Consider the following 57671-nt stretch of genomic DNA (forward strand, 5'->3'; position numbering starts at 1 on the left):
CCAGCGCCGACTTGCCGATCCCGGGGGCGCCGAGCACGACCACCGCGCCACCCGCCCCGGAGGCGGCCTGCTCGACCAGGGCAGCCAGTGCGCGGCGCTCCGTCTCGCGCCCCAGTAGCGCCCGTCGTTGCATGCCGCGCTCTCTCTTCCGTGTGACTTCCCGCCGCCGGCAAGCGCCGCGAGTCCGCACGATGGCACGCGTGTCGCTCCGGGAAAAGCGAGGGCTCCGGTGCCTGCGGGAGTATTTGATCACCAGCTGGACCATTCCACGGCCTTGGTGCTCACGGAGGTGGTGCGCTTCACATCCGGTGACTCGCAGCCAGGGCCGGCGCGGCTGCTCCACCGAGAACGACTCGGGCAACGACTCGGCCGTGGCCGACCCCATCGAGAACGGAACGGCCAGTGCGGCGGCCAGGCCGGCGTTTCGCAGGAGACGGCGTCGCTCGACCGTGCCGGGATCACCCGGTGACCGGCGATCCCGGCAACCTGGCACCCTCCCGACCGCGGCTCTTGCAATCAAATAATTCGGGACAGAAAAGTCTTCGCAGGCGATTTCGAAATTCACACGACCAAGGCCACATGATCCAGGGCACGCTTCTTTTCCCGGCACCGATTGCCGGGTCGATGCCGCTCTCGGAAAATTTCGGCGCGAATGGCATCGCCAAAATATTTCGACGTGATCGCGCTCGGCCGACAGCCATCGTTACAAGACGAGCACCCCTTCACACGATCGTGTAATGCTCCACGGCGCACTCGACACACAGATGGGTGAACTCCGGTTAGTCTCACTCCCGTTCTCGTGCAGGACCCCACGGTCGTATCGACCGTTTCCCTTTCCCCATATCGCAGGCTGGCCGACCGTTCCCGTCGATTGAACAGAAAGTGACAGTAGTGGATTTCGATGCACTGATCGCCGAACTGCGGAACCTCCGGGAACTCGTCACTGGAATCACCGACACGGTGATCGCCGCGGTCGACGGGATCCCCATCGTCGCCGACGCGGCGGCGATCATCGACCCGGCCAAGATCTCCGCGCTGGCCGCCGCGGACCTGGGGATCGCCCGTCAGGCGGTCGAACTGACCGGCAAAGGCACGCTCGCCCAGACCGTGGTCTTCGGCAGCGAAGGCTACATGGCCGTCTACGCCATCGACCGCACGGCGCTCATGGTGGTTTTCGGGGACAAGGACCTCAACGTCGGACGACTGCTCTTCGAATGCCGCCCCGTCATCGAGCGGATCAGCTCGATCCTGGCCGCGTAGCCGGCGACCCGCCGGAGCGGCCCGGTCCACGATCGAACCGAAGAACTGGAGTGTTCACTCGAACGTCCTAGCGAGCACCATGCCCGCAGCCGGCGCGTTGGAGCTGGTGTGTGGCAGCCGGTGCCGCTCGGTCAGGTCTATCGCCGCTGAGGGCTCATTGCCGTGTGCGGATCGCCTGTGCGCGAGGTGGAGTCTCTGCTTCAGCGCTCGGTGAATGCGGGGCAGCGCTGAGCGCCGTGTGTCACGGTGGAAGTTCGAAGTGTCCCCGCGAAAGGAAATCCCGTGCGCAGACACAGGTCCATGGTTCTCACGCTCGGCGTGGCCGCCGCGGTCAGCACCCTGTTCGGCAGCGGGATCGCGGCCGCCGACGCTTCGCCCGAAGAGGGAAAGTACTGCGCCACCAGGCTGGCCAAGGGCAAGCCGGGCGAGGCTTCGCGCGTGGTCGCCCGCGAGTGCGCGGACACGAAGGAAGCGGCGAAACTCGACGTCGCGGCTGCCGAGAGCACCTGGCTCGGGGATGTCTACGAGCACGAGTGGGGCCAGGGCGACTACGAGATGTACTTCGGCGACAGTGGCCCGTGCGACAAGGAGGGGTACCGCGTCGACTGGATTCGGACCGGGATGCAGAACAAGACCTCCTCCTTCCTCGGCTGGAGCTGGTGCAACGACGTGACGCTGTTCAACAACTCCCACCTCAACGACAGCGCCGGGACCTTCCGGATGATCAACGCCGGTCAGCCGAGCGTGATGGTCGACTTCCTGCCCAGCTTCAACGACCTGGCCTCCTCCATCAAGTTCCAGCGCAACCCCAACGACTGACCCGGATCAGCGCTGGGGCCGGTGCCACGACGGGTGGCAACTGTGTGTTCCACCCTTTCCAGCAAAACCATCGCGGGCGATCTTCGGCAGCCGCACCTCGTTCCCGCGTCCGGTTGGGCTCGGCATCCGCGCGGGACTTCTACTCCGTAGACAACGACCGACCTCACCTGCGGCAACACCCACTCAGGACCGGGCAGTAGTCGCGGGATCATGACGTCGGCAACCTCCGGACGACCGAGCCACGGTTGCCACAGCTGACGCTGCCATAGGCTCGAATCATCCTTGTCACTCCGGCGACTTGGCGCGGCTGCGAATACCAGCGACCCATTCGCCGGCGACGCCGCCCACCTGCTGCCCTTCGATGACTTTCCCTCCGGCGGGGTGAAACCTCCGGGGCCGGCGCCTGCCACGGCGATCAGGGGCTGCTCAAAAAGCAGGTAATGGCGCCGCGGCCGGGACAGGACTAAGAAAAGTACGCCAAAGGCATGATTTCCAGCCTGGAACTCAGGCGGAAAACGCGCATTTGCCGATTACCGGCGCCCGGATAGGCGAAACGTTTGCGCCGATGGCCCGAAACGGCTAGTTCGGGTCGGCAGGCAGAAGCGTGAGAGTGCCGGCGAGCGTGTAACGAGGCGGCCCGGGGTGCCGACGTCTCCGTTACGTGACGCGAGCCAAGGAGCCTTTCGATGAACAGCTGCCGACCCTGCGGCTCGCCCCATCTCGCCAGTGTCGTCGACCTCGGCGCGACGCCGCCGTGCGAACGGTTCCTGACCGAGGCGCAACTCGCCGATCCGGAACCGGCCTATCCCCTGCCGAGGTGAGGGTGGCCATGGGTTTTCTCCTTCAGCGGGGGTTGTTCCGGGTGTCCAGCACGCTGCCGAGCCGGTCGAGTGCCTCGGCGTAGCCGTCGGTCATCCGCAGCTCGACGGCCCGTTGCAGCGCTGGGCGGTCGGGGAAGCTCGCCGCGACGTCGACGGTGCAGCCGGTGCCGACGGCGGTGAAGGTGACCGTGGTGGGGAAGGTGTCCGTGCCTTCGGGCTGCCATGCCTCGTCGGCGAACGTGTCGTCGTAGGCCAGTTCGGCACGCGGGACGACCACGCGGTAGGTGGCGACGCACCGCACCGCGGCTGCCGAGCCGTCCACCGGCGCGATCTGAAACCGCCAGCGACCGCCGGGTCGCACGTCCATCTCGTACACGGTGGCCACCCAGCCCTGCGGCCCCCACCAGCGGGTGATCGCCTCCGGGTCGGTCCACGCCCACCAGGCGCGGTCGACGCCGGCGGCGTAGGTGCAGCTGATGTGGACGGTGTTGTTGGTCCTGTCGATCACGATGCCGTCGGGCACGGTCGACCTCCTCACGGGTTCGGCTCGGGTGCACGGTCGTCGTCGAGGAGGGAGCCGAGGCGATCCATCCGTTCCGCCCACAGAGCCGCGAAGCCCTGCACCCAGTCGCTGATCACCTGCATCGCATCGGGGCGCAGCCGGTAGATCCGCTGCTGGGCCCGCTTGGTCACCTCGACCACGCCCACCTCCGCGAGCAGCCGCAGGTGCCGGGACACCTGCGGCTGGCCAAGGCCGAGCGCATCGACGATGCCGCCAACCGGCTGCGGCCCGTCCTTGAGCAACTCGACGATCCGGAACCGGTTCCGCTCCGAGATCGCCGCCAGTTGCTGCTGCACGGTGGCTGCCATGCCACGAACATATGCGACAATATATATGCATACAAGTAGATGTACATGAGAGCGTCGGGCGAAAACGCAGGCCGCCGCGATTTTCACGGTCTTGCATTGGGTAAAATCGCGCCGGCTCTCCGCTGACGGAACGGCGCGCGACGGCTCGCGTGTGCCCGGACCTGCGGTCGTGCGTCGTCTACGCCGAGCAGCCCATCCGTCGAATCCGGCAGCCCGACGACGAAGGCCTCCCACTGTGGATCACGCGTCCGGCGCCCTGGTGAGCGCGTTCACCTTCACTTGGCTCGGCATGGTGCTCGGTATCGAGCTGCTGAAAGTCGTCACGCTGGTGGCGCTGGGGATCGCGAACTTCTGATCGGGTGGGGGTTCGGCTCCCGCCGTCGCTGTGGGGTAGGAACGGGTCATGGTGACGCTGGACCGGCTGGTGAACGTCCTCGGGGGTTACGGGGTACGGCTGTGCTGCTGCCCGGTCTCGCGGGATGTCTCGTTGCGCGATGTGGTGGTGCACGACCCGGCTGAGTCCCGCGAGCTGCGTGGGGATGTGTTCCTCGCGGTCGGAGCGGACTCGGTCGGCGCGGCCGTGGGGCTGGCGGCCGACGCCCGGGCGTCGGTCGTGCTGGTGCGGGGAGCCGCGCCGCTGGAACCGGAGGCGATCGCGGCGGCGGAAGCCGGCGGTGTCGCGGTGCTCGCCGTCGAGCCGGAGGTGTCGTGGGGCGCGATCGCCGGTGTCGTCTACGGACTGGTCCTCGAAGGTCGCGAGACCGAGTCGGGACGGGGGCCGACCGATCTGTTCGCACTGGCCGACAGCCTGGCGGACGCGCTGGGCAGCACGGTGACCATCGAGGACCAGCTTTCCCGCGTCCTGGCCTACTCCAGCCTGCAGCACGGAGCCGACCAGGTCCGCCTGGAAACGATCCTGGGCCGGCGGGTGCCGGAGCGGGCTCGCGGGCTGTTCGACCGGCGGGGCGTGTTCGCCCACCTCGCCGAGTCCGATGAGCCGTTGTTCGTCGAGGCCGCGCCGGAGCACGGGCTGGGCGGCCGCATGGTGGTCGCGGTCCGCGCCGGCCGGGAGTCGCTGGGCTCGATCTGGGTCGAGTGCGAGCAGCCCCTGGACGATGCCCGGCGGGCCGTGTTGCGGGACAGTTCCCGCACGGTCGGGCTGCACCTGCTGCGCTCGCGAGCGAGCGCGGATCTCGAACGGCAGGTCGAATCCGATCTGGTGATCCGGCTGCTGGAGGGCACCCCGGACGCGGCTTCGGTGCTCAGCAGGCTGGGGTTGCCGCCCGGCCGGTTCCGGGTCATCGCCTTGCAGGCCCACATCGCCGAGGAGCGCCACGCGGCACTCCTGCTGGCGTTCGAGCGCGCCACCACGGGATTCGGCTGGTCACGCCCGGGTCGCAGCACGCTGTTCAGCAACACCGTCTACACCGTCCTGCCCGGCGAGGACGTCACCGCGGCCCGGAAATGGGTCGACGCCATTAGTGCCGCCCTGCCCGCTCAGGTGACGGTCGTCGCGGGGATCGGCGCCGCGGCGACCTTCGCCGAACTGCCGGCCGGGCGGCAGGAAGCCGACGAATGCGTCGCGCTCCACGACCTGCGGCCGGGCACCGACGCCGCGATCGCCTACGACGAGTCCTGGGACGACATCCTCGTACTGCGACTGCGGGCGGCCGCGGCGGCAGGCCGGGCTCCGGCCCGCGGGCCGATCTCCGACCTGGCCCGCCACGACGCGGCGCACGGCACCAGCTACCTCCCGACCCTGCGCGCGTGGCTGGAGACCCAGGGCGATCTCGCGCAGGCCGCCGAGCGGCTCGACGTGCACCCCAACACGATCCGCTACCGCCTGCGGAAGATGGCCGAGGTCACCACCCTGCAGCTCGACGTACCCGCGAAGCGGCTCGCGATGATCATCGAACTCGCCGTCTCCGACCCGCCCGATTGACCGGAACCGACAAGCGGGCCGCGCCCGGTTGTCGGTTCCGGACAAGCACCGCGTCCCCGGTCCGGGTCACCCTGGCAGCACCAGCACCACTCACGCCACGGAGGACGTCATGCCCGAACTCGACCGGATCGACGGCGGCCCGCGCTCGGCGATCGTGATCGGCGCCGGCGTGGTCGGCCTGTCGGCCGCGTGGTTCCTGCAGGAGCGCGGCGTGCCGGTGACCGTGGTCGATCGCACCGGCATCGCCGCGGGCGCGTCCTGGGGCAACGCCGGCTGGCTTTCCCCCGGGCTCGCCATCCCGCTCAACGAGCCGGGCGTGCTGCGCTACGGACTGCGGACGCTGCTCGACCGGCAGGCGCCGCTGCACGTCCCCGCGACGCCGGATCCCCGGCTGTGGGCCTTCCTGGCCCGGTTCGCCGCGCACTGCACCGGCAAGTCCTGGACCCGCGCGGCGCGGGCCAACCTGCCGCTGAACGACGAATGCCTCGAAGCGTTCGACGTGCTCACCGCGAACGGGGTCGACGCGCCGACGATCGACGCACCCATCACAGCGGTCTTCGAGAACACCCGGGCCGCGGCCCGGCTGCTCGCGGAACTGCGGCGCCTGGGTGAAGCCGGGCAGGAGATCTCCTGCACCGGGCTCACCGCGACCGACCTCGCGAAGCAGTTCCCGCAACTGACCGCGCGCAACGGCGCCGGCGTCCGGCTCGACGGCCAGCGGTACGTGGACCCGGGTCGCTTCGTCGAGTCGCTGGCGCGGTCGGTCGTCAGCCGCGGCGGGACCATCCGTCACCGCTTCGCGGTCGCCTCGGTGCGTCAGCACTCCGATGCGCTCACCGTGCGGTCGAGCACCGGGCAGACCCTGTCCGCCGACGCCGTCATCCTGGCTACCGGGGCTTGGCTGGGCGAACTCGGCAGGCGGTGGGGTGTCACCGTCCCGGTGCGGGCCGGGCGCGGCTACTCCTTCACCGTGCCCACCGACGACCCCGTGCCGGGCCCGATCTACCTGCCGGACATCCGCGTCGCCTGCACGCCCTACCGCGGCGGCCTCCGCGTGGCCGGGACCATGGAGTTCCGGGAACCGGACGCGCCACTCGACCAGGCCAGGGTCGAAGCGATCATCGCGTCGGCGCGCCCGTTGCTCACCGGAATCCGGTGGGATGAGCGCACCGACGTCTGGGTCGGCTCCCGTCCCGTCACCACCGACGGACGACCGGTGATCGGCGCGGCCGGCGCACCGGGCCTGTTCGTCGCGGGAGGGCACGGCATGTGGGGGCTCACCCACGGCCCGATCACCGGACGCCTGCTCGCCGAGTACATCACCACCGGCAAGCAGCCCGGCGCCCTGCGCCCGTTCGACCCGCTTCGCTGAAACACACCGACAGGACATGAACCCGGACACCGAAACCGCATCCGAAGCAGCGCCGACCCGTGGTGAACAGGCCGAACTGGCCCGACTCCGCGCCGAAAACGCCCTGCTGCGCACCGAGAAGGACATCCTGCTCAAGGCGGCCACCTGGTTCGCCATCGACGCGGGCGCCCTCCTTCCGCCGCGCACCGAGAACCACCATCCGGAAGGATCACCATGACCACCTCAGTTCGCCCGTGGTTGACACCCCACGCCCACCGGAGCCTGGTCCGAGAGCGCGCCGACCTGGTAGGTGAGGAGAACGCTTCCGGCGGTGACGATCCCGACAGCATCGTGCAGAAACGCCACCGCCAGGCACGGATTCGCCAGATCGACGAAATCCTGCGCGAAGCCGTCGTCGGCCAGGATCCCCCCGACGACGGGATCGCCGAGCCGGGCATGGTGCTCACCGTCCAGTACGACGACAGCAGCACCGCCGAAACCTTCCTGCTCGGCTCGCGCGACGAGACCGAACAGGACGATCTCGAGGTCTACTCCCCGGACTCGCCGCTCGGACGCGCCCTGGCCGGTGCCAAGCCAGGCGAGCAACGGACCTACCAGGTCCCCAACGGCGCCACCGTCCGCGTCACCCTGATCGACGCAGAGCCCTACGGACGCTTCCAGCGGCTCGCACTCCAGAGGCCGCGTCACGGCCTTTCGTGATCGGCACCGGCGAGACACCGCCACCGCGGGGTTCAACCTGGGTCCCTGTGCCTGGCACACCTGACCGTCTCGAAAACTGACGGGAGGTCTAACCGGCGTCGCGGACGAGTAGCGCGATTTGTACCCGGTTGGTCAGTCCGAGTTTGGTGAGTGAGCGGCTGACGTGGGCCTTGACGGTGGTCGCGGTCATGCCGAGTTCCCGGGCGATCTCGGCGTTGGCCAGGCCCTGGGCCACCGCGTGGGCGACCTCCCGTTCGCGCTCGGTGAGAGCGGCGAGGCGTTCCCGGGCAGCGCGGGCGTCCGGGGCGTGCTTGTCGGCGAAGGTGTCGACGACCCGCTTGGTGACGGTGGGCGAGAGCACCGCGCTTCCGTCCGCCGTCGTGCGGACAGCGGCGATCAGGTCGCGCGGGGCGGTGTCCTTCAACAGGAATCCCGCCGCTCTGGCGCGCAGGGCACCGTAGATGTGTTCGTCGCGATCGAAGGTGGTCAGCATGACGACCCGGGGTGGGTTCGCGGACCGATTGATTTCGGCTAGTGCGGTGACGCCGTCCATGCCGGGCATCTGCACGTCCATGAGCACGACGTCGGGCCGGTGACGGGCGACGGCGGTGACCGCCTCGGCCCCGGTTCCCGCCTCGGCGACCACCTCGATGTCGTCCGTGGCTTGGAGGATCATGCGCAGTCCGGTTCGCACCAGTGCCTCGTCGTCGGCGATGAGCACCCGGATCACGCCGGAAGCTCCGCTGAGACCAGGAAGCCGCCATCCGGTTCCGGACGAGCGGTGAAACGACCACCCTGTGTCTCGACGCGCTCCCTCAGGCCCTTCAGCCCGAGTCCGCTGCCCGGCATCGTCGGCGTGGCCCCGCGCGGCACGGTGTTCTCGATGGTGACCTGCAGCGTCGAGGGCAGATACCTCAGCACGACGCGGGTGGTGGCGGTGCGGGCGTGTTTGTGCACGTTGGTCAGTGCCTCCTGCACGATCTGGTAGGCGGTCTGGCCCACGGTGGCGGGCACCTCGCGCGGTGTGCCCTCGTCGCACCGTTGCACCGCGACACCGACCGATCGGGACTGCTCGATCAGCCAGTCGAGATCGACCAGCGCCAGACGTGGTGGCGAAGCGTGCCGCTCCCCCTGCTCGAGCACGCCGAGGACGGCCCTGAGCTGGGTGAGCGCTTCCTTGCCGGTGACGCGGATGAGCTCAGCCTCGGTCGCGGTCTTCTCGTCGCCCGCGTTGATCTCCAGCGCCCCCGCCCGCAGGACCATCAGCGAGACCCGGTGGGCCACCACATCGTGCATGTCCCGTGCGATACGGGCCCGCTCGTGCGCACGGGCCTGCTCGGTGCGCGCCGCCTGCTCCAGTGCCAGCCGTTCGGCGCGCTCGCGCAACCCGGCCACCGCCTGTGCCCGCGCGTCCAGCCACAACGCGATGATCAACGGGAACCACACGAACAGCGGTGCCCCGCCGAGCGAGGAGAAGATGTCCGCACCGGGCTGGGGCAGCACCGCCAGCAGGCTCGCGGCCACCGCGTACCCGGCCAGGTGCCGAGGGCGCCGGTACGTGGTCGCCGCGACGCAGGACGCCACCGCCAGCAGGAACCCGGGGCTCCGGAGCACCGCGTCGGCCGCCACGACCGCGAACAACGGCCAGTGCCGCCGCGGCACCATGCGCGCTGCCGCGGCGGCCACCAGCCCGGCCGCCACAGCCTCGACGTACACCGGCACCGCGGCGAACGTGAAGTGGGCAGGTGATCTCGTGGGCGGCAGGAAAGCCGCGCAGAACGCCGCGGCCGGAAGCCACCACGTCCTCAGCCGATCACGCAGCACCTGGATCCCCATCGCACCGAGCCTAAGGTTCCTCACCAGCTCAGGAAGCGCAGGGCGCGGAAGTCACCGCTGGGACGCGGCTCGGCGCGTAGTTCGACCACCCGGTCCCGGAGTACCCGGATGCCCAACGGCAGGAACACCAGGCACAGGGCACCGTATTCGAAGAGGTCGGCGAGGTGGACCGCCTTGAGCACGCCTCCCCACAGCGTTCCCGCCCACAGGAGCACCAGGCACCGCCCGAGGCCGAACGTCCCCGACCGGAACGCGCCGACCGCCAGCAGCAGCATTCCGAGGTACTTGCAGGCGGACGCCGTGACACCGACCCGCCAGGGCCCGTAGGAAATCTCCGCGTAATGGGCCAGTACGAAATCGGTCGCCCGGTCGAGCCCCTGCGACGCCGCCAAGTGGAAGGCGGTCTGATCGACCCCGGCGAAATACAGCCGCCCGAACAGACCGAGGACGACGAGCGCGCCACCCCAGCGGGCGAGCACCGGCGCCCGCGCCGCGACGATGCGGGCGAGCGTGGCGAAGGCCGGCCACAACAGGAGTGCTCCGGCGGCGAAGCACGCGTATCCGGCCGTGACCAGCCCCGGGTTCGCCAGGTAGGCCGCCAGCTGCGACCGGGCGGCGAAGGGCTGACCGGCGAACTCCGCCAACTGCTCGGGGGTGAAGGCTCCGGAACGCAGCGCCAGGTACCTCAGGAACAGCCCCGCCCACCACACCAGGGGACCGAGCACGAGCGCCGCGCCCCCGATGACCCGGCCCGGGAACCAGGCATTGCGATCGACCAGAGCGGGCGTCCGCGACATGCGGGCGGCCAGTGCAGGCATCGAGTTCATTCTTTCCACAGCCGGCACCCTGGCTCACGGGCGCCCTCGGCACATCGTCCGATGGAGACACCACAGGTCTCTTTGGTAGGGACCGTTCTTTTCAGGACGGCCCCGCGGAGGCCTTGCGACAATTCGAGGACACGCCCGAGATCAGTCAGCCGAACACCGTCTCGCTGAGCCGTGAGGCCACGGTTGTCAGATGGGTAGGGTTTCCTCCAGAGGGGGAAGCGATGCAGGACGGCTCTGTTCCGGGTTCCGAGGTGCTGAGCCCTGCCGTGGTCCGGATACGGAACACCGCGGGCGCGGTCGTCGGAGCCGGGCTGCTGGTGTCCGCGGAGCACGTGTGCACCTGCGCGCACGTGGTGGCTTCCGCGTTGGGTGGCTCGGACGATACGGCCGAACCTCCGGAAGGCCTGATGAGCCTCGACTTCCCGATGCTGGGCAGCCAAGCGAGGCAGGCGGAGGTCGTCGACTGGGAACCCTTCCAAGGCGACGAAACCGGGGACCTCGCCCTCTTGCGGCTGACCAGCCCGGCGCCGACCGACGCGAATCCCGCCGGCATGGTCGTCGCCGGGATGCCTGGGGGCATCGGATCCGCGTGGTCGGCTTTCCCGGCGGCAGCGACGACGGGGTGTGGGACGAGGAACTGCGCGGGGTGGTCGGCTTGACCGTGGCCACGGTCAGCGGTTCCTCCACCGGCTACCTGCTCCCCACCGAGCGCGCCCGCCGCGGTGGGCCGGGGCCTGGCCATTGTTTTGAACGAAGCAGGCCGGAGCTGTCACGGCGAAGGGTTGAACGGATGGAACATGGGCACCGGCGGCTCGCAGTCCAACGCCGCCCAGACGACTTTGCCGCCGAACATCGCCGGGGTGCTGCCCCATGCCTTCGCCAGTTGCGCGACCACCACCAAGCCGAAACCACCGCTCAAACCGTCCTCGCCCTCCCGAATTTGGGCCGGCGTCGGCGACGTGTCGCTGACAGCGACGCTGAGCACCTGCTGGCGCAATTCCAGCCGCAAAGACGGCTCCGACTGGGTGTGCAGCAGCACGTTGTCCACCAGTTCGTTGGTGATGACCACCGCGTCCGCCACGACCTCGTTGCCAGGTAGCCAGTACTCACACACCCGCCTGGTGAAGTTCCTGGCCTGCTGGGCCGTGTCGACCAGCCGGGGCAGCGTGAGCTTCGCCCTGCGCCGCTGGGGATGACGCTGAACGCCGCGCACCGCGCTCTCGACCGTGCGGAAAACCGGCACGAACCGGGACACCGGCGTGTGCTCGAACAGCCGGCGTGCCGACTCGTCCGCGGCGACCAGCAGGACCGGCACCGCCGGCCAATCGGACAACCGCATCGAAACCTGCGCGAACACGCTCAGCAGGCTCGCGGTGGCGACGTGAAGCCGCTCCACGACCACGATCACCGCCGACGGCTGCTCAGCCGCGCACTTGAGCATCGTGTCACGCAACCGTGGATAACCCGCGACGTCGAGCGTCCCGGCGACGCGCACCACAGCGCACCCGGCACGCTCGCCGTAGGTGACGGACAAAACGTCGTGATCGTCGGTCATGACGCGCCGACTCTCCCGCCCCCCGGACATCGACCGCCCGGGAACACCGCGGCACGCCCCCGCTGGACGTCCGCCAAGTCACTCAAGCTACCTCCCGCGACCACTGCCGACACCGCGAGGAGTCGTTCACCCGCCGCATTGAGGTGAAGGGCTTCGGAAAACTTCGCGTTGTCCAACCCCCGCGGGTAATCACCATAGTCCTAGATTCAATAACTCTCACGGCAGACGACTGGCCGGTAACAATGAATGAATGTCAGACGTTCCGGAAATCCGGTGCTATCAATGAACTCGATGAGGTGTTGAAGCGGATATGTCGTTTCAGGGGTGCGAAGCGGGCGAACCTGGAAACGCAAGTGGTTCGGCCATGAGATTCATTCACCTTGAAAGGATTGTCGTGATGGACAACGAGAAGATGATTCCGGACCTGTACGAGCCGCCGGTTCTGGTGGAATTGGGTGAGTTCAGCGAGGACACCCTCGGCGGCGGGCGGTACGTGCCCGACATGTTCGGCCTCACCTTCTGAGAGCGCCCCCTGATGCTCGGGCGAGGGTGGCTGGTGTTGCCGGATACCCCGCGAATCCGTTCGTGGGGGTCGTGGCCGGCCGAGGTGTGCGGTGATGGGGTTGTGCCACACGCCTCGGGGAGGCCCTGGTTGCTGGGGTCGTGGGCGGCTGGTGACGTCACACTCGCGCGGGCGGGTGGCGCACCTAGTGGCCGGCGGTCAGCTCTCCGGTGAGCTTGCCGTGCATGACCGCGCTGTGCTTGTTCAGGCCCACGATCTCGACGGTCTTCCCGCGGGCGGCGTATTTGGTGGTGATGGCGTCGAGTGCGGCGACGGTGGAGGCGTCCCAGATGTGGGCGTCGGAGAGGTCGACGATCACGCTGTCCGGGTCGTTCGCGTAGTCGAACTGGTAGACCAGGTCGTTGCTGGAGGCGAAGAACAGCTCGCCGGTGACCACGTAGACCACCTGGCCGCGCTCGGGATCGGCGACCGCGCTGACCTCCACCAGGTGCGCGACACGGCGGGCGAAGATGACCATCGCGGTGATCGAGCCGACGACCACGCCGATGGCCAGGTTGCCGGTGGCCACGACCACGGCGACGGTGATGGCCATGACGGCGATCTCCCCGGCGGGCATCCGCTTCAGCGTGGCCGGGGCGACGCTGTGCCAGTCGAAGGTGCCGAAGGCCACCAGCACCATCACCGCGACCAAAGCGGCCATCGGGATGTCGGAGACGACGGGGCCGAACACGATGCACAGCACCATCAGGAACGCCCCGGCCAGGAAGGTCGACAGGCGCGTGCGGGCACCGGCGGTCTTGACGTTGATCATGGTCTGGCCGATCATCGCGCACCCGCCCATACCGCCGAAGAACCCGGTGACCACGTTGGCGACGCCCTGGCCGATCGCCTCGCGGGTCTTGTTCGAGTGGGTGTCGGTGATGTCGTCGACCAGCTTCGCGGTCATCAGCGATTCCATCAGCCCGACCAGCGCGAAGGCGAACGCGTACGGCGCGAGCAGCACCAGGGTGTCCACGGTGAACGGAACCTCGGGGATCCCTGGCACGGGGAGCGAGTCCGGCAGCGCGCCCTTGTCCCCCACCGTGGGAACCGCGACGCCCGCGGCGATCGTCAAGGCCGTGAGCGCCACAATGGACACCAATGGCGCCGGGATCACCTTGGTGAGCTTGGGGAAGAGCACCATGATCCCGAGCCCGGCGGCGAACAGCGGGTACACCGGCCACGGCACGTCGATCAGTTCCGGTACCTGCGCCAGGAAGATCAGGATCGCCAGCGCGTTGACGAAGCCCACCATCACACTGCGCGGCACGAACCGCATCAGCCGGGCGACCCCCAGCGACCCCAGCACGATCTGGAACAGACCACCCAGGATGACCGTGGCGATGAGGTAGCTCAGGCCGTGCTCACGCGCCAGCGGGGCGACCACGAGCGCGATCGCCCCGGTCGCCGCGGAGATCATCGCCGCGCGACCGCCGGCGATCGAAATGACCACCGCCATGGTGAACGACGCGAACAATCCCACGCTCGGGTCGACCCCGGCGATGATCGAGAAGGAGATCGCCTCCGGGATCAGGGCCAGCGCGACGACCAGCCCCGCCAGGATCTCGGTGCGGGCCACCTTCGGCGACAACCACGACGGCCGCACGCCGCGCAGGCGCGCGGGGACCAAGGAAGAAGAACTCGGCACAGAAGACAACCTGACCTGCTCGGGCGCCGGTGGCGCATACCTCGTCGTGCCACCTCGGCAACTCTCACGTCACGTTAGATGAGAGATGTGCCGTCCCTGAAGGCGCCCCAGGAGAAGTGAGCTCAGGGTCACGCCGCGCCGACCACCACGGGGTGAACCGGGCACATCACCCGGACGAGGAGCGAGCCAACTCTGCTCTCACGTGACTGTTGCTCCAGGGTGGAGGACACATTTCGGCGACGACCCCGCTCGATTCGCGCGGGAGCGGAGGTGCGGCCAGTGGGCATGGTGTCGGCCACAGCACCGGCGATGGCGCGGGCGGTCCAGCGGCGGCCGGGCGCCCGGCCAAGGCCGTTCCGGCGGTCGTGGCTGGCGTTGCCGCTGGCCACGATCGCTGTCGCGCTGGCGATCCCGTTCGCGCCGGTCGAGGCCGAGCAGGCCGAGGTGCTGTGGCCGCGAGCCGGGCAACCCGCGCGGTCCTCGGTGGCGATGTTCCTGCCGTACCGTCCCCTGGAACTCGAAGTCGCGGTGGCGTGCGCAGCGGTCGCCACCGCCGCGCCCGGGGCGACCACCACCGCCTTTGCGACCTTTCCCGCCGACGCCGAAGAAGCACGCGGTCAAGGGCTGGCACTGCAGATCCGCGACCGGCAGCTGGTGAGCGTCTTCGACGATCGCGAGCACCCGCTCGGGCCGGTGCCCACCGGCGACTGCGAATACCGGGTGCACGCCGGAGGCGGCGGACTGCGCACGACGGTGCGGTCCGCCGCCGGGGAGCGGGAACTGCTGCGTGCGGACGCACTGGTACCGCAGGTGGTCGCGTTCGTGACGGACCTGCCCGCCGACGGAACAGCCGGTGCCGTGTCGGCCCGGGCGCAGGCCGACGCCCGCTTCCAGACCTCCCCCGCACCGCTGAAGGTGGTGTTGATGGTGGCGTTCGCGGTCGGCGCGCTCGGCTGCGTCATCGCCGGGTTCAGGATCTTCGGGCACCGCCGCGGGAGTCCGGGAGCGAGGTTGGCGTGGCGCTCGGACGCCGCGTGGACCGGGCTGGTCGGTGCCGGTATCGCCGCCTGGGGTGTGCTGGGGCCGCAAACCGTGGACGACGGCTGGTTCCTCGGCATGCACCGCAACCTCGGGGCCTCCGGGTTCGCGGGCGACTACTACATGGCGCTCAACGCGGCCGAGACACCGGCCATCCTGCTGCAGTACCTGTTCGCCCCCTTGTTCCAGGTGAGCTGGGCGCCGCTGATGACCCGGGTGCCCGCCATGGTGGCCGGGCTGGCGATCTGGCTGCTGCTGCTGGGCATCACCCGCCTGCTGCGCCGGCACACCGACGCGGTCCGGGTGCCCACCTCCCTGCTCGCGGCGGCGTTCGCCGTGGTGTGGATGTCCGGCGGTGTCGGCCTGCGTCCGGAGCCCTTCGTCGTGCTGTGCACCGGTATCAGCGCCTACACCGCGGTCCGGGCACGGCTGACCGGGAACCCGGGCTGGCTGATCGTCGGCGGGCTCGCGGCGGGAGCGTGTTTCGCGGTGACCTCGACCGGGATGCTCGCCCTGATCCCCCTCGCGCTCGGGGTGCTGGTCACCGCGGACCGGTTGCCCGTCGACCGGCCCCCGGTGCTGTTCCTCGCGCTGGTGGCCGCGGCCGTTGCCGTGGCCTCCCCGCTGGTGTTCCTGGATTCCGGCATCGGCGGTTTCGCCGACTCCGCCGGAGCCCGGTACTGGTACGGCGCGGCACAGAGCTGGTACGGCGAGTTCAGCCGGTACCAGATGCTGCTCGGCGGGGTCGCCGACGACTTTACCTTCGAACAGCACCCCGCACGGCGCCTTCCGGTGCTGCTGAGCATCGCCCTGCTGGTGATCGTCATCGTGCTCAGTCCCCGCCACCAGCCGGGGCACACGTTCTCCGGCGTGTTCAGCTGGCCGTTCGCCTGGCTCGGGCTGGGACTGGCCGCGCTGCTGCTGACGCCCACCAAGATCGCCTCGCACTTCTCGGCGCTGGACTTCTTCGCCGCACTGGTGATCGCCTACGGTCTGGCCGCGCTCCCCCGGGCGTTCGCCCGCGAACGAGCGGGCTGGGTGATCCGGTTCTCGGTGCTGTTCGTGATCACCGTCGTGATCAGCCTCGTGTGGTACGGGCCGAACTCGTGGTGGGGATATCACCGGTTCGGCATGCCGTTCCTCGATCGGCGCCTCGCCGACGGTCTGCCCGCCGATCCGGCGGTCCTGCTCCTGTTCGGTGGCGTGGCCGCCGGAGTGCTCCTGCTCGGGCAACGCCGCCGCGGCGTCACCGGCGGCGATGACCAGCCGTGGCCGACCCGGCTCGCCGGGTGGACCGCGATCGTTCTCGCCGGCACCTCGGTCGCCGCCATGCCCGTCCTCCTGATGGGGCTGCACGGCAAAGCGGCGCTCAACCAGCACGCCGCCGGTTCGTGGTCGCCCGTGCACGCCAACCTCGACTCGATCACGGGACAGACCTGCGGAGCCGCCGACGCGGTCCGGCTGGCCGACGGCGGCACCCTCCACGAACGGGTCGGGCAAGTACCCGGTCCGGTGCTGGTCGACTGGCCGATCTCGGTCTGGTACCCCTGCGCCCGGCTCCCCGTCCTCGCCGACGGGCTGGTCGAACCACCCGTGCTGCTGCTGCGCGCACCCCACCACTACGGGCACCACGGCGACCTGACCCGCAGCTACCGGCCCTACGGCGGCGCTTTCGCCGCGCTGGGATCGGTGGCGACCTACCGCGAGGTACCCGCGTCCCTCCCCGGCCACGCCGACCCCGCGGCGTGGGGCACGCTGTCCGAAGTCCACTACCGCTACCCCACCGACGGTTTCGACAAGCACGTCACGACGACGACGAAGCCCGGGTGGTGGCGGGGCCCGTCCTACGCCGGCGAGGACTACACCGGCCAGCCCGCCCCTTCCTGACCACGCTGGCCGGCGAAAGCAAGAGCACGCTGACTACGCTGTGCCGATGAGCAGGCGTTTCCAGGAACTGGATTGGCGTTCGACCCCGTTGGGCGAGCTGGTGCTGCGCCGGCGCTGGGATCCCACGGTGGACAAGGACGTGCTGGAGATCAAACTCGACGACGAGTTCCTGATGTCGAGCCTGTTCACCGTCGCCGAGGTGGAACTGGGTCGCCGGGCGCTGGCCGAGCTGACCGGAACGGCCTTCGACGTCGTGGTGGGCGGTCTCGGCCTGGGCTACACCGCGCAGACGGTGCTCGACGACCGGCGCGTCGGTTCCCTGTCCGTGATCGAAGCACTCGATGCCGTGATCGAGTGGCACGAGGGTGGGCTGATCCCCGCAGGTGCGGCCTTGAGCGCGGATCCCCGGTGCACTTTCGCACCCGGCGACTTCTTCGCGATGCTCCGCTCCCCCGAAGGCCTTGGCGGGACCGTGCCCTGGCGGAAATTCCATGCCATCGTGGTCGACATCGACCATTCGCCGCGGCACGTGCTGCATCCCAGTCACGCGGATTTCTACGAACCAGCGGGACTGCGGCGCGTCGCCGAGCACCTCCACCCGGGTGGCGTGTTCGGCCTCTGGTCGAACGACCCGCCCGACCAGGAGTTCACCGCGGCGCTGACCAGCTGTTTCGCGCGAGCGCGAGCCGAGGTCGTCAGTTTCGCCAACCCGCTTCAGCAACGCGAGGCCACCGCCACCGTCTACCTCGCGACGACAGCACCCGCGGACTGACCGCCGCGACGAACCAGTTCCCGTCCACGACGACCGGCAGGTGCTCCCGTCACGAGCACAGCCGTCCTACCGTACTCTCACGTCAAAGTAGATTCATCGCGCGGAGACGGTCGGCGGGCCGGGCAGGAGTGAGCAGGTGACGGCGGAGACCCCGGTCCCCCTCTCGGGCGGCGATGTGGTGGCGCAAGCCCGGCGAAGGCGCACCTTCGCCGTGATCAGCCATCCGGATGCGGGCAAGTCGACGTTGACCGAGGCACTGGCGCTGCACGCGAAGGTGATTTCCGAGGCGGGCGCGGTGCACGGCAAAGCCGGGCGGCGCGGGGTGACTTCGGACTGGATGGAGATGGAGCGCGCCCGCGGCATTTCCATCACCTCGGCCGCCCTGCAGTTCGCCTATGGCGACGCCGTGATCAATCTGCTGGACACGCCGGGGCACTCGGACTTCTCCGAGGACACCTACCGGGTGCTCTCGGCGGTGGACTCGGCGGTCATGCTGCTCGACGCCGCCAAGGGCCTGGAACCGCAGACCTTGAAGCTGTTCGACGTCTGCCGCTACCGGGGGATCCCGGTGATCACCTTCATCAACAAGTGGGACACCCCCGGCCGGGACGCCCTGGACCTGTGCGACGAGCTGACCGACCGGATCGGGTTGCAGCCCATGCCGCTGACCTGGCCGGTCGGTCCCGCCGGGCACCTCCGCGGCGTACTCGACGTCACCGCGGCGGATTTCGTGCCCTACCGGCAATCCGCGGGTAACACCACCACCCCGCCCGAGGAACACCTCACTCCCGGGCAAGCCGAAGCCGCGGCCGGAGACGAGTGGACACGGGCGAGGGAAGAGTCGGAACTGCTGCGCGCCTCCGGCGGGGAATTCGACGTCGCCCGCTTCTCCGATGCCACGGCGACTCCGGTGCTCTTCGGCGCGGCAGTGCGCAATTTCGGCGTCCGCCGCCTGCTGGACCTGATGGTCGAACTGGCGCCGGAGCCGGCACCACGGACCGACGTCGACGGCACGACCCGCGCGCTGGACGCCCCGTTCTCGGCGTTCGTGTTCAAAGTGCAGACCGGCATGGATCGGGCCCACCGCGACCAGGTGGCCTTCGCCAGGGTGTGCTCGGGGATGTTCGAACGCGGCATGGTGGTCACCAACGCGACCACCGGGAAACCGTTCGCCACCAAGTACGTCCAGCAGATGTTCGGCCAGCGTCGCTCCACTGTGGACACCGCCTACCCCGGTGACGTCATCGGGCTGGTCAACGCCACCGCGTTGCACGTCGGCGACACCCTGCACGCGGGCAAACCCGCGGTGCGCTTCCCCGGCCTGCCCAGCTTCGCACCCGCGCACTTCGCCGTGGCCCGGCCCGCCGACCTCGGCCGCGCCAAGCAGTTCCGCAAGGGCGTCGACCAACTGGGCGCGGAGGGGGTCGTGCAGGTGCTGCGTTCGGACCGGCGCGGGGACGCCGCCCCGGTGTTCGCCGCGGTGGGGCCGATGCAGTTCGAGGTCGCCGCGCACCGCCTGGCCACCGAGTTCACCGCACCGGTGCGCCTGGAAACCCTGCCCTACCACACGGTGCGGCGATTGGCCGACCCCCAGCAGCGCTCCATCGTCGACTCAGGACGCCACAGCGAGGTGCTCACCCGCCTCGACGGCACGGACCTGGCGTTGTTCGCCGAGGAACTCGACCTGCGCGTCATGCTGCGCCGCAACCCCGAACTGCTCCTCGAACCGCTGGTGGCCGAAGGCGGCTGATCAACGCCGTGGCTTGCTCGCAGCCGGCTTCTTCCGCTTCCGTCCCAAGGCCGTGATGTGGGACCGCAGCAGGACCTCGAACTCCTCGGCGATGGCCAGCTTCGCCCGCAGGTCAGCACACGCTTTTCCGGTGGCTTCGCGGAACTCGGCCAGCCGCGCTGCCGGGTCCTCGATTTCCGGGCTGCCCGGGGTCGGATCGAGGATCGCCAGCAGGTCGCGCATCTCCTCCAGCTGGAAACCCAGTGGTTTCATCCGCTTGATCAGCTGGAGCCGGTCGATGTCCGGTTCCGTGTACAGCCGGAACCCGCCCTGACTGCGCGCGCTGGGCACCACCAGCCCGACTTCCTCGTAGTACCGGATCGTGCGCAGGGACAGCCCGGTGCGCTCGGCGACCTCGCCGATCTGCATCTGCTCGCCCACACCGATTCCCTTCCTCGACCAGGTCATCCAGCGCATGACCGCCCCACCCAGCGAGGCTGCCGCGACAATACCCTCACGTCACGGTACTCCCGGTGCTCGGTGCGCCGCGGTCGATGAAGCGCGAGTTATTACGACGGGCTTACGAACCCGCGCGCGCCGGATCGGTGCTGCCGCGCACCGCTTACTGTCGGCGCCGCATACCGTTCGCTACGAAAGGTGTTCGCGTGAAGCTCTTGCGGTCCGTGGGACTGGTGATCGCCACATTCGGGCTGATCGCGGGGTGCGGCACGCCCGCGGACACCGGCGGGACGCCCGGCACACCACCGGCCCCGGCCACGACGGGAACCACGGAACCGGCTGCGGCGGCCGTGGCCGAACAGCTCCGGTTCACCGTGAAAACCGTCGACGGCAAGGACTTCTCCGGACAGAACCTCGCGGGCAAGCCCGCGGTGCTGTGGTTCTGGGCACCGTGGTGCCCGGTGTGCCGGCGGGAAGCCCCGACCGTGGCCAAGGCGGCGCAGGCCGGCACCGGCACCACCTTCGTCGGGGTCGCCGCCCAGGACCAGGTGCCCGCGATGCGGGAGTTCGTGGCCAAGTACGAACTGGGCACCTTCGAGCACCTCGCCGACCTCGACGCCGCGGTGTGGAAGCGGTTCGGCGTGACCGCGCAACCGGCGTTCGCGTTCATCGGCGCGGACGGCTCGGTGGATGTGGTCAAGGGCACGCTGTCCGAAGAGGACCTCGCCACGCGCGTCAGCGCGCTCACCGGCACCTGACGGCGTGGACCCGCAGACGCTGGGCTTCGCGCTGGCCGCCGGCCTGGTCGCGGCGTTGAACCCGTGCGGCTTCGCGATGCTGCCCGCCTACCTGACCCTGGTGATCGCCGGCAACGACGGTGGGACGCGCGGCCGTACCGCGCTGGTGGGGCGGGCACTGGCGGCCACGGCCGCGATGGCGCTGGGGTTCCTGGTGGTGTTCGGGATATTCGGGCTCGTCGTCGCGCCGCTGGCGGCCTCGGTGCAGCAGTACCTGCCCGCGATCACCGTGGTGATCGGCACCGCGCTGCTCGGGCTCGGCGTCTGGATGCTCACCGGCCGGGAACTCACCCTGTTGCTGCCCAAGCTGAGCAAGGGCGCGCCGACCGCGCGGCTGGGCTCGATGTTCGGCTACGGCCTGGCGTATGCGATCGCGTCGCTGTCCTGCACGATCGGGCCCTTCCTCGCGGTCACCAGCGCCACCTTCCGCAGCGGCTCCGTCCTCGGTGGCGTCACCGCCTACCTCGCCTACGGCCTGGGCATGACCCTGGTCGTCGGCGTGCTCGCGACCGCCGTCGCGCTGGCCGGTTCCACCGTGACCACCGGCTTCCGCCGGATACTGCCGCACGTCAACCGGATCGGTGGCGGACTGCTCGTCGTCGTCGGCCTGTACGTCGCCTACTACGGCGTGTACGAACTACGGCTGTACTTCGGCGACGGCGACGCCGCAGACCCCGTGATCGAGGCCGCCGGTGCCATCCAGGAAACCCTGGCCGGCTGGGTCGACACCATCGGCGTGCTGCCACTGCTGGGCGTTCTCGCCGCGATGATCCTCGGCGCCGTCGTGCTCGGCCGCCGCAAGGCCGCCAAGCGCGGGCCGGGATGACGGCTGCGAACGCTTGGTCCACTCAGGACGACGGCAGGCAGGCTCAGGTGTCGTCGCGGCGTTCGTAGACGTCGGGGATGCCGTCGGCGTCTTCGTCGAGGTTCTCCATGTCGTGGATTCGCCGGTACACCCGGTTGCGGGCGCGCAGGATGATCGCGGCGAGCAGCGCGGCGAGCAGTGATCCGACGAGGATGGCGACCCGTGCGTGATCGTCCGGTTCGCTGCCCGCGCCGAAGGCCAGTTCGCCGATGAGCAGCGAGACGGTGAATCCGACGCCGCCGAGCATGGCCAGGCCGAACACGTCCACCCAGCCGAGCCCGTCGTCGAGTTCGGCCTTGGTGAATCGGGACAACAGCCAGGTGGCGCCGGAGATCCCGATCGTCTTGCCCACCACCAGACCGGCGACGATGCCGAGCGCCACCGGGTCGGTCAGCGCGCTGCGCAGGCCGTCCCAGCCACCGAGCGGGACACCGGCGGCGAACAGCGCGAACACGGGCACGGCGAACGCCGAGGACAACGGCCTGAACCGGTGTTCGAAGTGCTCGGCCAGACCGGGGCCGGCATCCGGTCCCCCGGCGCGTTCGCTACGCAGCACCGGCACGGCGAAGCCAAGCAGGACCCCGGCGACGGTGGCGTGCACGCCTGACTCGTGGACACACACCCAGGTCAGGGCAGCCAGCGGGAGGAGCAGCCACCAGGACCGGACCCGGTACTGCACCAGCAGGGTGAAAATCCCCAGCGGGACCAGTGCGAGCAGCAACGGCACGATCCGCAGGTCATCGGTGTAGAACAGGGCGATGATCAGGATCGCGATCAGGTCGTCCACCACGGCCAGGGTCAGCAGGAAGGTGCGCAGCGCGGAGGGCAGGAAGCGCCCGACCACCGCCAGTACGGCCAGTGCGAAGGCGATGTCGGTGGCGGTGGGGATCGCCCAGCCGCGGGCCGCTTCACCGCCGCCGGAGTTGATCGCGAGGTAGATCAGCGCGGGAACGAGGACCCCGCCGCAGGCCGCGGCGATCGGCACCGCCGCGCGCCGGGGGTCGCGCAGGTCCCCGGCGACGAATTCGCGTTTGAGCTCGAGCCCGGCGACGAAGAAGAAGATGGCCAGCAGGCCGTCCGCGGCCCAGGTCGACACCGACAGGTCCAGGTGCAGAGTGGCCGGGCCGATCGTGAAGGAGCGTACCGATTCGTAGAAGTCGCTCCACGGCGAGTTGGCGAGCACCACCGCCACCACCGCGGCGGCGAGCAGCAGTGCGCCGCCGATCGTCTCCTTGCGGAGGATGTCGGCGATCCGCCGGGTTTCGGGCCACGATCGGCGGCTGAACAGCGTCGGGCGAGTCCGGGGGGTTCGGTTCACGTCTTGCCGGTCTCCTGCGTCTCTCCGGCGGTTTGCGCCACCGGTCGCGTAACCCTCGCCCCCGGTCGGGGCGAGGGTGCCGACCAGACTTCCCGGCGCACCACGCGCAAAGATGCCGCAAAGAAGCGGCCGGGGCAAATCGCGACAGCCGATGGTGTGGCGACCTTGATGGGCTCGAGCGCGATCAAGGGTCAGGCTGGTGGAGAAGGTGCCCGCACTGATCGGCCGGTGGAAGCCGGACCGAACCGCTGACAAGCGCCCCGGGCAGGGGTACGGTTCCCGCAGGTGCGCCGGGAAGCCTGGTCGGCAGTCGCTTCCGACTGTCAACGAGAGGCTTCCCATGGCCGGCAACGCCATCCACACAGCCATCCGCATGCGGGGACTGAGCAAGCGCTTCGGGCCCACCACCGCGGTCCGCGACTTGTCCCTGTCCGTACCGGCCGGTGAGGTCTTCGGCTTCCTCGGGCCGAACGGCGCGGGGAAGTCGACCACCATCCGGCTGCTGCTCGGGCTGATCCGCCCGTCCGCGGGCACCGCCGAGATCTTCGGCGATCCGGCAGGCGACGTCCGGCGGGCACACCGCCACCTGGCCCACGTCCCGGCTGACGTGACCCTGTGGCCGTCGCTGACCGGCCGGGAGATCCTCACCCTGCTCGGCAGGATCGGGCCACCGCCGGACATCGCCTACCGCGCCGAGCTGGTCGAGCGTTTCGAACTGGACCCCGGCAAGCGCGCCAAGGCCTACTCCACCGGCAACCGCCAGAAGGTCGCCCTGGTGGCGGCCTTCGCCAGCCGGGCGCCACTGCTGGTGCTCGACGAGCCCACCAGCGGGCTGGATCCCTTGATGGAGCGGGAGTTCCAGCGTTGCGTGCACGACGCCCGCAAGCGCGGCCAGACCGTGTTCCTCAGCTCTCACCTGCTCGCCGAGGTCGAGGCCGTGTGCGATCGTGTCGGCATCCTGCGGGCCGGCGAGCTGGTCGAGGTCGCCGGCCTCCCCGAGCTGCGCCGATTGCGCCGCACCGAGGTCGAAGTCGCCTACACCGGCGCGGCACCGCGCCTGTCCGGCATACCGGAGATCAGCGGGGTCGAACGGCTCGACGGTGCCCGGCTGCGGTTTTCGCTGGCAGGCCCACCGGCGGCGGCCCTGCGGGCGCTGACCGAGACCACGGTGACCGGCATCAGCATGCGCGAACCCAGCCTCGCCGAGATCTTCCTCGACTACTACGGCGAGCCGGTCCGATGATCGGCCTGGCCATCCGGCAACTCCGGTTCGGCGCCGCCGCGATCATCGCGATCACCGCCGGGATGTCGGCGCTGGTCGCCGCGCAGTACCAGACCACCTTCGCCGGCGCGCTCGACAACGACGCACTGCGGGCGCTGGCCGCCGACCCCGCCATCCGGACGCTGTTCGGCGAACCGGTCGCGCTCGACGATCCCGGCGGATTCACCGTGTGGCGCACCGGGACCCCGATCGGTGTGCTGGTCGGGGTCTGGGCCGCGCTGACCGCGACCCGGCTGACCCGCGGCGACGAGGACGCGGGCCGCCTGGACCTGCTGCTGTCCGGCACGACCACCGCACGCGGCCTGCTCGCCCGCCGGCTCATCGTGATCGCCGCGGCTGTGACGCTGTCCGGGATCGGCGTGAGCCACGCGCTGCTCATCACCGGCACCGCACCGGCCGGGGCGGTGCTGCACGGCGCCGGGATCGCCGCACTGGGCCTCGTGTTCGCCGCGGTCGGGGTGCTCACCGCGCAGTTGCTGCCGTCGCGGTCGCCGGCCACCGGCGCGGCGGTGGGTGCGTTGGGGGCCGCCCTGCTCGCCAGGATGATCACCGACGGCATCGACGCACCGGACTGGGTCCGATGGCTCACACCTTTCGGCCTGTTCGGCCAGCTCCAGCCCTATGCGGCCAACCGCGTCGCGCCACTGGCCGGGCTCGGCGCGCTGGCGGTCGTGCTCGCCGCGGCCGCGATCGTCGCCGCCGGTCGCCGAGACCTGCACAGCGCACCACTGGCACTCGACGCCCGTCGCCGCGCACGCACCCGCCTGCTCCACTCGCTGACCGGGTTCGCGCTGCGCCGCGCACTGCGGCCGTGGACCGGCTGGCTGCTCGGCGTGGCCGCCTACTTCGCCCTCATCGGGTCGCTGACCAACTCCATCAGCGAATTCCTCAGCGACAACGCCCGTTTCAGCGAACTCGCCGCGGGAGCGGGTTTCGGCGGCCTCGGCTCCCCCGACGGCTTCGCCGCCACGATGTTCAGCCTGCTGGCCATCCCCACCGGCGTCTACGCCGCGGTGAGAACCGGCTCCTTCGCCGAGGACGAAACCAGCCGGCGAGCGACGCTGCTGTTCGCCATGCCGTTCTCCCGCCGGAAACTGCTCGGCAGCGAACTCGCCATCACCACGGCCGGAACCCTGCTGCTGGCCACCGGCGCCGGACTCGCGCTGTGGGCGGGTGCCGCCGCGGCCGGCGCCCCGCTCGGGTTCACCGCCGCCGTCCACGGCGCGTTGAACATCATCCCGATCGCGTTGCTTTCGCTCGGCGCGGCCATCGCCGGGCTCGGCTGGCTACCTCGTGCGACCGTGGCACTCGGCGCCCTTCCGGCGGTGGGCGGCTTCTTCTACCAGGTCGTGGCCCAGAGCGCAGGGGCTCCGGACTGGGTCCTCGGCTTCTCCCCCTTCACCCACATCGCCGCCGTTCCACTAGCGCCACCCGACTGGCCCGGACTGGCCGGACTGCTGACCGTGTCTGCCGTGCTCACCGCGTTCGGCACGATCGGCTACACCCGACGGGACCTGGCGATCTGAACCCGGCGATCGGACCGCACCACTGCGCTGACCGAGCCGCCCGCCCGGCACCGTCCAGTGTGGACACTGAAGGCCGCGCTCCGGTCGACACCGGCTCGAAGACGGAGTACGGTTTTCCCAGGTGCGCCGGGAAGCCTGGTCGGCAGTCGCTTTCGACTGTCGACGAGAGGCTTCCGATGTCCGCAGGTGCGCACGTGATCCGTCTGGCCGACCTTGATTCCTCGATGATCGAGCTGGCCGGCGGCAAGGCCGCGGGTCTTGGCGAGATGATCCGGGCAGGTGAACGAGTCCCGGACGGGTTCTGCCTGACCGTCGAGTCCTACGTGGCGCGGGACCTGCCCGAGAAGGCACTGCTCGAGGCTTACCGGCAGCTCGGCGGGGGCCGGGTCGCCGTCCGGTCCAGCGCCACCGCGGAGGATCTGCCGGACGCGAGTTTCGCCGGCCAGCAGGACACCTTCCTCGACGTCGAAGGGGACGGACCGCTCGTCGACGCCGTCCGCGAGTGCTGGGCGTCCCTGCACAGCGACCGGGCCACCGCCTACCGCGCGGCTGCCGGGATCGACGACGCCGCGATGGCCGTGGTGGTCCAGCGGATGATCGACCCCGTCGTGGCCGGTGTCCTGTTCACCGCCAACCCGATCACCGGTTGCCGCACCGAGATGGTCGTCGACGCCGCTCCCGGCCTGGGCACCGCCGTCGTCGACGGTTCCGTCGTGGCCGATCACTACGTCCTCGGCGAGGGCTCGCCGGACTCACCGGAGGGCGGTTGCCTCGATGACCTCCAGCTCCGGCAGCTCCGCGATGCCGGACGGCGGCTGCAGCGGCATTTCGGTTCACCACAGGACATCGAATGGGCGATCGATCCGGCCGGCACGCTGTGGTTGCTCCAGTCGCGGCCGATCACCACCCTGTTCCCGCTTCCGCCCGGCACCGGCGAGACCCGCTTGTACCTCGAGTTCGGGCACATCCAGGGCATGCTGCGACCGTGCACGCCGATGGGTGTGTCGCTGCTCAAGATCGGTGCGGCCCAGTGGTTCCAGGCCCATGGTGTCCGAGACGCCCTGCTGGATCCGCTGCCTCGCCTGGTGCCGATCGGCGGTCGCCTCTACTTCGACCTGACCGACTTCATCCGGAGCACAGTCCTGCGAGACCAGCTGCCCACCTCCCTCGAAATCTACGGACCCCGGGTGCAGAGCTCGATGGAGCGCATGCTGACCGATCCGCGTTTCGCGCCCCGCCCCGGCCTGCCGTTCCGGCTGGGCAACGCCGTCCGGGTCACCGCGCTGCTCGCACCGAGCCTGCTCGCGGGGTTGGTGTCGAGCCTGGTTCGCCCGGATGCCGCCAGGGCCAGGGCGTACCGCGCCGTGGACGAGATCCGGCGCCGGACCGTTCCGCCGGAGACCGCCACGGCCGGAACACGGCTGGACTGGGTCGCCGAAGACTCCCACGGCGTGGTCATGAGCCGCGGCATGCTGGGCCTGATGGGGCCGTTGATGGCCGGGATCATGGTCGGCGCGGCCCCGGCCGCGCTCCTCGGCGACCTCGTTTCGGCCGAAGAACTCGACGTTGTCCTTGGTGGCATGCCGCACAACGTCACCACCGAGATGGATCTGGAACTCTGGGACCTCGCGGTGAAAGCCCGGGAACACCGTGCTCTGTTCCTCGGTACCGCGCCGGCCGAGCTCGCCACGAGATACCGCGCCGGCGAACTACCGGACATCGGGATGGCCCGCTTCCTGGACCGGTACGGCCTGCGCGCAGCCGCTGAAATCGACGTCGGCCTGCCCCGGTGGGAAGAGGACACCGCGCCGCTGTGGGCCACGATCGCCAACTACCTCCGTGTCGACGACCCCGCTCAGGAACCGGATCGGCGATTCCGGCTGGCCGCGGCGAAGGCGGAAGAAATGATCGACACACTGGCCAGGCGGGTGCGCCGCGAGCGGCCGATACGCGGCCGGATCGCCGTGTTCTTCATGCGCCGGTCCCGCCGGCTCACCGGCCTCCGCGAAATCGGGAAGTTCGCCTGGCTGCCCGCACTTCAGACCTCCCGCCGGCAACTGCTCATGATCGGCGAGCACCTGGTCACCCGGAGGCTGCTCGCTCGCGCCGACGACATCATGTTCCTCGATCTCGGGGAAGCACGATCGGCCGTGCGGCACGGGGCCGACCATCGTGACCTGGTGGCCCTGCGGCGCGCGGACTACCGGCGGGAGTTGCGGCGTCCCTCCGTTCCCGGCGCCCTGCTCTCCGATGGAACCGACGTGGAGGCTCTCGCGCCGACTGAGCCCGCGGAAGACGGCGTCCTGACCGGGATGGCCGGCGCGGCGGGCCGCGCGACCGGGAAAGCACGCGTGATCCGCGACCCCGCCGGGGCGCACATCGAACCCGGGGAAATCCTGGTGGCCCCCACCACCGACCCCGGCTGGACACCACTGTTCCTGACCACAGCGGGCCTGGTGACCGAAACCGGCTCACCGCTGGCACACGGCCCCACCGTGGCCAGGGAATACGGCATCCCCGCCGTCATCTGCGTCCGGAATGCCACTCGCGAGATCAAGACCGGACAGCTGATCACCATCGACGGAAGCGCAGGAACCGTCCGGATCGAGCGGTAACCGCCACCCCAGGTCAGTCTTGCTTGCGGCGGGTTTCTGTTGGTGATTACCCAGCACGAACGAAATGGCGGGACGCTCGTGACATCTTGCGAATGGCGTTATTCTTCCACAAACGCCACACAACGGTACGGGGATGACCATGACCACTGCCACGCCCATTGCCATCGACCAGGAATTGGTGGACGAAATCCGTGATCGGCTGTCGCGATCACCGTTGAGCCCGCTCACCGTTCCGCAGGGCGAACCGCCGAAGTACGCCAACGGCCCGGGGCAGCGGGCGTATGTCCAGAACGTCTACTCGACCATCAACGCCACCGGGATGAAAAAGGCCGCGAAGGATCTGCCGATGGGCCCGCCGCCGCGCGCGCTGTGGAGCGCGGAAAGGCTGACGGAAGCGGTCCGGGCCGACGCGGGCCGGACACCCCCGAGAACGGACCCGGTGACCATCGGCCTGGCCGGCAAAACCCTGGAGGAGCGCCGGAAGGAGTGGCTGGGCTACGCCAAGCAGATCGCCGAGGTGGCGGAGTTCTACGGCTACTGCAACCTCTACGCGACGGCCACGGTGGCCATCCTCGTCGCCGACAACAGCCCACTGGCGGCCGGCACCTCCGTCGAATTCGTGGGCTCGGGCGATCCGGCGACCGGCCACATGTTCGTGGTCGTCAACCGGGCCACCGGCTCGAACATCAACGACTCCGGCACCTGGGGACCCGACTTCATCGTGGTCGACTACTGGTACGCCTTGCAGAAGGGGGTGAGCCCGGTGTTCTGGTCGAAGGCCCAGACCGACGACTACATCGACTTCATCTACTTCATGTCACACCAGGGCAAGGACGGCGCTCAGAGCCAGATGAAGCTCTACGGCGAGTTCACGGCGAAGGCCTACAAGCCCTTCCCGGTCAAGTTGCTCGCCAAGGGCCAGGTCTGAGTGAAGGTCATCGGCCGGCGAGAGACACTGCCCGCCCGAACATCGTTCGCCAACTCAGGCTAGGCCATTCGGGCGTACGGGTATCGGCCATACCGACGCAGTGATAGGCTGGTTTTGTTGCTCAAGACCTCGGTGACGCACTCGCGAAACGCGAAAGCGCACCGAGGTCTTTTGCATTTCTTGCTCGCCCGCTGCCCGCGAGTTCAACCGGTGCGCACTGACGCTTTCAGTGCCTCTCAACGCGACACGTCGCACCAGTCGAGCATCGATGTATTCCCCACTGCAGGGAATCCGCGCGCAGCATTCTTTCGATTCCTGTACGCAAAACAAACGCAACATCAATACAGAGGAGAAATGTCATGGGTCTGGTCATCATCGGCGGCCTCGTCGACTCCGTGGTGGGCATCGTCACCGGAACCGTCTACGGCATCGTCGGCGCCGCGAGCTCCGTACTGGCCTCGCTGACCGGCGGTGCCCTGTAAGCGAAAACCGCCCCGACGGGCGACCAGAACGATCCGATCTCCCGCCGGGGCGCAAAAAGACCGGGCACCCCAGTGCCCGGTCTTCTGCTCGAACAGCCAGGGTTCCGGCCGGGATCGCCCGGCTATCCCACCTGGGGCGGGGTGCTGGGCCCCGGCTGCCGGTTCGTCCAGATCTGGTCGGTCAGGGTGCCGTGGATGATCTGGGCGGCGACGTCGCCGAGCCGGCGGTTGTGGCTGCGAGCGTAGGCACGCATCACCTGGAAGGCTTCGTCCATCGGCAGGCCGACGCGCTGGGCGAGCACCCCCTTGGCCTGCTCCAGCTGGACACGGCTGCTCAGTGCTGTCTGCAACTGGGTGGCCAGGAGTTCACCGGCGGCGATGGCGCGTTCCTGGATCAGTCCGACGGTGGCCACGTCGGCCATGGCCTGACCGATCTCCAGATCCGCCTCGCTCAACCGGCCGGGCGCGAACCGGAACAGGTTCAGCGCCCCGATGGTCTCCGCGCGCAGCCGCATCGGCAGCGCCTGCGCCGAGTGGAAACCGAGTTCCTGCAACTGCTCGGTGAACACCGGCCACGAGGTGCTCATCGCGGGCAGGTCGTCACGGGCCACCGGACGACCGGACCGGAAGCAGTCCAGGCACGGGCCCTCGTCGCTTTGCAACTCGTACAGTTCGAGCAGGCGGGCTTCCTCGGTGGAGGAGGCCATCACGTGCAGGCCACCGTGGGGATCCGCCAGCATGATGCCGGCCGCGTCGACGTCGAGCACCTCCACGCTGCGGGTGGCCAGCGTGTGCAGGAAGTCGATGACGTCGAAGTCGGCCACCAGTGTGTCCGCCAGGCCGACGAAGGTGCTGGCGAGAAGTTGTTCCCGGCTCGTCATGAGCCCACCGCCCGTATCTCGTTGGGGTCATGGCCGATCGTGCCGCGTGGTGGTGCCGGACTCGCTGTCGTTGAAACGCAGATGCCGGCTGACCACGTCGGCGGCGACGGCCGCCACCGTCCGCCCCGCAGTGTACGCGTGGGCGCGCAGCCGCAGCAGCGCGTCGGCGAGGCTGGTACCGAGTTGGACCGTGATCATCCCGGTCGCCTGGTGGACCACGGCCTGGCTGTCGATCGGCTCGGTCAGCGCGGCGTCCACCCCACCGTCCTCGTCGGTGTCCTGCAGGTGCAGGACCATGACGGTGGCCGCGTCGGCGAAGGCGAGCGCGTCGGCCAGGTCGGGGGCGTCGAGCGTTCCCGGCGTGTCGCGGTAGAGGTCGAGCACACCGACGCGGATGGCGCCGACCCGCAGCGGGAACGCGAAGATCGCGTGCACCCCGGCTTCGAGCACGGCGTCCCAGAACCGAGGCCACCGCGCCGACCCGTCGGCGGTGAGATCCGGTTGCAGCACCGGGCGGCCGCTGCTGGAGGCCTCCACGCACGGCCCCTCACCGAGGGCGAACTGCAGTTCCTCCAGCTGCCGGGCTCGCCCATCGGTGGCCGCGAGCACCACCCCGCTGGGCCCGTCGGCGGTCATCAGCGCCACCCCGGCACCACTGATCGGCAACGCCGACAGGCATTCCGCGCACAACCTGGCGGGCAGCGTGACCCGTCTGTCCCCACGGGCGATCAGCGACAAGATCTCGGCGACTCGGGGATTGTGCATGGCGCGCCTACCCGGCCGGACCGGACGCGGGGACCGGTTCCGGCTCGGGAGGGGGTCGTGGTGGCGGGCGGACCGCCGTGGCCGTGGTCATGGAGTTGTCCCATCAGGATTTTTCGACTTCCGGTACTTCGTGCCCGCCGGAATTCGACGACGTCCGCCACCGAGAACGCGAGAACGGAGGAGAACTGTTCCACCGGTGAAACGCAAGAGGGCTCACCAAGGGCACGCGGTGGTCCGTGCTCACGAACCCGATCGCGGGTACACCCATCGTCCAGGTCCGGGAGGCGGGTTCGGACTCCCGAGCACCTGTGGTGGCCGTCGGTGTCGCCGGAGTCCGGGGCGATGCCCCCACCCTACGCCGAGCTGGCAGCCTTTCGCCCACCACGGTTCCTTGGTCTTCGCCTTCGGCCGAAATCCTTTGTGGACGCTTCAGCTGTCCGGACCGCGGTGGGATCGGCGCGGCGGATCCCGCTCGACCGGCGTAGCATGGGCGAATATGCCCCGGACCCCGGCGTACCGCTGAGCGAGGGCGATCCTGCCGGCCGGCCGTGATCTTCGGCTCGACGCCGGATCCGCCTTCACCGCGGCCGAAGCCGATCGGCTCCTCGAGCCGATCCGCGCCCGCCCACCAAGATCAGGGACCGGAAATGACGAACGCCTCCACCGTGAACCCCACCGTCCACGCCGCCACCGGCGACCACGAAGGCAGCCGGGCCAGCGCGCTCACCTCCACCCAGGGCACCACCACCATCGCCGACACCGTGGTCCGCAAGATCGCCGGTCTGGCCACGCACGAGGTCCCCGGCGTGTATTCGCTCGGCGGCGGCACCGCCCGCGCTTTCGGCGCGATCCGCGACCGCATCCCCGGTGCCGCGGCCAGCGCCGGGCAGGGCGTCTCCGTCGAGGTCGGCGACACCCAGGCCGCCGTGGACCTGCAGGTCCTCGTCGAATACGGCTACTCCATCGCCGGGCTGTCCAACGCCATCCGCGGCAACGTCATCACCGCCATCGAGCAGATGACCGGCCTGCAGGTCGTCGAAGTCAACATCAGCGTCACCGACGTCCACCTGCCCGGAGAAGAAGAGCCCGCACCCGACCCCCACCGCGTCGTCTGAGGCTGACCGCGTTGTACCGCTGAACTGTCGCATCTCTCCGGAAGCTGAGTTTTCGGGGACACCACACGATCATCGAAGTTAGTGCGCGGAGGAAATACGATGAATGCCGGTATGCTGAGCCGTTCGATCCTGGTCGGAGTGGACGGTTCCGAGTCCGCGTTGCACGCGGTGCGCTGGGCCGCCGAGGAGGCCAGGCGTCGTGGGGGTGCGCTGCGGTTGTTCCACGCCTGTTTCGTGCCGCCGTCCGCTCCCCACGTACCGGTGTCGTTGCCACGGACCTACGGTGAGGCGTTGCTCGACGAGGGACGGCAGTGGCTGGCCCAGGCCGCCGCGACGGCCGAGGAAACCGCCCCGGGCATCGAAACCAGCACCGACTTGCGCATCGGGACCGCGGCGGAACTGCTCGTGACCGAGTCCGCCACGGCCGCGCTGGTCGTGCTGGGCTCACGGGGACTCGGCGGCTTCAGCGGTCTGCTGATCGGTTCGGTTTCCGTGGCACTGGCCCACTACGGGCACTGCCCGGTGGTGGTCGTGCGGGGCGAGACACCGGAGAACGGTCCGATCGTGGTCGGCGTGGACAACTCCGCGAACTCCGACGCCGCGCTCGACTTCGCCTTCGGCACCGCCGCCGGGCGTGGCGTGCCGCTGATCGCCGTGCACACCTGGAACGACCTGTCCGTCGAACGCGGCTGGCCGGTGATGCCGCTGGAGGTGGACCACACCCTGATCGAGGAGGAAGAGGCACACGGGCTCACCGAGCACCTGACCCGCTGGCACGAGAAGTACCCCGACGTCGACCTGACCGAACGGTCCGTGCGGGATCGCCCGGTCCGCGGACTGCTCAAAGCCGCCGAAGGCGCGCAGTTGCTCGTGGTCGGCTCACACGGCCGCGGCGGTTTCGCCGGGATGTGCCTCGGCTCGACCAGTCAATCCCTGCTGCACCACGGCACCTGCCCCGTGGCGGTCATCCGCCCCGGCACGAGCCGCTGAAAGAGCGCACGAAACCTGCGTCCATTCGGGTGCAGGGGTACCGGTATCTGGCGCAGCAGGAGTAACGTCACAGACCGTACCCCAGACCTCGGTGACGTGATTCACCCGCGATGATCGCGGGTGAATCACGAACCGAGGCTTTTTGTGTGACCGAAAGCGGATGCCGGCACTTCAGTGAGGCAGCGCGTGGTTCGCCCGAACCCAATCCCGCAGGCGCGCTGTGCCTGCGCGAGTCATCGCCACCAATGCGATTGCAGGAAATGAAAACATGAGAATCCAGCGAAGTCAGCTCCGCCGCGGGATCGTGGCCGCGCTCACCGGAACCCTGGCGGTCCCGTTCTTGTTGGCCGTCGCACCACCGGCCGCACAGGCCGCCGTCAACTGCGTCGTGAGCGCCGGAGTGGTCCAGACCGACACCACGGTGGTCGGCAGTCCCGGCAACGACACGATCGACTGCGGCGGCACGAACCCCGGCAAGACGATCCTCGGCAACGGCGGGAACGACACGATCACCGGCTCGCCCCTCGACGACACGGTCGACGGCGGCGACGGCAACGACACCATCACCGGCGGCACCGGCGCCGACAGCCTCACCGGCGGCCTGGGCATCGACTCGATCTCCGGCAGCGCGGGCAACGACACCCTCGCCGGCTCTTCCAGCGACGGCAGCCAGGACAGTCTCGACGGCGGCGACGGCATCGACACCTGCCAGGGACCCGCGCCCGACCCCGACATCCACGCCGGCTGCGAGAGCACGAGCACCCCGCCGATCTCCGGCCCGGGCTCGGGAATGGGAAACGCGACCGCGCTCTGCTACGCCACCGGTGGCGTGTTGTCCCTCACCGTGAACCCGGTCGGCTACGTCTGCGTCTTCAACCCCCTCAGCCCGGCCGACCGCCGGGTTCCGGAAGCCACCAAGATCTGCACCGGGGCCGGTGGAACATTCGTCAACCTCGTCCCGTTGAGCTACACCTGCCTCCTGCCGACTTCGACTGTTCACCATTCCACCAGCTGATCCAGTCACTCGTTTCGGGAAAGCACAATCGTTGAGAACGGCCGCGCCCGCAGAAAGGCGCGGCCGTTTCGACGCGCTGTGCTCATCGGGGGACATTCACCACGAACGGATTACGCCTGACTGCCGAGAGTCGGCGTATTACGGCCACTTCAGGAAGAAATCGGTCGCATTTCGGGGGAATTGAGTCGCATTAGGGTGGCTGTGCACCGTTTGTCTTCAAATCGGACGGTGGAGAGCGGAAGCTTCTCAGCCGAGGGTGTTGGTGATCCGGTGCCCTCTCAGCGGCACCGGGCAGTGACCCCAGACCTCGGTCACCACACCGCCCTGCGGGTTCCTGGCACCAGCCAGGACCCTCCCTACGGGTGGAGCATGACCATGAGAACGACAACACAGACCACGACAGCACGCCGGATCGGCCGGGCCGTCATCGGTTTCGGCACCGCCGCCGGGTTCGCACTGGTGGCGCCCGGCACGGCCAGTGCCCAGCCGCCCGGCTGCACCCAGACCGGCAACAACTTCGTCTGCACCGCCGGCATCGCCGCCGGGCAGACCCTCACCGGAACCGCCGTGGCCAACATCATCACCATCACCGGCGGCCCCGTCGCCGGAACCATCGACGCGCTCGGCGGCAACGACACGATCAACGTCACCGGCACGACCGGCGCAAACGGCCCGAACGGCGCCCCCGGAGCCCCCGGCACCGTGGGCACCCCGGCCGGCAGCGCGGGCGGCAACGGCGGCGTCGGCGGCACCGGCGGAACCGGTGTCGTCAGCACCGGGATCATCAACGGCGGAGCCGGAGCCGACACCGTGACCGTGACCGGTGGTCCAGGCGGGAACGGCGGAAACGGCGGCGCGGGCGGTATCGGGCTGGCCAGCGGCGCCGGTGGTGCCGGGGGCAACGGCGGCGTGGGCGGAGTCGGCGGAGTCGGTAACGCCGGTCTCGTCGACGGCGGCGACGGCGCCGACACCGTCACCACCTCCGGTGGCAAGGGCGGCAACGGCGGACTCGGCGGAACCGGTGCCGCCAGCGGCAACATGGCCGGTGGCGCGGGAGCCGGGGGCATCGGCGGGGCAGGCGGAGCCGGCGGTGTCGGCAACTCCGCGACCGTCAACGGCGGCACCACCGACGCCGCGGCTGACACGGTCACCGCCACCGGTGGTGCCGGTGGTCTGGGCGCGGCCGGTGGCCTGGGCGGCTGCGGTCACGGCGGCGGCGCGGGTGGCATCGGCGGGGCCGGTGGCGCCGGCGGGATCGGCAACTCCGGGACCATCAACGGCGGCGCGGGCCTGGACACCCTCCGGGCCAACGGTGGCCTCGGTGGCAACGGCGGACTCGGCGCCAAGGGCGGCAACGGCATGAGCGCGACCCAGCCCGGTGGCGCGGGTGGCGTCGGCGGTGCCGGTGGCGCGGGCGGCATCGCGAACACCGGAACCATCAACGGTGAAGCCGGCGCCGACGGCATCACCGCCGCCGGTGGCCAGGGCGGCAACGGCGGCGCGGGCGGCAACGGCGGAACCGGCTGCGCCGGCCCCGGTGGCGCCCGTGGCCTCGGCGGCGCCAGTGGCGCCGGTGGCCTCGGCAACACCGGAACCATCAACGGCGGTACCGGCGTGAACGTCATCTCCATCACCACCGGGAACAGCGGCGGCGTCGGCCCCAACGGCGTCGCCGGGGTCAACAACGGCGGCGTCTGCTCCTGCTGACCCGCAGTGGAATCGCCCGTGCCCCGCTTTTCCGGTCCTGGCCGGAAAAGCGGGGCACGGGTTCCGCGAGCACGTCAGGCTTCGCAGGCCACGTCCTTGGCTCGTGAACCTCCGGAATCGCTGCTTTCGAAATGACTCCCCGGGTAATGCCGGGGGAATTGGAACCGATCGGCGAAGACACGCCCGAGTTCACCGGCCGGTGCGTCGGCGAACCTGGGCCGCAGGCCGGCGGCGCGCGCGATGCTGGCGGCTTCGAGGCGGCTGTGCACCTTCAGTTTGTTGAACAGGTTGTGCGTGTGCGTCCGCACGGTGTTCACCGACAGGAACAACTCCGCCGCGATCTGGGGGCTTCGTTTGCCTTCGACCATGCCGAGCAGCACGTCGTGCTCGCGCGTGGTCAGCAGGTCGAGCGCAGACCCGGAATTGTGCGCTCGCAGGCTGTCGGCGCGCAGCTGGGGCAGCACCGACCCGAGCAGATCGGGGGGAAAGTGGGCTTCGCCGGCGCAGACGCCGTGCAGCACCGCGATGAGGTGGTCGGTGGAACTGTTCTTGTCGATCCACCCGACGGCGCCGCAGCGGGTGGCGACCACGACTTGGGCGGGGTCGCGGCTGCCGGTGAGCACGACGATGCGGGCTTGGGGCGCGGCGGCCGCGAGGCAGCCGAGCAGCCGGCCGGCGGCGGACCCCGCCGCCTCGATGTCGACGGCGATCACGTGCGGCTGCGCGCGGGCCGCGTTCTCGGCGAGGTGGGGGTCCGTGGTGGCGCTGCGGCCCGTCACCAGCAGCCCGTTCCCGGACAGTTTGGCCGACAGTACCTCGGCCAGCAGCTCCTGGTCGTCAGCGAGGAAGACCCGCATCGGCTCCCTTCGGCGGTGGACGACCGGAGCAGCACGATGTCCGTTGCCCGAAAGGGTTTCGACTGCCGGTCGAAGGGGAGTTCCGGTCGATCCGGAAGAACGCATGACTGCCCGCCGCTCGTTTTCTGAGGTGGCACGACCGCCGGGGGCCGGGGCGGCAGACAACACGAACCTGACCAGGTCCGCCGTGAGAGGGGTTCCACACTCGCATCACCGGTGCGCAGAACGCAAATCGGCCTCAGCCGACGCGCCCACCGGCCTCGCTGTCACTACACGATCAGGTGAACAAGGTGCTCCGTCGCCGGCGAGGCGACGCAGCCACCGCCGCATGGTGGTGCCCCAGCGGGTGGGCCCGCTGGGGCTGGTGGTGGGTTGGCTCAGCCGGTGCAGTGGGGCACCGCGGGGGTGCTCCCGGCGCAGTTGCCGGGGGTGTTGGCGGTGATGGGTGTGTTGTTGGTGGTCATGGTGCCGTTGGCGCGGTAGATCCCGCCCGCGGGCAGTACGGAGTGGTTCACCGTGACCGCGGTCTGGGTGAGGGTGGTCGCGGTCGAGTCGACCGCGGCGATCCCGCCGCCTTGGGCCGCGCTGTTGGCGCTGATGAGCATCGGACCGCCGGTGACTCCCGAGGTGGTCAGGGTGGCGCGCAGGCCGTTGTAGATGCCGCCGCCCTGGAGCCCGGCGGTGTTGCCGAGGACGTCGCTTCGGGTGAACGTCGCGGCGGGGGCGGTGCCCGAGGGGGTGTCGGCGTTGGCGAGGCCACCACCGGCGAGGGTGGCTTGGTTGCCGCTCAGACTGCTACCGGTGAGCGTCACGGCGCCGCGGTTGAGGATGGCGCCGCCGTTGCCGGCCGCGCTGCCGTTGGTGAAGGCGACCGACGTGGTCAAGGTGAGACTTCCGGTGGGGCCGACTTCGGCGATCCGGAAGGGCAGCAGCGCGGTACGCGTGATGGTCGCCGGGCCGAGCAGTTCGATCGGCGTGGTGATCACCGGCAATCCGTTGGCGGGTCCGCCGTGCGGGGACGTCAGCGCGTAGGTACAGCCCCCGGCCAAGGTCAGGGTATCGCTGTTCACCGTGGAGTTGGCCAGGTTGACCGCGGCGATGAGCGCGTTTTCCCCGCAGGCCACCGGAATGGTGGTCGCCTGCGCCACGGGGGCCAGCACGACCATTCCCGCGCTCAGCGCGGTGGCACCGACGACGGCCCGCACCGCACCGCGGGTTCTTCGCACCACGGCTTCTTTCCTGGGAACGGCGATCATCCGATGCATCCGGGAACGGGTGAAGGGCTGCCGGTGCAGTTGGTCGCGGTGTTGGCGGTCACCGTGGAGGTGTTGAGCGTGGCCGACCCGGCCAGGTAGTAGATCCCGCCGGGGTTCACCGTGGCGGCGTTGGAGTTGACCACGCTGCTGGTGAGGGTGAGTGTCCCGTTGAGACTCGCGATTCCCGCGCCCTGGCCGGCGGTGTTGCCGTTGACCGTGCTGCTGGTGAACGTGGCCGCCGCCGGTGTACCGGTGCTGTAGAGGGCTCCGCCCTGACCGTTGGCGGTGTTGCCGGACAACGCGCCGCCGGTGAGGGTCACCGAGCCGAAGCTGAGGATGCCGCCGCCGTTGTCCTGGCCCGCGGTGGCCGCGTGACCGTTGCTGACGGTGACCGCTTTGAGCGTGATACCGCCGGTGGGCGCCACCTGGGCGATGCGGAAAGCGGCCGCGGCCGGGGCCCGGGTGATGGTGTTGGCGTTGCCCTCGAAGGTGATGGGCGTGGTGATGACCGGAAGACCGGCCGGGCCGTGCACGCCGTCGTCGCCGTGGGCCGCGGTCAGGGTGTAGGTGCAGCCCGGGGTCAGCGTCACGGTGCCACCACCGGCGGCGTTGGCCGCGGTGACCGCGGTGACCAGCGCCGCCTCGGTGCAGGCGACGGATTCGGCACGGGCCTGCGCCGTCAGGGGCAGGAGAACAGCTGAACCGGCAGCCAGAACGACGGCGCCGACAAGGGTGGGAATGGTGCGATTGTGTCGCATGTGGACTTTCCTGGATCCGAGACCGATGGTGGAGGAGCAAGAAACGCTCGAACGTCCCGCAAGAGTGCGGTCACCGGCGGTCGATATACAACCACCCCGGACCCTACACGGCACGGCGGGGAATAGACAGCACGGCCGATTTCTGCACTAGTGCTCATTGCCGGATTCCGGCGGCGTAAATGCGAATCGCCGGCGAATTCGACAGGCGAACCACCGATAACACCTACTCAGCACCACGCATACCATCGAAGTGCGACGGATCACCGCCCTCCCGCTTGACCTTGCAGTAACCACAGGGCCGATTCTTGACCCATGATTCCCATCAGCGAGTTCGGCCACCTGAGTCATCTGCCACCGCAGACACTGCGCTTCTACCACTCGGAGGGCCTTCTCGTGCCCGCCGAGGTCGACGAGCGGACCGGCTATCGTTCGTACACCTTCGACCAGCTCGAACGGGCCATGCTGATCACCGTCCTGCGTGGCACGGGCATGAGCGTCAAGCAGGTCCGCCGCGCTCTGGACGAGCCCGACCAGGCCGCCGGGCTGTTGCGGCAGCACGTCGCGGAGATCCAGCGCGTCCGGCAGGCGCAGGACGAGGCGATCAGGGACGGCCTGGAGTTCCTGACTTCGGAACCCCAGGCGCGTCGACGTCACGTCCCCGAAATGACCGTGGTTTCGACGCTCGTGCCCGGCCCGGCAGCCGAATACCAGCGGTACGACTGGGAGGCGGCCGACACCGCCACGGCCGCCTCCGTCGCGAGCGTGACCAGGGCGGTGGAGTCGTGCGGAGCCACCGTGTCCGGAACCCCGTGGCGGACGTGGGCCATCGAGACTCCGGGGCAGAAGGAGCGGAGCGTCACCCTGGAGGGGCCGCACTGGCTGGTCAAGGTTCCTGTCACGGGCGACGAGGAGGCACTCGCGGAACTGCCGGGGAACTTCGAGGTGCAGACCTTCGGCGCACGAGAAGAACTGTCCATCTTCATCCCGGGCAGGAGTTCGATGGCCAAGTTCGGCACCGCGTTCTCGCGCTTGGTCACCCACCGGCTCGACGCCGCTTTCCTCGACATTTCCAGCATGCGTCAGGTGCTCCACGACGACGGTGTCGAAACCAGCACGGCGATCCGCGCGCTCGACGGGAGCGACGCTGCGCCGTGATCCGGGTCGGCTGGATCCACGGCCTCACCCTGCCCACACACCGGCCGGGTTACCGGTGAGCCGCGAGTGCCTGCGCCTGACCGGCGCGCTCGACGATCCCGCGCAGCCCGCGCTGTTCCCCGCACTTCGCTGACCGCACTCGTCTGGCCGGCATCACCATTCCCCTGACGAACGTTCAGGAATTGCCGTCGCTCTCTCGGCCGATGCGGGAACGAGCGAGGGCCGGCCTGGTTCCGGTCACTCACGAGTGTGGCCCGGTGAAATAACCACCGTCGGCACCATGGCCATTGTCTCTGACGGGGCTTTCCCGCCTTCCGGACACGGACATCCCGCGACGGCGGCCTGGGAATGCGTCATCTCTCCCACTGGAATCCCTTGCAGAGCAGGAGATCCAGCGATCGTCCGTTCCTCAACTGTTGGCACGACGGACTACTTCACGCCGCAGTATGAGCCCCTGAACTCCGACTGGTTCCCCCCGGACACGGTTTGCGAAAGGCCGTCAGCGAAATGGGGGATCGGACGCGAAGAAAACACGACTTCGCACCTGGTACACGAAAGCGGGAAGAAGGCGTCGCCCTCTTCCGTCCGGCGATCCGCGCGCTCACTCTGGATCACGGCCCGTAACTGCGGGCATCTTGCGAATCCGACGATGCAGAAGGGTATGTTCGACTATGTCTGTTCTGGAAATGCAGAACGAGCACGGTACCGATGTGTTCGACCTCGACGTCATGGAGGTCAGGACGACGGAGTCGCCGGACGCGGCAGCCGCCACGTGGTATCCCACTTGCGCGAGTTGCTCCACGTGGCGGTGCACCGGCTGCGGCTGCACGATCGCCAACTGCTGAGCCGTACGGGCACGGGTGCGGTCCGGACGGGCTCACCCGTGCCCGCCCGCGGTACCGGACTACCGGGACCACCGGATTCCGGCCTTCGACACCGAGGTGGATCACGTGGATGACCAATTGCTGTGGCGCTGCGCGCCGGTGGCACTCGTGCGTGCCCCGGTTCACCCGGCGAAGCGGGCGCCTGAAATCCGATTCGGGCCGGAGGTCGAGGACGGTGCCGCCGGCGCCCGGCGACTGTCGCGGTACGTCCGCGAGTGTGTGGCCGATCCCCTGGTGCGGGAAGCGGTCGCCGTCTCCAGCCCCGCGCTGCTGGACCGCGTGGAGGCGCTGGACGGATCGAGCGAGCGCCCTCCGGACCGCGCCGCGACGCAGCGCATGGCGCGGGCACTCACCGCGTACCGCCTGCGCATGGCCACTCGCGCCACTCCCTTCGGTTTGATGGCCGGCGTCGCCGTCGCGGAATTCGCCGCTGATCCAGCGGATGCGAAGGTGCGTTTCGGCACCGACCACCGGCGGGCCGTCCGGCCGGACCTCGGCTGGTTGCTCGGCCTGGTGGTCGAGTGGGAAAAGCGTCTCGAGGTGCTCCGGCGCCTGCGGGTGACGGTCAACACCCTGTGTGCCGTCCGTGGTGGCCGGGTGGTGTTGCCCTACGTGCCGATCCTGGCCGGGGTGGTGGGCGGGGAGAACGTCGACGAGGTCAGCGTCCGGCACACCCCGGTGGTCCGGACGGCGCTGCGGCTCGCCGGTGTTCCGACGCCCTTCGCCGAGGTGGAGGCAGCCCTGCGCGAGGCCTTCCCCGGAAATCCCGGCGCCCTCGGCAAACTGCTGCTCCGCCTGGTGGAGTGCGACATCCTGCTCACCGGGCTACGCCCTCCGCTGGATGCACCCGATCCGCTGGACCACATCCTGGGCAGTGACCTCGACCCGACCGTGCTGCCCGAACTGGCCGAACTGCGCGCGATCCGCGCGGAGTTGGACGCCTACGCGGACACTCCGCTCGGCGACGGGCACGCGACGTTGCGGGCGGCGGGCGCACGCATGCGCGCCTTGCGGAAGGCCGACCACGTGGTGCAGGTCGACCTCGCCCTGGACGCGGAGGTCCGGCTGCCCCAGGCGGTCGCCGAGGAGGCCGAACGCGCCGCGGACCTGCTGTGGCGGCTCAGCCCCGGCACCACCGAACAAAGCGCGCTGAGCGGCTACCACGCCGATTTCGTCGAACGGTACGGGCTGGCCAGGGCGGTACCGGTCAAGCAGCTGCTCGACCCCGAACTCGGCCTGGGCGCGCCCGCCGGTTACCGGCTGCCGCGCACCGGCCGCCACTCCCCGCCGATCGCGCCCCCGGACACCGGACGCCGCGACCGCGTGCTGGCCACCCTGGCCCACTGCGCCGGGCGCACCGGTGCCGGCGAGGTGGTGCTGACCGACGCCCCGGACGACCCGGTGACGAGCTTGCTGGCCCCGCGGGACGACTCGGCTCCGGTGTCCGCGGAACTCTTCGCCCACCTGGTGGCCACCGATCTGCCCGCGCTGCAGGCGGGACGATTCCACCTGGTGGTCTCAGCGGTCTCCGGTGTCGCGGGGGCGGCGATGGGCCGGTTCACCCACCTGCTGCCCGAAGCGGCGAGCGCGACGCTGCGGGAGTCGATCGGCTCGGCGGAGGTGCGCGGAGCGGATGTCCTCGGCGCCCAGATCAGCTTCCAGCCCGTGGTCGGACGCAGCGCCAACGTCGCCCAGGTCCCTCGGCTGGTGGACCACCAGCTCCCGGTGGGCACCTTCGCCGACCGCGGGGAAGCCGGCGTCCTCGACGTGGAGCGACTGGCCGTCCGCGCGGATCGCACCCGCCTCTTCCTGGTCGACACCGGCACGGGCCGCCGGGTCGCGCCCAGCATCCTCCACATGCTCAATCCCGGCACCCAGGCACCGAACCTGGCCCGGTTCCTCCACGAGATCCAGGCCAGTGGCCGCCGCCCATGGGGAGGGTGGGACTGGGGCGCGGCGGAGGCCCTGCCGTACCTGCCGCGGGTCCGCTACGGACGCAGTGTGCTCAGCCGCGCCAGGTGGCGCCCGGACGACGGGGTGCGCGACCAGCGCGAGCCGTTCCACCGGTGGGCCGACGCGGTGCGGCGGTGGCGGGATCGCCTGGCGGTTCCCGACGCGGTCCGCGTCGCCGTCGTGGACCATTGCCTCGATCTCGACCTGACCGATGTGCTGCACCTGCACGTTCTGCGGCACGCGCTGCGGGAAGAGACCGACGCGGTGGTCTACGAATCGCTTCCCGGCGAGGGCACGGGCTGGCTGGCCGGGCCGGAAGGCGGGCACCACAACGAGATCGTCTTCCCCCTGGTGCGCCGCTCCCCCGCGCCCCCTGTGCCCGCGGGGGAAGCGGCAGCCCACGAACGGTTCCGCATCCCGCCGCCCCGCCCGGCCCACGCCGAGCACCTTCCCGGAGGGCACTGGGCGGCCGCGGCGCTCTACTGCTCCCCCGCGGTGCAGAACGAGGTGCTGAGCAGGTGGCTGCCCCACCTGCTCGCCGCGCTGCCCGCCGGGGTCGATCGCTGGTTCTACCTGCGCTACCGCGACGATCGGGGCCCGCACCTGCGGTTGCGCTTCCACGGTGAACCCCAGCTGCTCGGTGGCGGCTTCCTGCCGCTGCTGCACGACTGGGCAGCCGGGTTGCGCGCGCAGGGTCTGGCAGGCCGGCTCGCACTGGACACCTACGACCCCGAACTCGAGCGATACGGCGGTCCGGAAGCCATGGAAGCGGCCGAGCGGGCTTTCCACGCCGACAGCGTGGCCGCGGTGGAGCAGGTACGGCTGCTGCATTCCGGTGAGCTCGCCGTGGACCCGGTGTTGCTCGCGGCCGCCAACGTCATCGACCTGCTCCGCGCGTTCTGGACGCCGGACGGGCCGGATGGTCTCGAAGCCGCTGACGAGCAGCGGCCGTGGGAGGAATGGCTGCTGCGGGCGGTGCCCAAGGAACTGGCGCGTCAGTCGTTCCAGCGCCGCCGGCGCGAGGCGATCGACCTGCTCGATCCGGACGGGGTGTGGACCGCTTTGGAGCAGCTGGCCGGGGGCTCGGCTGTGCGAGCCGCCTGGGCGGGACGGGCCGCGGCGGTGGCCGGCTACGGCCGGGTCCTGCACGCGCCCGGACCGCGGGCGTGGGCCGCGCCGCCGGAGGTCCTGCTGTCCCTGTTCCACATGCACCACAACCGGCTCATCGGCAGCGACGAGGATTCGGAGAAGGCCGTGCACGCACTCGCCCGCGGTGTGGTGCAGGCACGCCGGGACCGCCGGAGGCACGCCCGATGAGCGCCCCCAGCGAGGTGACCGCGTCCCGCGTGGGCACCGATCCCGCGGAGCTGCGGGAACGGGCGGCACGTGTCGTGGCCGAAACGGCGGCGCGGCTGCGCGACCCGGCGCACGTGGTGTCCGCCGCGACCGCCACGGACAACGTCGAATCCGTGCCCGGCTCACCCGAGCCGGCGGCACCACCGTGGTCGGCGCTGTCCTTGGGCGAAGGCCACCCCGGGGTGGTGCTGCTGTTCGCGGAACTGGGCCACAGCCGGGACGAGTACCGCACGGCCGCCCACGCCCACCTGCGGGAGGCAGCACGCGAACTGGTCGGCAGCCCTCGTGACGGGCTCTACCACGGCCTGCCCGCACTGGCCTTCGCCCTCAGCGCGGCCCGCCGCTCGCCAGGGGACTACCGGGCGCTCGCGGCGAAGCTCGACGAGCACGTGGAACAGCACATCCGGCAGCGGCTGGAGGCCGAGCACGAGCGCCTGGACGCCGACCGAGCCGGATGGGGCATGAACGCCTATGACGTGATCGGCGGCTTGACCGGCCTCGGGCGGTACCTGCTCACCCGCCGGCCACCCCGGGAGGGGCTGCTGAGCGAACTGGCGCGGTACCTGGTGCGCCTCACCGAGCCGGTGCGGGTCCACGGGCACCCCGTGCCCGGCTGGTGGGTGCCCGGGTCCCCGACCATGGGCGACGAGCCGGGGTACTCCCGCGGCCACGCCAACGTCGGTCTCGCGCACGGTGTCTGCGGCCCACTCGCCCTGCTCTGCCTGCTCGAGCGAGAAGGCATCAGCGTGCCGGGGCAGGGCGAAGCCATCCACCGGATCGCCGGCTGGCTGCTGGCCCGGCGCACGGACCGGGGCTGGCCCACGACCGTGTCCTTCGACGAACTCACCGCCCCGGCCCGCGGCTCGTCCGCACCGGTGCGAACGGCCTGGTGCTACGGAACCCCGGGCGTCGCCGCCTGCCTTCAGCTGGCCGGTGACGTCGCCGGCCGCGTTGACTGGCAGCGCACCGCACGGCAGGCGCTGCACACCGAACTCGCCGCTCCGGCGGACATCACCGACGCGACGCTGTGCCACGGATGGGCCGGGCTGCTGCACACCACCTGGCGCCTGGCGCACACCACGGGCGACGAACGCCTGGCAGGCCACCTGCCGTTCCTGGCCTCGCGGGTCCTCGACGCCTACGAGCCGGACGCCCGGTTCGGGTTCCGCTACCTCAGCGCGGGCATCCACCAGGCCCCCCACCGCGCCGGCTTCCTGGACGGGGCCGCCGGTATCGCCCTCGCCCTGCACACCTACGCGACGGACACCCCGCCGTCGACCGGCTGGGACAGCGCGCTCCTGCTGAGCTGACCCACCCGCCGCGACGCCCAACACCGGAAAGGTGCCAGTGATGCAGGCGAACACCAGCCACTCCGACGCCGATGTGGCGATCCGCACCCGCGGACTGGCCAAGGTCTACCGGACCACCCCCGTGGTGGACCACATAGACCTGACCGTGCCCCACGGGCAGACCTTCGGCTTCCTCGGTCCCAACGGCGCGGGGAAGTCCACCCTCATCTCGATGCTGTGCACCCTCGCCGCGCCCTCGGCGGGCCAGGCCAGCGTCGCGGGCGCCGACGTCGTCTCCCGGCCGGCCGCGGTCCGGCGGCGGATCGGCCTGGTGTTCCAGGAACGCACCGTGGACAACGAACTCACCGCCAGGGAGAACCTGCTGTTGCACGCCGATCTCTACGGTGTTCCCCGTCTCCGGCGGAAGTCCCGGGTCGACTCCCTGCTGGAACTGGTCGATCTGGCCGAACGCGGCAACGATCTCGTACAAGGCTTCTCCGGTGGCATGAAACGCCGCCTGGAGATCGCCAGGGGGATGCTGCACCAGCCACAGGTGCTCTTCCTCGACGAACCCACGCTCGGGCTGGATCCGCGCAGCCGCGCGGAAACGTGGGAGCACCTGCGGCGCCTGCGTGAGCTCCACGGCATGACGGTCTTCGTCACCACGCACTACCTCGACGAGGCGGAGCACTGCGACCGCATCGCCATCATCGACCGCGGGCGCATCGTCGCCGACGGCACGCCACCGGGGCTCAAGTCCGCGATCGCCGCCGACCGCGTCGAACTCCACACCGCCGACGACCACCAGGCCAAAGCCGCCCTGCGGGAAGGGTTCGCCCAGCACGAGACCGCCGACCTGCCAGGGGGCGGGCTGGTGATCAGCATGCCCGACGCGGCGGCGCAGGTGCCGCGGTTGTGCGCCGAACTGGGAGTGCGCGTGTTCTCGGTGACCGTCACGCGCCCGACCCTGGACGACGTCTTCCTGCGGCACACCGGCCAATCCCTGCGCACAGAGGAGGAAACGACCGCATGACCACCTCCCTGACCGGCACCGCCGCCGCCCGGGTACGGGCAGAACCCGAAACGAGGGACAGGGGCTTGCGCACCTACACCCGCGGGGTGCGCGTGCTGTGGCGCCGCGAAATGCTGCACTTCCTGCGCGACCGCACCGGGAGCCTGCTGTCCCTGCTGCAGCCGCTGCTGTTCCTGCTCTGCCTCGGCCCCGGCCTCGCGGCCTTCACCGGCGCTCCCCCGGGCGGCGCCGGGCAGGGCGGCGACTACCTGCTGTTCCTGTTCCCCGGGGTGCTGGTGATGGCCATCCAAAGCCCGGCCATCACCGGCGGCATGGCGATCATGCGCGACCGGCAGACCGGGTTCCTGCGCGAGGTCATCGTCGCTCCCGTACCCCGCAGCGCCCTGCTCGTCGGCCAGTGCCTGGGTGGCACGACGGTCGCTACCTGCCAGGCGGTGGTACTGCTACTCCTCACCGCGGGCTTCGCGGGAATCCCCTACCACCCCCTGCTGCTGGGCGCACTCACCGTGGAACTGGCGCTCACCGCGCTCGCCGTGACCACGCTCAGCGCGGCGCTGGCCGTGACACTGCGCCGCCCACAGACCTTCCAGGCCATCCTGGGCATTCTGTCGATGCCCATGTTCCTGCTCTCCGGCGCCATGTTCCCCCTGTCTTCACTGCCCGGATGGGCGAGCTGGCCCGCGCTCCTCAACCCCCTCGCCTACGGTGTCGACGCCCTGCGCGGCACCATCAGCGCACTGCTGCCCACGGCCACGACCGGATCCCCTGTTCTCCACGCCGGCTCACCACTGCTGGTGGATCTCGCGGGCCTGGCCGCGATGAGCGCGCTGTTCCTGTTCGCGGGCAGCCGCCGTTTCGCCCGGATCGAATCCTGACTCCGTGATCACCACCGTTGTTCCGGGAAATGCCCAGCCAATTTCGCAATGGAGGAAAACGATGAACGCAGCACACCGGAACCTCGGCACCGGACGCCGGAACTTCCGGAAAGGCACCACCGTGGCGGCACTCGGTGTCGTCGGAGTGCTGGCCGGAAGCCTGCTCGCCGGGCCGTCCGCCCAGGCCACCCGGCAGGGTTCACTGCCGACGGCAGGCACCGAAATCAAGGCCGAAATAATTGTCGATAAAGCACGGATGACCATCCAGGGCGAACAGGTCGAGACGAACTTCAGCGGCGAGTCCACGGTACGAGTCGAAACCAATTCGGCCGACCCGGCGAACTCGGTGAAACTGAAAGCGGTCAGCCACCGGCTGACCGCCGACCTGCCGAACGGCGGCACGGTCACCATCGAGCACCACGGCGACGACGCGAACCCTCAGAGCGTGCTGAAGATGACCGGCACGCTTCCGCCGAAGTACGAGCAGGCCATGGTGCTGAACCTCGAAGTGACCATCGACCAGCCGGGGAACCGGATCGACCAACCGCTGGTGCTGGTCACCAAGGAGCCGATGAAGCTCAGCGGAACCCCGGCCAAGTTCCCGCCCGACGGCGATCTCCTGCAACTGCAGGACCCGATCACCCTGATCCGGCCGGACGATCCGGCCACCACGATCGCCACCATCGACCAATTCCCCGTCAAGGTGACGGGGTTGTAAGGAGCCCGGACCACCATCCGATCGAACCGGTGAGGCTCATGTCCAGCACCGCGCCCGCGCCGTCGACGCGGAGTTGGTCATGAGTCTTCCCCACGCGAGCGATAAACTATGACGCTGTCCGATGGACGGGGCACACCCATCGACGGCGGAATCCGTGGTTGAGGCGCCGGCTGTCACTCTCTACGGTGAAGTTGCGACTGTGCCCCTGCCCCGCTCACAGCCAGCTGGAGTAGTACCGTGCCCGACCCCGCCAACCCCACGGCTTCGCAACTGCGCACCTCCGTGTCGGCTCCCTCGGCCGGAGTGGTGCTGCTCGCGGTGACCGGCGCCGTCGACGTCCTCACCGACACCCAGTTCGCCACCGCACTGGACCAGGCATGGGCGCAGTCACCGGACCTCGTGCTCCTCGACCTCGCGGGCGTTCCGTTCCTGGGCAGCAGCGGGCTGTCCCAGCTCGTCGAAGCACACCGCCAGGCTCAAAGCAGCAACGCGCGCCTCGCGATCTGCGCTCCTTCACGCCCCGTGCGACGAGCCATCGAAGTGACCGCGCTGGACCGGATACTGGCTCTCTACCCTTCCACCACAGCCGCCCTCGAAGACCTGACCTGAGCGCTCCGCGCTTCCCTCGACGGCCGGCCGCTGGACGTCCTGGGAAACCGGGTTCCCGAGGTAGCAGCCAGTGCTCGGCAGGTTTAGGAAATGAGCCGAATGGGTTTCCCGGGGGTGACGTGGTTCAAACCGGCAGCCACGCCCTCAGGACACGGCTGAAATCGCTGGGTCAGGTCGGCATGCCAGGCAGGACGACCTCCCGCCACTGGAGCACGCTCATGAACTCCACCACCACGATCCCGCTCAACCCGCTGACCACCGCGTCGGTGACCACCACCACCGCGGCGACCAGGATCGCCATCACCGGCGAACTCGACTGGAGCTGCACCGCCCGCCTACGGCAATGTCTGCACCAGGAACTCCGGCTCCTGCCACGAGCCCTGATCATCGACCTCGCCGCAGTGACCTTCTGCTCCGCCCACAGCATCCGCGCACTCGTCGACACCGCCCTGCACGCACGCACCGCCGACATCCCCTACCTCATCCCCCGCCGCTCCCCAGCCGTCCAACGGCTCATCGAACTACTCAAGCTGGAACCGATCCTGCCCCTCCACGGCCCGGTCTCCGAGTCACCGCGGGAGTGCCCGCTCCACTTCGGACATGAAGACCATCGCGCCTGATCACGTCGCCTGCTCCGGATGCGCGGCGGTGTCGGGGATGATGCGCGAAAATGGTTCTTGTCAGGGCTGCCGGCTCAGTGGTTGCCGGCTGGAGGTGGCAAGTGGTGGACGGGCAGTGCCAGGATCGGCTGTGGCGGCTGGTCACCGAGCGAGCGGACCTTCGCACGGCGGCTTCCGGCTGGGCCGGGGTGGCCTGCGCGGTCGCCGCCGAGCACCTCGAGATCGACGCGGCGGCGATCACCGTGCGCGGCGCCACCTCGCAGGACCTCATCGCGGCCAGTGACGCTTGGGCGGAGTCACTGGAGGAAGCGCAGTACACCGTGGGCGAGGGCCCGGGAGTCGCGGCCTTCGCCACCGGGGAACCGGTGCTGGTCACCGATCTGCGGGCCGAGCAGGCCCGCTGGCCCGGTCTCGCCGACGAAGTGGCGTCCCTCGCAGTGGGCTCGGCGTTCGCGTTCCCGTTGCAGACCGGGGCGATCCGGATGGGCACCCTCACCCTGTACCGCCGACGCCCCGGCCCGCTCGGCCCCGGCGGGATCCGCGACGCCGCCACGCTGGCGGAGATAGCCACCACCGCACTGGCCGCCGAGAGCCGCAGCGGTGACGCCCCGCTGTGGACGCGGGAGGACGCCCCAGGCTTCTACGACGAGGTCAACATCGCGACCGGGTTGCTGGCCGCCGAGCTCCGGATCAGCATGAAAGACGCTCTGCTGCGGTTACGCGCGCACGCCTTCAGCGCGCACCTGCCGCTGACCGAGGTCGCGCGCGCCGTGCTCAACCGGCAACTCCGCCTCGACTCCCCGGCGGAGTGACTCCTGCTCACGGCCCTACTGACGAGTTGGTCCGGCACCGGGCAGGGCGAGATACACTCCGGGCTGTGCCCCAGCGAGGACGACCATGACCGCGCCCGATCCCCAAGCCGACAAGGGCGCGGAAACATCCCGAGGATCGTCGCTGTCGTTGTTGCGGGAGGTCGCCGCGGTCGCGGCTCAGGCGAGTGTGCTGCGCGAGGTGCTCGCCGAATGGCTGAGCACCCTCGGCGTGTCCGACAGGCTGGCCGATGACATCCGGCTCGCCGTGTACGAGGCCATGGCCAACGTGGTCGAACACGCCTACCCCGCCCGCGAGGACGGGACCATGACGCTGGCCGCGCACCTGGAGCCCGGATTCCTCACCATCGTGGTGAGCGACACCGGTCACTGGCGTGAGGGACCGGCACGTCCCTCCGGCGGCCGTGGCCTGCCGATGATCCGCGCTGTGGTGCCCGAAGCGGCGGTCACCAGCACCCCGACCGGGACCACCGTGCGCATGGTGTGGCCCTGGGTGGCCTCCTGATCCCCGGCGTGGGCCTGCCTGTGCCCGGCCGCACCGCGGGCTGCTCCCCTGCCCGCTAAAGGCTGAGGGGTGCGGGACCTCCTGCGCGTCGCGCAGCGCTTCCTGCTTCATCCTGTCGGTGGCGGCGGTTTCGCGGTCGACCTCGGCCTGCTCGAGGGCTGCCCGGTAGGTACTCGCCCGAAGGTACCTCTCGGTGCGCGCCAGGCTCTGCCGCGCACGGTCCAACGTGGCTTGCGCGAGTTCGATCTGCTCGGCACTGCGGGCGACGCGTCGCCGGCTGTGCTCGTCCAACCGCCGCTGACGGTCCACCAGTGCTTCTTCGCGGGTATCGGCGACCGACTCCCGTTCATCCGCGAGCCGCTCGCGGTCATCCTCGGCTTCTTCCCGCCGATCCGCCAACTGCTCCCGTTCATCGGCTGCCCGGTCCCGCTGATCGGCCTTGAGATCACGTTCAGCGAGTCCCGCTTCCCTGCCGGTCAACGCGCGGTCGTGGCCTCCAGCCGCCTGCTACCGCCGAGCACCCGGCTTCTTCTCGCCACCGGACATGACGCGCACCGCCGTTCTCGGGCACAGGACCTTCTGGCCACCCCAGCACACGTTAGCAAGCCAGGACGTTCGTGCCGGGGTAGTCCGGCCCCGGCTGACCTGCACCTTCGCCAGGTCAGACAGCCGCACTCCAGCTGCGGAGGAAATCTATGCCGGGCGGGGTAGACATTCGCCGCCGGGTGTGTGTAGTGTTCTGCTCGTACGGAGAGAGACAACGTCAAGTGGCGCGGGAGAGGACGTAACTACCCGCGATATGAGACAGGACGGTCACGCGAGGGGGAACCCAGGCAGGATCGGGATTCCGGCCGTGACCGGGAGCAGTATCCGGGGCCACGCAGTGAAGACGGAAGTAACCGGTCCCGGTCGAGTAGTGCAAGACGCGGACGGAGCAACAGCGTCCGTGGAAGTGCAGTGATGGCGATACCCGTAGTTCGCAGTATGCAGTGAAGTACGCAATACGAAGTGAAGTTCGCAGTTTTGCAGTATGAAGTGAAGTTCGCAGTATGAAGTGAAGACGGCCGGGTGTGCCGAAGCCGAGCAGGATTTTGTGGCTGCGGCGCACCGGGCCTGCGGCACCACGCGTGCTGGGGCCGATCTCGGTAAGGGGTTCTGGCCGGTGGTGATCGCGACAGCAGTGCAAGGCAAGGAAGAAACACCGGATAGAAGGGAAAGGGCGCATCATTGGATCGCCCGCCGCGGCTGTGCAGCAGGGCCGCGCGGGTACCGCAGTCCCATCGGATTGGCAGGTGGTTCTCGGTTACGAATCAGCGATCCCCGCACAACCGGTCTCACGGCTGGGCTCCGCGGGTGTAATTCACCGGCCGTCGGGCCGGTTGACAATGGTGAACTCTCGACCCCTGGAACCCCGGGTGCCGTGTCGGCACCCGGGGTTCTTCGTGATGTGGAGGTGGAATGATCCCTGACCAACAAGACCCGGCGACGACCGGCAAGTTCGATGACGAGCACTACCCGGCCTACACCATGGGGCGGGCCGCCGACATGCTCGGCACCAGCCAGAATTTCCTGCGCAGCCTGGACGGAGCTCGGCCTGATCGAACCCCAGCGCTCCGCCGGTGGGCATCGCCGCTATTCCCGCCACCAGTTGCGCATCGCCGCGCGGGTGCGGGAACTGGTCGATCAGGGCACCGCCGTCGACGCGGCGTGCCGCATCGTCTCCCTAGAAGACCAGCTTCACCAAGCCCAGCACCGCGACGTCGGACGACAACTCCAACACTGAGAACGTGGGGTGTACCGCCGGGCACCGGTGGTACACCCGCGACGGCCGATCTCCACCGCACTCGGCGCCGTCGGTGGTGTCGGCCTCTTCACGTCGATGGTGCTTCGCCGTCGATGCGGACCGAGGCGAGCAGGTTCCGGGCCAGCTGGTTGACCTTGATCTGGCTGTGCTGGGACTGCTTGACCATCTGCGCGAAGGCTTCGTCGGCGCTGTACCCGTGCAGCGCCATCAGAATGCCCTTGGCCTGGTCGATCTCGGCCCGTGAGGTGAGCGCGGTTTCCAACCCGGTGGTCTTCTCCCGTGACTGCTGCCAGCGGCGTGCGTTGATGATCGCGGCCGCGGCTGCGGCGGTGTACAGGCGCAACAACCCCTCATCGAAGGGATCGAACGCCGCGGCGGTGCGACTGTAGATGTTGAGCGAGCCGACCAGTTCCCCGCCGTCTTCGGCACCCACCAGCAAGGGCGCGGACAACGTGGCACGGATCCCCGCCTCCTCGGCAGCGGCGGCGAACTCCGGCCACTGCCGGTGGCACGCGCTCACCACCGTCCGCACGGTCCGGTGCGTCCGCGCGGCCTCCAAGCAGGGACCACGACTCCCGGCATACTGCCCGGCGTCGATGTCGACCAGCCGCCGATCGGTCCACGCCGCCGTGCGGGGTTCCTCCCCGGTCAGCACGGTGATCGTCGCCCCATCGGCGCCGGGCAGCGCGCGGGCGGCCGTCGCCCCGACCCGGCCCAGAACGTCATCCAGCGGCTCCTCGGCAGCCGCGATCTCCTGCAGGACGAGAACAGCTTCCGTGGTGGCGTCCAACCGCGCCAGCGGATCCGGCCGTTCCACGATCACGGGCACTACCTTTCACTCCTCGCGCACGGGAACGCCACTCCCGGCACCCCTCAACGGACCCGACCGGCAAGGCCGGCCCGGGGCCTGGCGACCTCAGTACAGACATACCCCACACGCCGCCCCACCACGCGACCTGTGATCACCGACATGCTGAAACCTCTCGACGTCGGACCAGGAGTTCAGCCGTCGAGGTTGCCGAGTTGCTCTTGCACGCGTTCGGCGTCGGTGTCGCGTCCTTGCCCTCGGTACAGCGCCACTGCCTCCCGCCAGACCTCGCGCGCCTGTTCGTGTTGTCCGAGTGCGGCGTGGGAGTGGCCCGCGCCCTCGAGCGTGCCCGCGACCTCGTAGGCGTCGCCGAGGGCGCGACGCAGAGCGAGGGCCTGTTGGTACCGGTCGACGGCCAGGCGGTGGTCGCCGGTGCGGTGGGCGATGAACCCGAGGCTGTCCAGGGTGGCCGCCTCGCCGGTGGCGTTGCGAAGCTCCCGGTGCAGGGCGAGTGCGGCGCGGCAGTGGTCGCGGGCGGTGTCGAAGTCGCCCAGGCGCGCGGAGTACCAGCCCACCCCGTTGAGCATGTCGGCTTCCCACGTCGCATGGTCGAGGGTGCGGTAGAGATCGAGGGCCTGCCGGGCGTGGTCCAGGCCCCGCCGGTCGTCCCCCCGCCGTTCCCAGGTTGTCGCGAGCGCCTGGTGGGTGTGTGCCTGCTGGGTGCGATCGTGGTGGTGCACGGCCAGGGAGAGGGCCTGGTCCAGGTGGGCGGCGGCTTCCTCGTGCACGCCCAGCCGGGAGTAGGCGCGGCCGAGGTGCCGGTGAGCGCGGATACGGGTGGCGGGGTCGGGCAGGCCGCCCGCGGCGCCCAGTGCGGCCCGCCACGTGGCGAGCGCGTCGTGCCGGTGCCCGCGCCGGAGGTGGAAGGTGTCCAGTGCCCTGGCGAGGTGCCAGACGACGTGGTGACGGCCGAGGGCGACCGCGGTGCGCTGGGTGGCGAGGAGCGTGGCGTGCTCGGCCTCCAACCACACCATCGCGGCCGCGGCGTCGGGCAACGAGTGCGGCTGGACGCCGGGCGCGGGCGGATCGGCGGGCAACAGCTGGCGTTGGGGTTCCAGGAGGCGGTCGGCGGCGTGGGCGGTGTGCAGGTGGAAGTCCATCACCCGCACCAGGGCCGCGTCCCGCACGTCGCCGGGCAGGTCGTGGGCGGTGGCGGCGGCGTAGTCGCGGACCAGGTCGTGCATCACGTAGCGGCCGTGCGGCCGCCGTTGGATCAGCGACGCCTCCTCCAGCGCGGTCATCGCCTTGCGGGCGAGGGCTGGACTCAGGGTGGTGAGGGAGACCACGGCGGGCAGGGTGGTGTCGGGACCGGGGGCCACACCGAGCAGCCCGAACAGGGTGCGCTGGGTTTCGGTGAGGTGGCGCAGCGACCAGGACAGGACGGTGGGCAGGCTGGCGGCCGGGTCGGCGAAGTCCAGGGCGTCCAGGCCGAGGTCGCGCAGTTCGCCGACGAGGTCTTCCAGCAGCTCGGGCTGGTCGCGGATGCGGGCGGCGATCAGGCCGAGCGCCAGCGGGAAGCCGCCGCACAGGCCGATCAGCTCGGTGAGCGCCCGCTCGGCACCGGTGCCGGCGCGGGTGTCGCCGAGCGCGGTGTCGAGCAGGACGCGGGCTTCGGTGTCGGCGAGCACGTCGAGGTGGACGGGGCGGGCGCTGTGGCGGGCGATGAGACCGCGGAGCCGATCGCGGCTGGTGATCAGGACGGTGCAGGTGGTGCCACCGGGCAGCAGGGGCACCACCTGGTCGGGAGCGGCGGCGTTGTCCAGCAGGATGAGCATCCGCTTGCCGGTGGTGTGGGTGCGGTAGAGCGCGACGCGGGCGTCGAGGTCCGTGGGCTGGTGGTCGCGGTCGACGCCGAGTGCGGCGAGGAAATCGGCCAGCGCGTCGGCGGGATGCCGGGGCTCACCGGAGCTGAAACCGCGCAGGTCCACCGCGAGCTGCCCGTCGGGGAACCGGTGCAGGTTGCGGTGGGCCCAGGTCAGGGCGAGCCACGTCTTGCCGATGCCGCCGGTACCGCCGATCGCGGAGATCACCGCCGTCGCCCCCGTGTCGTGGCCGCCGTCCCACCCCGGGGAACCGGCGGCGGCGAGAACCCGGTCGAGCGCGGCGAACTCCTCGGCACGGCCGACGAATTCCGCCGGGGCGGACCCGAGCTGGCGCGGGACGGGCTCGCCCGGCGCGATACCCGGCAACGCCCGGTTTTCGGCGAGTACGGCGTGATCGGGGTGGTACGGGTGGTCGGGCAGGGCGATCCAGGCCAGGTCCCGGTGCTCCTTCACCGTCACCTCGACCGGGCGGAACGTCGCCGCGTCCACCGTGGCGCAGTGCCGCACGACCTCGTCGAAGACCAGCCGGGACACGATCATCGCCACCACCCCGGGCGAGTCCGCCAGAGCCTTCTTCAACGGAGCCGCGTCGAGCAGGCGGAACCCGGTGGTCAGCGCGGTGGAGGTGACCCCGTGCTCGTCGAAGGCGACTTCACCGGCGTGCACCGCCAGCCGCAACCGGGCTCGTGCGGCGTCAGGGCCGGCGTTGTTGTGCTCGCGCACCGCACGCGCCAGCGCCTCGGGCAGCACCTCCACCAACGGTGCCTTCGGATGCTCTGGTGGAACCAGCACGAACACGCTGTCGCCCCGGTCCTCGTGGTAGCAGTCGTCCCACGGCACCCCGGCCGCCGCCAGCGCTGCACCGACCACCGCGTACAGCGCCGCGCGGGTACCGAGCTGGTGGGGCAGGGTCCGTACCGGAGCGCCGAAGCCCTCCACGTCGACCAGGACCATCGTGCGGTGAACCGCGTGCCGCCTCATGCCACCCCTCCGCCCGGTGGAGACCGCGTGGTGCGCCGATGAACCGCAGTTCTACGACCAGCACCGGCGGACTTCGCGGCCTTCGACCCGGCAGTCCCTCGTTCGGCCGTACGAGTCCACCCAACCGGTCGACCGTCCGGTCAGCGCGCGGGTTCACCGGACGGGCACGTCCGCACGATCTCGTCGAACAGCACCGGGTCCTCCAGCGACCGGCGCGCAGGCCGCCTTGTCGATGAGCACGCGATATCAGCGCGACGGCCGGTCACGGCCGGGCGCGCTCATCGTCCAGGGCCTCGCCATCAGCGCCGCGCTCCTTCGTCCTGGATGCTCCACCGGATGCCGTGTACGGCGAGGGCGTCGAGGAAGGTGGAGGGGTCGACGGCCTGCGCCGGGGCGAGCACGCCCGGTGCGGCGCCGTCCGTGGTCAGCCGCTGGGCCATCTCGACCGCGACCACCGCCGTGCTGCCGTAGGGATCGTTGCCCCACACAGCCCCGGTGGCTTCGCGCCCGTCGTGGCCGGTGGCGTGAGCGGCCATCATCCACCGGCTCGCTCGCCGAGCGTCGTCGCCGGGGCCTTCGGGCAGGCTTTCCACCATCGCGGGCGTGACGGTGGTGAAGGCCGCCGCGACCTCGGCCGTGACCGCGCCTTCGATGCGCTGGGCGGACACGTGCCGCGGCACGGTGACGGTGCCAGGGACGGCGAACTTCACCACGGACCGGCCGGTGGGCGAATCGGGCACGGGCACCGTGGAGCGGGTCAGCGGAAGGTCGGTGCGCCACTCCCCGTCGTGGTAGCTGAGGGCCTGCTCGGTCAGCACGCCCTTGTTCTCCAGAGCCATGGTGGCGGTGCCACGGGAGACCTCCGACAAGCCGCGCAGGTCGGCGATCGTGAGCAGGCCGGCCGGTGCCGCCCGCTCCCCCACCAGGTGGGCGATCAGGTCGCCCGGCAGCCCGTCGTCGGTCACCGCGGGCACGACAGTGACTCCCGCCCGCACCGCGTCCTCGTGGTGGACGTCGAAAACCCGCTTGACGAACAGTTGCTCACCGCTGGTGTCGACGTAGTGGCAGCCGGCCTGGATCGCGGCGCGCACCACCGGCTCGCCGTGCCGGATGAA

Annotated in this window: 51 protein-coding genes and 2 pseudogenes (2 of these 53 running past the window's edge); 35 read left to right on the forward strand and 18 right to left on the reverse strand. The window is 70.0% G+C overall.

Annotated elements, in window-relative coordinates; translation table 11 throughout:
* Positions 1-133, reverse strand: partial view of an ATP-binding protein gene (locus tag L3Q67_RS35275; protein ID WP_499185742.1) — the 5' end (the start) only. Its footprint begins 2618 nt before the window's first position; the window shows 133 of its 2751 coding nt (coding positions 1-133); its start codon is at positions 131-133; its stop codon lies off the left edge, out of view.
* A 758-nt stretch (positions 134-891) separates the two neighbouring features.
* Between L3Q67_RS35275 and L3Q67_RS35280 the strand changes: the two genes are divergently transcribed.
* The 3 genes and pseudogenes from L3Q67_RS35280 to L3Q67_RS35290 form a co-directional block, all read left to right on the forward strand.
* On the forward strand, positions 892-1260 hold the full coding sequence (locus tag L3Q67_RS35280) for a roadblock/LC7 domain-containing protein (protein ID WP_282768087.1): 369 nt from the start codon (positions 892-894) through the stop codon (positions 1258-1260).
* Between the two features lie 282 nt (positions 1261-1542).
* Complete coding sequence (locus tag L3Q67_RS35285; protein ID WP_499185743.1) at positions 1543-2079, forward strand: hypothetical protein; 537 nt, start codon at positions 1543-1545, stop codon at positions 2077-2079.
* A 686-nt stretch (positions 2080-2765) separates the two neighbouring features.
* A pseudogene (locus L3Q67_RS35290) lies at positions 2766-2891 on the forward strand (class I SAM-dependent methyltransferase); the annotation flags it as partial.
* Between the two features lie 31 nt (positions 2892-2922).
* Here L3Q67_RS35290 and L3Q67_RS35295 read toward each other — a convergent pair.
* Both L3Q67_RS35295 and L3Q67_RS35300 read right to left on the reverse strand, forming a co-directional pair.
* Positions 2923-3423, reverse strand: coding sequence for an SRPBCC family protein (locus L3Q67_RS35295; RefSeq protein WP_499185744.1), 501 nt, complete (start codon positions 3421-3423; stop codon positions 2923-2925).
* A gap of 11 nt (positions 3424-3434) precedes the next feature.
* A complete protein-coding gene (locus tag L3Q67_RS35300) occupies positions 3435-3770 on the reverse strand; it encodes an ArsR/SmtB family transcription factor (RefSeq protein ID WP_499185745.1) in 336 nt (111 codons plus the stop codon).
* 403 nt (positions 3771-4173) lie between these two features.
* Here L3Q67_RS35300 and L3Q67_RS35305 point away from each other — a divergent pair, with 403 nt between their 5' ends.
* From L3Q67_RS35305 to L3Q67_RS35320, 4 genes are all read left to right on the forward strand, one after another.
* Positions 4174-5712, forward strand: coding sequence for a PucR family transcriptional regulator (locus tag L3Q67_RS35305; protein WP_499185746.1), 1539 nt, complete (start codon positions 4174-4176; stop codon positions 5710-5712).
* Positions 5713-5821: 109 nt separating this feature from the next.
* Entirely contained in the window at positions 5822-7084 is a 1263-nt protein-coding gene (locus tag L3Q67_RS35310) for an NAD(P)/FAD-dependent oxidoreductase (RefSeq protein WP_499185747.1), read from the forward strand.
* Between the two features lie 16 nt (positions 7085-7100).
* Positions 7101-7301 (forward strand): hypothetical protein, encoded by a 201-nt coding sequence (locus L3Q67_RS35315; RefSeq protein ID WP_499185748.1) that lies wholly within the window; start codon positions 7101-7103, stop codon positions 7299-7301.
* A complete protein-coding gene (locus tag L3Q67_RS35320) occupies positions 7298-7783 on the forward strand; it encodes a GreA/GreB family elongation factor (protein ID WP_499185749.1) in 486 nt (161 codons plus the stop codon). Before L3Q67_RS35315 ends, L3Q67_RS35320 begins: the two co-directional genes overlap by 4 nt.
* Before the next feature lie 88 nt (positions 7784-7871).
* On the opposite strand, the gene L3Q67_RS35325 is transcribed toward L3Q67_RS35320, so the two are convergent.
* Genes L3Q67_RS35325 through L3Q67_RS35335 form a run of 3 tightly spaced genes read right to left on the reverse strand, consistent with a single transcriptional unit; the run spans position 7872 to position 10437 of the window.
* Positions 7872-8513: a transcriptional regulator gene (locus L3Q67_RS35325; protein ID WP_499185750.1), complete on the reverse strand. Its 642-nt coding sequence runs from the start codon at positions 8511-8513 to the stop codon at positions 7872-7874.
* Positions 8510-9619, reverse strand: coding sequence for a sensor histidine kinase (locus L3Q67_RS35330; RefSeq protein WP_499185751.1), 1110 nt, complete (start codon positions 9617-9619; stop codon positions 8510-8512). The genes L3Q67_RS35325 and L3Q67_RS35330 overlap by 4 nt, the downstream gene beginning before the upstream one ends.
* 20 nt (positions 9620-9639) lie before the next feature.
* Positions 9640-10437 (reverse strand): hypothetical protein, encoded by a 798-nt coding sequence (locus L3Q67_RS35335; protein ID WP_499185752.1) that lies wholly within the window; start codon positions 10435-10437, stop codon positions 9640-9642.
* Between the two features lie 230 nt (positions 10438-10667).
* Between L3Q67_RS35335 and L3Q67_RS35340 the strand changes: the two genes are divergently transcribed.
* Positions 10668-11105 carry a hypothetical protein gene (locus L3Q67_RS35340; protein WP_499185753.1) on the forward strand — a complete coding sequence of 146 codons (438 nt, stop codon included), beginning with the start codon at positions 10668-10670 and terminating at the stop codon, positions 11103-11105.
* A 110-nt stretch (positions 11106-11215) separates the two neighbouring features.
* On the opposite strand, the gene L3Q67_RS35345 is transcribed toward L3Q67_RS35340, so the two are convergent.
* A complete protein-coding gene (locus L3Q67_RS35345; RefSeq protein ID WP_499185754.1) occupies positions 11216-12001 on the reverse strand; it encodes an STAS domain-containing protein in 786 nt (261 codons plus the stop codon).
* Positions 12002-12398: 397 nt separating this feature from the next.
* Here L3Q67_RS35345 and L3Q67_RS35350 point away from each other — a divergent pair, with 397 nt between their 5' ends.
* Positions 12399-12524 (forward strand): lasso RiPP family leader peptide-containing protein, encoded by a 126-nt coding sequence (locus L3Q67_RS35350; protein ID WP_499185755.1) that lies wholly within the window; start codon positions 12399-12401, stop codon positions 12522-12524.
* A gap of 184 nt (positions 12525-12708) precedes the next feature.
* Here the strand turns inward: L3Q67_RS35350 and L3Q67_RS35355 are convergent, their stop codons facing one another.
* Positions 12709-14211, reverse strand: coding sequence for a SulP family inorganic anion transporter (locus L3Q67_RS35355; RefSeq protein WP_499191717.1), 1503 nt, complete (start codon positions 14209-14211; stop codon positions 12709-12711).
* A gap of 285 nt (positions 14212-14496) precedes the next feature.
* On the opposite strand from L3Q67_RS35355, the gene L3Q67_RS35360 reads away from it, so the two are divergent.
* The 3 genes from L3Q67_RS35360 (at position 14497) to L3Q67_RS35370 (ending at position 19658) form a co-directional block, all read left to right on the forward strand.
* A complete protein-coding gene (locus L3Q67_RS35360) occupies positions 14497-17136 on the forward strand; it encodes an arabinosyltransferase domain-containing protein (protein WP_499191718.1) in 2640 nt (879 codons plus the stop codon).
* Between the two features lie 46 nt (positions 17137-17182).
* Positions 17183-17908 carry a polyamine aminopropyltransferase gene (locus L3Q67_RS35365; RefSeq protein ID WP_499185756.1) on the forward strand — a complete coding sequence of 242 codons (726 nt, stop codon included), beginning with the start codon at positions 17183-17185 and terminating at the stop codon, positions 17906-17908.
* Between the two features lie 136 nt (positions 17909-18044).
* The gene (locus L3Q67_RS35370; RefSeq protein ID WP_499185757.1) at positions 18045-19658 is read left to right on the forward strand and encodes a peptide chain release factor 3; all 1614 of its coding nucleotides are present in this window, start codon (positions 18045-18047) and stop codon (positions 19656-19658) included.
* On the opposite strand, the gene L3Q67_RS35375 is transcribed toward L3Q67_RS35370, so the two are convergent.
* Positions 19659-20078 carry a MerR family transcriptional regulator gene (locus L3Q67_RS35375; protein WP_499185758.1) on the reverse strand — a complete coding sequence of 140 codons (420 nt, stop codon included), beginning with the start codon at positions 20076-20078 and terminating at the stop codon, positions 19659-19661.
* A gap of 224 nt (positions 20079-20302) precedes the next feature.
* Here L3Q67_RS35375 and L3Q67_RS35380 point away from each other — a divergent pair, with 224 nt between their 5' ends.
* Complete coding sequence (locus tag L3Q67_RS35380; protein ID WP_499185759.1) at positions 20303-20854, forward strand: protein disulfide oxidoreductase; 552 nt, start codon at positions 20303-20305, stop codon at positions 20852-20854.
* Positions 20855-20858: 4 nt separating this feature from the next.
* Positions 20859-21719, forward strand: a complete 861-nt coding sequence (locus L3Q67_RS35385; protein ID WP_499185760.1) for a cytochrome c biogenesis CcdA family protein — start codon at positions 20859-20861, stop codon at positions 21717-21719.
* Positions 21720-21762: 43 nt separating this feature from the next.
* Here L3Q67_RS35385 and nhaA read toward each other — a convergent pair whose 3' ends face one another.
* Positions 21763-23076 (reverse strand): Na+/H+ antiporter NhaA, encoded by a 1314-nt coding sequence (gene nhaA / locus L3Q67_RS35390; RefSeq protein WP_499185761.1) that lies wholly within the window; start codon positions 23074-23076, stop codon positions 21763-21765.
* A 340-nt stretch (positions 23077-23416) separates the two neighbouring features.
* Here nhaA and L3Q67_RS35395 point away from each other — a divergent pair, with 340 nt between their 5' ends.
* The 5 genes from L3Q67_RS35395 to L3Q67_RS35415 all read left to right on the forward strand — a co-directional run bounded on the left by L3Q67_RS35395 (position 23417) and on the right by L3Q67_RS35415 (position 29909).
* Positions 23417-24319 (forward strand): ABC transporter ATP-binding protein, encoded by a 903-nt coding sequence (locus L3Q67_RS35395; RefSeq protein WP_499185762.1) that lies wholly within the window; start codon positions 23417-23419, stop codon positions 24317-24319.
* Positions 24316-25884: an efflux permease Rv1217c-related protein gene (locus L3Q67_RS35400; protein ID WP_499185763.1), complete on the forward strand. Its 1569-nt coding sequence runs from the start codon at positions 24316-24318 to the stop codon at positions 25882-25884. Before L3Q67_RS35395 ends, L3Q67_RS35400 begins: the two co-directional genes overlap by 4 nt.
* Before the next feature lie 194 nt (positions 25885-26078).
* Positions 26079-28499: a PEP-utilizing enzyme gene (locus L3Q67_RS35405; protein ID WP_499185764.1), complete on the forward strand. Its 2421-nt coding sequence runs from the start codon at positions 26079-26081 to the stop codon at positions 28497-28499.
* Between the two features lie 133 nt (positions 28500-28632).
* Positions 28633-29427 (forward strand): hypothetical protein, encoded by a 795-nt coding sequence (locus L3Q67_RS35410; protein ID WP_499185765.1) that lies wholly within the window; start codon positions 28633-28635, stop codon positions 29425-29427.
* A gap of 359 nt (positions 29428-29786) precedes the next feature.
* Positions 29787-29909: a hypothetical protein gene (locus L3Q67_RS35415; RefSeq protein ID WP_499185766.1), complete on the forward strand. Its 123-nt coding sequence runs from the start codon at positions 29787-29789 to the stop codon at positions 29907-29909.
* 122 nt (positions 29910-30031) lie between these two features.
* Here L3Q67_RS35415 and L3Q67_RS35420 read toward each other — a convergent pair whose 3' ends face one another.
* Positions 30032-30790: a GAF and ANTAR domain-containing protein gene (locus L3Q67_RS35420; RefSeq protein WP_499185767.1), complete on the reverse strand. Its 759-nt coding sequence runs from the start codon at positions 30788-30790 to the stop codon at positions 30032-30034.
* A gap of 27 nt (positions 30791-30817) precedes the next feature.
* On the reverse strand, positions 30818-31555 hold the full coding sequence (locus L3Q67_RS35425; RefSeq protein WP_499185768.1) for a GAF and ANTAR domain-containing protein: 738 nt from the start codon (positions 31553-31555) through the stop codon (positions 30818-30820).
* Between the two features lie 647 nt (positions 31556-32202).
* Here L3Q67_RS35425 and L3Q67_RS35430 point away from each other — a divergent pair.
* The 4 genes from L3Q67_RS35430 (at position 32203) to L3Q67_RS35445 (ending at position 36382) form a co-directional block, all read left to right on the forward strand.
* Entirely contained in the window at positions 32203-32670 is a 468-nt protein-coding gene (locus L3Q67_RS35430; RefSeq protein ID WP_499185769.1) for an Asp23/Gls24 family envelope stress response protein, read from the forward strand.
* Between the two features lie 111 nt (positions 32671-32781).
* Entirely contained in the window at positions 32782-33660 is an 879-nt protein-coding gene (locus tag L3Q67_RS35435) for a universal stress protein (protein ID WP_499185770.1), read from the forward strand.
* A gap of 268 nt (positions 33661-33928) precedes the next feature.
* Complete coding sequence (locus L3Q67_RS35440; protein WP_499185771.1) at positions 33929-34675, forward strand: calcium-binding protein; 747 nt, start codon at positions 33929-33931, stop codon at positions 34673-34675.
* Positions 34676-35050: 375 nt separating this feature from the next.
* Positions 35051-36382, forward strand: coding sequence for a hypothetical protein (locus L3Q67_RS35445; protein ID WP_499185772.1), 1332 nt, complete (start codon positions 35051-35053; stop codon positions 36380-36382).
* Positions 36383-36456: 74 nt separating this feature from the next.
* Here the strand turns inward: L3Q67_RS35445 and L3Q67_RS35450 are convergent, their stop codons facing one another.
* The 3 genes from L3Q67_RS35450 to L3Q67_RS35460 all read right to left on the reverse strand — a co-directional run bounded on the left by L3Q67_RS35450 (position 36457) and on the right by L3Q67_RS35460 (position 39253).
* Entirely contained in the window at positions 36457-37239 is a 783-nt protein-coding gene (locus L3Q67_RS35450; protein WP_499185773.1) for a response regulator transcription factor, read from the reverse strand.
* Between the two features lie 377 nt (positions 37240-37616).
* The gene (locus L3Q67_RS35455) at positions 37617-38465 is read right to left on the reverse strand and encodes a hypothetical protein (RefSeq protein ID WP_499185774.1); all 849 of its coding nucleotides are present in this window, start codon (positions 38463-38465) and stop codon (positions 37617-37619) included.
* A 26-nt stretch (positions 38466-38491) separates the two neighbouring features.
* A complete protein-coding gene (locus L3Q67_RS35460; protein ID WP_499185775.1) occupies positions 38492-39253 on the reverse strand; it encodes a hypothetical protein in 762 nt (253 codons plus the stop codon).
* A 312-nt stretch (positions 39254-39565) separates the two neighbouring features.
* Between L3Q67_RS35460 and L3Q67_RS35465 the strand changes: the two genes are divergently transcribed.
* The 12 genes and pseudogenes from L3Q67_RS35465 to L3Q67_RS35520 all read left to right on the forward strand — a co-directional run bounded on the left by L3Q67_RS35465 (position 39566) and on the right by L3Q67_RS35520 (position 52863).
* A complete protein-coding gene (locus L3Q67_RS35465; protein WP_499185776.1) occupies positions 39566-40408 on the forward strand; it encodes a MerR family transcriptional regulator in 843 nt (280 codons plus the stop codon).
* Between the two features lie 950 nt (positions 40409-41358).
* Complete coding sequence (locus tag L3Q67_RS35470; RefSeq protein WP_499185777.1) at positions 41359-44562, forward strand: lantibiotic dehydratase; 3204 nt, start codon at positions 41359-41361, stop codon at positions 44560-44562.
* Positions 44559-45911, forward strand: a complete 1353-nt coding sequence (locus tag L3Q67_RS35475) for a lanthionine synthetase C family protein (protein ID WP_499185778.1) — start codon at positions 44559-44561, stop codon at positions 45909-45911. Before L3Q67_RS35470 ends, L3Q67_RS35475 begins: the two co-directional genes overlap by 4 nt.
* A gap of 40 nt (positions 45912-45951) precedes the next feature.
* The gene (locus L3Q67_RS35480) at positions 45952-46923 is read left to right on the forward strand and encodes a DrrA family ABC transporter ATP-binding protein (protein WP_499185779.1); all 972 of its coding nucleotides are present in this window, start codon (positions 45952-45954) and stop codon (positions 46921-46923) included.
* On the forward strand, positions 46920-47798 hold the full coding sequence (locus L3Q67_RS35485) for an ABC transporter permease (protein WP_499185780.1): 879 nt from the start codon (positions 46920-46922) through the stop codon (positions 47796-47798). The genes L3Q67_RS35480 and L3Q67_RS35485 overlap by 4 nt, the downstream gene beginning before the upstream one ends.
* 61 nt (positions 47799-47859) lie before the next feature.
* On the forward strand, positions 47860-48516 hold the full coding sequence (locus L3Q67_RS35490) for a hypothetical protein (RefSeq protein ID WP_499185781.1): 657 nt from the start codon (positions 47860-47862) through the stop codon (positions 48514-48516).
* Between the two features lie 237 nt (positions 48517-48753).
* Positions 48754-49125 (forward strand): STAS domain-containing protein, encoded by a 372-nt coding sequence (locus L3Q67_RS35495; protein ID WP_499185782.1) that lies wholly within the window; start codon positions 48754-48756, stop codon positions 49123-49125.
* 218 nt (positions 49126-49343) lie between these two features.
* Positions 49344-49745, forward strand: coding sequence for an STAS domain-containing protein (locus L3Q67_RS35500; protein ID WP_499185783.1), 402 nt, complete (start codon positions 49344-49346; stop codon positions 49743-49745).
* 104 nt (positions 49746-49849) lie between these two features.
* Positions 49850-50557 carry a GAF and ANTAR domain-containing protein gene (locus L3Q67_RS35505; RefSeq protein ID WP_499185784.1) on the forward strand — a complete coding sequence of 236 codons (708 nt, stop codon included), beginning with the start codon at positions 49850-49852 and terminating at the stop codon, positions 50555-50557.
* Between the two features lie 85 nt (positions 50558-50642).
* Positions 50643-51080, forward strand: a complete 438-nt coding sequence (locus L3Q67_RS35510) for an ATP-binding protein (protein WP_499185785.1) — start codon at positions 50643-50645, stop codon at positions 51078-51080.
* A gap of 69 nt (positions 51081-51149) precedes the next feature.
* Positions 51150-51791 carry a hypothetical protein gene (locus L3Q67_RS35515; protein WP_499185786.1) on the forward strand — a complete coding sequence of 214 codons (642 nt, stop codon included), beginning with the start codon at positions 51150-51152 and terminating at the stop codon, positions 51789-51791.
* A 747-nt stretch (positions 51792-52538) separates the two neighbouring features.
* Positions 52539-52863, forward strand: a pseudogene (locus tag L3Q67_RS35520) (helix-turn-helix domain-containing protein).
* 88 nt (positions 52864-52951) lie between these two features.
* Here L3Q67_RS35520 and L3Q67_RS35525 read toward each other — a convergent pair.
* The 3 genes from L3Q67_RS35525 to L3Q67_RS35535 form a co-directional block, all read right to left on the reverse strand.
* The gene (locus tag L3Q67_RS35525) at positions 52952-53707 is read right to left on the reverse strand and encodes a GAF and ANTAR domain-containing protein (RefSeq protein ID WP_499185787.1); all 756 of its coding nucleotides are present in this window, start codon (positions 53705-53707) and stop codon (positions 52952-52954) included.
* Positions 53708-53886: 179 nt separating this feature from the next.
* Positions 53887-56556 carry an ATP-binding protein gene (locus tag L3Q67_RS35530; RefSeq protein WP_499185788.1) on the reverse strand — a complete coding sequence of 890 codons (2670 nt, stop codon included), beginning with the start codon at positions 56554-56556 and terminating at the stop codon, positions 53887-53889.
* Positions 56557-56855: 299 nt separating this feature from the next.
* A protein-coding gene (locus tag L3Q67_RS35535) for a saccharopine dehydrogenase family protein (RefSeq protein ID WP_499185789.1) crosses the window boundary here: on the reverse strand, positions 56856-57671 show its 3' portion. Its footprint extends 228 nt past the window's final position; only the last 816 of its 1044 coding nucleotides appear in the window; its start codon lies beyond the right edge, outside the window; its stop codon occupies positions 56856-56858.

Source organism: Saccharothrix sp. AJ9571, assembly GCF_021725495.1.
In the GTDB taxonomy this organism is placed as follows: domain Bacteria; phylum Actinomycetota; class Actinomycetes; order Mycobacteriales; family Pseudonocardiaceae; genus Amycolatopsis; species Amycolatopsis magusensis.

What these genes read in the sequence shown, in the direction of transcription:
- L3Q67_RS35300 (WP_499185745.1), bottom strand. Translation starts at nt 3,770, where the DNA reads ATGGCAGCCACCGTGCAGCAGCAACTGGCGGCGATCTCGGAGCGGAAC.
- L3Q67_RS35305 (WP_499185746.1), top strand. Translation starts at nt 4,174, where the DNA reads ATGGTGACGCTGGACCGGCTGGTGAACGTCCTCGGGGGTTACGGGGTA.
- L3Q67_RS35310 (WP_499185747.1), top strand. Translation starts at nt 5,822, where the DNA reads ATGCCCGAACTCGACCGGATCGACGGCGGCCCGCGCTCGGCGATCGTG.
- L3Q67_RS35315 (WP_499185748.1), top strand. Translation starts at nt 7,101, where the DNA reads ATGAACCCGGACACCGAAACCGCATCCGAAGCAGCGCCGACCCGTGGT.
- L3Q67_RS35320 (WP_499185749.1), top strand. Translation starts at nt 7,298, where the DNA reads ATGACCACCTCAGTTCGCCCGTGGTTGACACCCCACGCCCACCGGAGC.
- L3Q67_RS35330 (WP_499185751.1), bottom strand. Translation starts at nt 9,619, where the DNA reads ATGGGGATCCAGGTGCTGCGTGATCGGCTGAGGACGTGGTGGCTTCCG.
- L3Q67_RS35335 (WP_499185752.1), bottom strand. Translation starts at nt 10,437, where the DNA reads ATGCCTGCACTGGCCGCCCGCATGTCGCGGACGCCCGCTCTGGTCGAT.
- L3Q67_RS35340 (WP_499185753.1), top strand. Translation starts at nt 10,668, where the DNA reads ATGCAGGACGGCTCTGTTCCGGGTTCCGAGGTGCTGAGCCCTGCCGTG.
- L3Q67_RS35345 (WP_499185754.1), bottom strand. Translation starts at nt 12,001, where the DNA reads ATGACCGACGATCACGACGTTTTGTCCGTCACCTACGGCGAGCGTGCC.
- L3Q67_RS35350 (WP_499185755.1), top strand. Translation starts at nt 12,399, where the DNA reads ATGGACAACGAGAAGATGATTCCGGACCTGTACGAGCCGCCGGTTCTG.
- L3Q67_RS35360 (WP_499191718.1), top strand. Translation starts at nt 14,497, where the DNA reads ATGGTGTCGGCCACAGCACCGGCGATGGCGCGGGCGGTCCAGCGGCGG.
- L3Q67_RS35365 (WP_499185756.1), top strand. Translation starts at nt 17,183, where the DNA reads ATGAGCAGGCGTTTCCAGGAACTGGATTGGCGTTCGACCCCGTTGGGC.
- L3Q67_RS35395 (WP_499185762.1), top strand. Translation starts at nt 23,417, where the DNA reads ATGGCCGGCAACGCCATCCACACAGCCATCCGCATGCGGGGACTGAGC.
- L3Q67_RS35400 (WP_499185763.1), top strand. Translation starts at nt 24,316, where the DNA reads ATGATCGGCCTGGCCATCCGGCAACTCCGGTTCGGCGCCGCCGCGATC.
- L3Q67_RS35410 (WP_499185765.1), top strand. Translation starts at nt 28,633, where the DNA reads ATGACCATGACCACTGCCACGCCCATTGCCATCGACCAGGAATTGGTG.
- L3Q67_RS35415 (WP_499185766.1), top strand. Translation starts at nt 29,787, where the DNA reads ATGGGTCTGGTCATCATCGGCGGCCTCGTCGACTCCGTGGTGGGCATC.
- L3Q67_RS35420 (WP_499185767.1), bottom strand. Translation starts at nt 30,790, where the DNA reads ATGACGAGCCGGGAACAACTTCTCGCCAGCACCTTCGTCGGCCTGGCG.
- L3Q67_RS35425 (WP_499185768.1), bottom strand. Translation starts at nt 31,555, where the DNA reads ATGCACAATCCCCGAGTCGCCGAGATCTTGTCGCTGATCGCCCGTGGG.
- L3Q67_RS35430 (WP_499185769.1), top strand. Translation starts at nt 32,203, where the DNA reads ATGACGAACGCCTCCACCGTGAACCCCACCGTCCACGCCGCCACCGGC.
- L3Q67_RS35435 (WP_499185770.1), top strand. Translation starts at nt 32,782, where the DNA reads ATGCTGAGCCGTTCGATCCTGGTCGGAGTGGACGGTTCCGAGTCCGCG.
- L3Q67_RS35440 (WP_499185771.1), top strand. Translation starts at nt 33,929, where the DNA reads ATGAGAATCCAGCGAAGTCAGCTCCGCCGCGGGATCGTGGCCGCGCTC.
- L3Q67_RS35445 (WP_499185772.1), top strand. Translation starts at nt 35,051, where the DNA reads ATGAGAACGACAACACAGACCACGACAGCACGCCGGATCGGCCGGGCC.
- L3Q67_RS35450 (WP_499185773.1), bottom strand. Translation starts at nt 37,239, where the DNA reads ATGCGGGTCTTCCTCGCTGACGACCAGGAGCTGCTGGCCGAGGTACTG.
- L3Q67_RS35460 (WP_499185775.1), bottom strand. Translation starts at nt 39,253, where the DNA reads ATGCGACACAATCGCACCATTCCCACCCTTGTCGGCGCCGTCGTTCTG.
- L3Q67_RS35465 (WP_499185776.1), top strand. Translation starts at nt 39,566, where the DNA reads ATGATTCCCATCAGCGAGTTCGGCCACCTGAGTCATCTGCCACCGCAG.
- L3Q67_RS35475 (WP_499185778.1), top strand. Translation starts at nt 44,559, where the DNA reads ATGAGCGCCCCCAGCGAGGTGACCGCGTCCCGCGTGGGCACCGATCCC.
- L3Q67_RS35480 (WP_499185779.1), top strand. Translation starts at nt 45,952, where the DNA reads ATGCAGGCGAACACCAGCCACTCCGACGCCGATGTGGCGATCCGCACC.
- L3Q67_RS35485 (WP_499185780.1), top strand. Translation starts at nt 46,920, where the DNA reads ATGACCACCTCCCTGACCGGCACCGCCGCCGCCCGGGTACGGGCAGAA.
- L3Q67_RS35490 (WP_499185781.1), top strand. Translation starts at nt 47,860, where the DNA reads ATGAACGCAGCACACCGGAACCTCGGCACCGGACGCCGGAACTTCCGG.
- L3Q67_RS35500 (WP_499185783.1), top strand. Translation starts at nt 49,344, where the DNA reads ATGAACTCCACCACCACGATCCCGCTCAACCCGCTGACCACCGCGTCG.
- L3Q67_RS35510 (WP_499185785.1), top strand. Translation starts at nt 50,643, where the DNA reads ATGACCGCGCCCGATCCCCAAGCCGACAAGGGCGCGGAAACATCCCGA.
- L3Q67_RS35530 (WP_499185788.1), bottom strand. Translation starts at nt 56,556, where the DNA reads ATGAGGCGGCACGCGGTTCACCGCACGATGGTCCTGGTCGACGTGGAG.